Consider the following 57,271-nt stretch of genomic DNA (forward strand, 5'->3'; position numbering starts at 1 on the left):
GTCAAGGGCCGGGTGCAGAAGGCTCCCGCCGGGTTCTATCTCTACAAGAAACGCATGGATCACGGCCTGGAGATTTCAGTCAAGGTCCAGGTCCACGCCCTGGAGGTCGACGATCTCTGCAAGCACTTCCCGGAAGAAGGCACGCGCAAGCTCGAATGGGCTGGCTACCAGGAAGCGGCGAACCGCGTCGCCGAGCCGACACTGAAGGAGCTTATCCTCGCCTTCGGCAGCCGCATGTCGGCACCGCCTTCGCCAGTGCCCAAAACCGTGAACGGCTAGCCACCACGGGCGATATCTGCCGTTGTCGCTTGCACAGGTTTGCAGACATCATCAATTCCGCTTGAAAGCGTTTCGCGGTGGCAGTAGTGGCCATGGTGAAAAGGGAGATCGCCATTGGCAAAGCCGCGCATGCGCCTTGAAAAGCAGACGCTCGACAAGGACCTCGACAAGTTCAGCCTTGCCGAGGCGGCATCGCAACAGGTGATGCGTAGTCTGGCAGCGCCTGGCCTGGCCCTGCTCTTCCTGCTGCTCAGCATGGCATTTGCCGCAAGCTTCGTCACGAACTCTGCAGCGGCACCAATCATCATCGCCGCTGCCGCGATCGCCGGCTACATGGCGATGAACATCGGCGCCAACGACGTGACCAACAACGTCGGCGCGGCCGTCGGCGCCAAGGCGATGTCGATGGTGACGGCGCTGACGATCGCCGCCGTCTTCGAGATCGCCGGCGCGATGCTGGCCGGCCGTGAGGTGACACTGACCGTCGAGGCCGGCATCATCTATGGCGAGCATATTCTCGGCCCCGAGACGATCGTCTGGGTGATGATGGCGGCTCTCGCCTCATCGGCCGTCTGGATCAACATCGCCACCTATTCCGGCGCACCGGTTTCGACCACGCATTCGATCATCGGCGGCATCGTCGGCGCAGGCATCGCCGCGGCCGGCGTTTCCAGCGTGCAATGGTGGTCGCTTGCCGGCATCACCGCCAGTTGGTCTATTTCTCCGGTTCTCGGCGGTACGATCGCTGCAGCCTTCCTGGCGTTCCTCAAGGAATTCATCATCTACCGCGAGGACAAGATCGCATCGGCGAGACGCTGGATGCCGATCATCCTAGGCGTGACGGCGGGTAGCTTCACGGCCTATCTGGCCGTCATCGCGCTTGTCCAGGTTGCCGCGATCTCGCTGTCAACCGGGCTGGGCCTCGGTCTCGTTGCCGGAATTGCCACCTATTTTCTCACCAAGCCGTGGATCCAACGCCAGTCCATCGGGCTCGACAATCGCAACCAGTCGCTGCGCAAGCTGTTTCGCGCACCGCTGATCCTTTCTGCCGCGCTGCTCTCCTTCGCCCACGGCGCCAACGACGTTTCCAACGCCATCGGCCCGCTCGCGGCGATCGTGTCCGCCCTCGACAGTGTCATCACCACAGAGACATCGCCGACGCCGCTTTGGGAACTTGCGATCGGTGCGCTCGGCATTTCGATCGGCCTGCTGCTCTATGGTCCGCGCCTGATCCGCGTCGTCGGCCAGGAAATTACACGGCTGAACCCGATGCGCGCCTTCTGCGTTGCGCTGGCAACCGCTGTAACCGTGTTGCTCGCCTCCGCCTTTGGTCTGCCGATCAGCTCGACCCACACCGCCGTCGGCGCCGTCTTCGGCGTCGGCTTCTTCCGTGAATGGTATACCCGCCACTCGAAACGGCGCCTGGAATATGTCCGTCGGAAGACCGGGCAGGCAGACTTCATGGAGTCGACGGAAACCAACTTTGCTGAGGTTCGACGCCGGCGCTTGGTGCGCCGCTCGCATTTCCTGACGATCGTCGCCGCCTGGGTCATCACCGTTCCGGCTTCGGCCCTGCTTTCCGCCGTCGTCTATCTCGTTCTTTCCGCCATTTTCATGTGAAGGTATTCCCCATGCGCGCCAATTTTCGCATGCAGCGACTGTTCGTGGAGCACGCACTCCATGCCGGAGCGGCTCAGGAAGCGAACAAGGAGCAGTTCAACTATCTGATCAACGTGCTCCGCTACGAGGACGGCGGCTCCATCCTCGTCTTCAACGGCCGCGACGGCGAATGGCGCGCCGAGCTTTCGCTTGCGAGCAAGAAGCGCCTGATCCTGACCGCGGTCGAACAGACCCGTCCGCAACCGGCTCCTTGCGATCTCGTCTACCTCTTCGCGCCGCTGAAAGTCGGCCGCCTCGACTATCTCGTGCAGAAGGCGGTCGAGATGGGTGCCGGCGTGCTGCAACCGGTGATGACACAGCACGTGCAGGGCAAGATCGGCAACCTCGATCGCGTGCGCGCCAATGTCGTCGAGGCAGCGGAACAGTGCGGCGTGCTCGGCATTCCCGGCGTGGCGGAGCCCCGCCGGCTTGAAGATCTGCTTCAAGACTGGCCCGTGGATCGTCGCATCATCTTCTGCGACGAAGGCAGCGACAGCCAGAACCCGCTGCCGATTCTGAAGGGCATTGGGGAAAAGAAGCTGGCTCTGCTGATCGGGCCTGAAGGCGGCTTTTCCGACAGCGAACGGGCCCTGCTGCGCAGCCTCGATTTCGTCACCGCCATTCCGCTTGGCCCCCGCATTCTCAGGGCCGATACAGCAGCGGTTGCGGCAATGGCCGTGATACAGGCAACGGTCGGTGATTGGCACTGACCGGTCGCTTGCGCGCAAGCACGGCGCATACTTTTTTTGAACAGATCTTGAAAGAAATTGACTTGCACCGCACCTGATTACGGTTCAAGCAGCCACCATCCACTTCCGCTGACCGGCGGGAACCGCTCAAGCAAAAGAAGACGCTCATGGCCCGAGATACCACCGACCAGACGCCGGTAACCTCTGTCGCTGACCTGACCGCTTATGTCGCGGCGGGCTCGAAACCGGAGGAGCGGTTCCGGATCGGAACGGAGCACGAAAAGTTTGCCTTCTTTAAGGCGGACAACAGCCCTGTCCCCTATTTCGGAGACGCCAGCATCCAGGCGCTGCTCAACGGCATGGCCGCAAAGAGCGGCTGGGAGCCGATCGTCGACGAGGGCAACATCATCGGTCTTGCCGAGCATTCCGGCAACGGAGCGATCTCGCTGGAGCCGGGCGGCCAGTTCGAGCTTTCCGGCGCGCCGCTCGAAAACCTGCATCAGACCTGCAAGGAATCGAACCAGCACCTCGCCGTTCTGCGGGAAGTGGCCGAGCCGCTCGGCATTCGCTTCCTCGGCATCGGCGGCAGCCCGAAATGGACGTTCGACGAAACGCCGCGCATGCCGAAATCGCGCTACGGCATCATGAGCCGCTACATGCCCAAGGTCGGCACCAAGGGCCTCGACATGATGTATCGCACGTGCACGATCCAGGTGAACCTCGATTTCTCCTCGGAAGTGGACATGCGCCGCAAGATGCAAGTGTCCTTAAAGCTCCAGCCGCTGGCGACCGCGCTGTTTGCAAGCTCGCCGTTTACCGACGGCAAGCCGAACGAACTCTTGTCCTGGCGCGGCGATATCTGGCGCGACACCGACAACCAGCGTTCCGGCCTGCTGCCCTCGGCTTTCAAGCCCGACTTCGGCTTCTCGGACTATGTCGAATGGGCGCTCGACGTGCCGATGTATTTCGTCGTTCGCGACGGCCACTACCACGACTGTACCCACGTAACCTTCCGCCAGTTCATGAACGGAGCGCTCAAGGGCGAGATCGCCGAATGGCAGCCGAACATGGGCGACTGGACCAATCACCTTTCGACGCTGTTCCCCGACGTGCGCCTCAAGCGCTTCCTGGAAATGCGCGGCGCCGATGGCGGGCCGTGGCGCCGGATCTGTGCCTTGCCTGCCTTCTGGGTCGGCCTGCTTTACGACGGCGAGGCGCTCGACGCTGCCGAAGCGCTTACCCGCGACTGGACGTTCGAGGAGGTCGGGACCTTACGTGACGCGGTGCCCGCCCAGGCGCTCAACGCAAAATTCCGCGCCGGCAGCCTTTACGACATCGCCCGCGAAGTCGTTTCGATCTCACGCGGCGGCCTGAAGCGACGCAACCGGCTGAACGGCGACGGCATCGACGAAAGCCAGTTCCTGGCGCCGCTCGACGAAGTGCTGGCCAAGAAGGCGACGCTCGCCGAGGATCTGCTGTCGCTCTACAACGGGCGCTGGAACGGTTCTGTCGATCCGGTCTTTGCAGAATACCAATACTGAGCCGGTAAGCCTTCGATTAAAAAGGCGGTTTCCAGCTCCAGATTTCCCGATATAGTGCAACGACATACGTTGCTTGCAGCGCCGCACGTCAGCCTGACGCGCAAACGGCGCTGCCGCGCTTTACACTTGCTGCATAATTTTCCCCTTAAATCGTTCCGATCTAAGGAATTAGGCAGTAGCCGAAGGGAACCGGGGATGGCACCGCTTTTTGACATGTTCATGCAGGCGCAGAACGGACAGGCCACCGAGTTGATGGCCAAACAATTCGGGCTTGCCCAGGAGCAGATGGCAAAGGCCACGGCAGCGCTGCTTCCGGCCTTCTCCGCCGCCTTCAAGCGCAACACGACAAACCCTTACGATTTCGGCGCGCTGCTGACGGCCATGTCCAGCGGCAACTACGCCAAATACTTCGAGGACGTGAGCCAGGCGTTCACGCCGCAAGGCATGGCCGACGGCAACGGTATCCTCGGCCAGCTCTTCGGCTCCAAGGAAATGTCGCGCGCTATCGCGGCCCAGGCAGCCCAGGTCACCGGCATCAGCCAGGAGATCTACAAGCAGATGCTGCCGGCGATGGCCGATACGCTGATGGGTGGGCTGTTCAAGCAGGCGACGGGCCAGTTCGCGGGGCCGAACGGTGCCTTTGCCAACAATCCGATGGCGACGATGATGCAGCAGTGGATGGAGGCAACCGGCCTTGCCAAGAAGCCGGAGCCACAGGCCAATCCCTTCGACAATCCCTTCACGCAGGCGATGCAGAGCTTCTTCGGCGCCGGCAAGAAGGAAGAAAAGGCCAAGACGCCCGACTTCTTTGCCGACAACCCCTTCATGAAGGCGTTCCAGGACATGATGCAGACAGGCGCCGGCACCACGGCCAAACCGGCTGCAGACAACCCGGCCGTCGCCCAGTTCTCGCAATTGATGAACAGCATGTTCGACAGCGGGCTGGAGATGCAGAAGGAATATCAGAAGAACATCGAGGCGCTGTTCGACAGCTACAAGACCGGTACCGGTAACAAGACCTGAGCTGGTCTGCGGTCGCCCCTTCCCAAGCCGACACCTGCTGAAAAGAAAAAGGCCCGGTACATGTCTTGGTTCATGTACCGGGCCAAGCGGCAGGGTCTATTGGCTCTACCCTGCGGGGAACGTTTGGGCGCGCGATATAGGCGGCAGCACCGAAACTTCGAAATTCGTAGCATGACCCGCGTTGGCGGCAGCTTGCGCGGATCATGCTCGACTGGCGCATCTCAGGCGGCGGGATGCGCCATGGGGAAATCAGTCGTGACGGATCCCCTTGTAGAAGAGGCTCGCGCGGTTTCGCGACGCACGCGTCAGATAGCTGGCGGGATTGTCGAAGAAGGGCGAGGTGATTGCCTCGCGGACATCTTCGCGCCGTAGCCCCATATCGAGGAGATGCCGGTCGTCCAGCTCATTCAGACGCGCGATTTCGCGTCGGTTTCTAAACAGGCGCCATGCGGCCGTCATCACGCCGACAACGCCAGCGGCGCGGGAGGCATAGGCCTGCTTTCCTGCAACGAGGTCGAGATCGAGGACGTGGTCGGTCGTGCGCATGACGGTACTCCTTTTTTCAGGCACGAAGAGACCCATCCCCTGCGCGAGGTCATACGCAGGGGCGGGCCAGGGACGTTGGGATTCGCCGGCAACGCTGCCGGCCGGGGGTCAATGAAATTTGCCCCCGATAGATCGCAAATCCTTATTGATCAGTCCAACGAATGTTTTTAATGATATTCATCAAACAATCTTATGGATGTATCACGGCCATGTCCGCACCGCTTGATATCGATCAGCTGCAAACCTTTGTCGCGATCGCCGACACGGGCAGCTTCACCAAGGCCGCCGACCGGGTTTTCAAGACGCAGTCGGCCGTATCCATGCAGATGCGGCGCCTGGAAGAGCGTATCGGCAAGCCGTTGTTCATGAAGGATGGCCGCGGCAACCGCCTGACCGTCGAGGGCGACCGGCTGCTCAACTTTGCCCGCCGGATGATCCGTCTCAACAACGAGGCGATGGCCTCCTTCGACGACAATCGGCTGGAAGGCACGCTGCGCATCGGTACGCCCGACGACTACGCCGATCGCTACATGCCGGAAATCATCGTGCGGTTTGCCAAGACCCATCCGAACGTCGAACTCTACATCATCTGCGAACCTTCGGTGGATCTGGCGGAGAAGATGGCCAAGGGTGACCTCGACATCGCGCTCGTCACGCACAATCCGCGTGCCCGCGCCTCGGATGTGGTGCGCACCGAGCCGCTCTGTTGGGTAAGCTCGATCAACCATCCGCTGCCGGAAAACGCCCCGATCCCGCTTGCGGTCGGCCGACGCGATTGCCAGTGGCGGCAGGCGGCCTGTGCGGCGCTCGATGCGACCGGCAAGGAATACCAGATCCTGTTCACCAGCTGGTCCTCCACCGTGGTCGCCGCGGCCGTGCTTGCCGGCATGGCGGTTTCGGTCCTGCCGGAATCGGCACTGCGCCCAGGCATGAAGGTGCTGACACTGGCCGACGGCTTCCCCGCGCTTGCTCCCGTGCAGATCGGCATCATGAAGCGCCCGGGGCTGTCGCCGTCTTTGTCGAACGCGATTACCAACCACATCACGGCCTGTCTGGACAACATCACCCCGATCACCGTCAACGACGACATCGATGGCGATATCAAGGGCTTCCCGCGCTATCCGCGCCTGCGGCAAAGCCACATGCTTCCGGGCTGGTAAACACCGTCACATATACAACAAGGCCGCGCATCCAACCGGACGCGCGGCGAAGCAATCCGCGCCCGCATGACATGGAGGCGCTTGCCGGGGCGATCACCGGCTGCGCCCGGGCGATATGCGGCACCGCCGACGCCGCCTGATACGGCTCCGGTCAGGCGAGCTTGGCCTTCAGAAACTCCACGGTGCGGCTCCAGGCGAGGTCGGCTGCGGCCTTGTCGTAACGGGCGGCCGACGTATCGTTGTTGAAGGCGTGGTTGACGCCGTCATAAACATAGATCGTCGCGTCCTTGCCATTGCCCGTGAGCGCCTTGCGATAGGCTTCGATGCCCGCATTGATGCGTTCGTCGCGGCCGGCATAGTGCAGCAAGAGCGCCGCCTTTATCTTCGGCACGTCCTCGGCCTTGGCCTGCGCGCCATAATAGACGACCCCCGCCTTGAGATCCGGTGAATTGACCACAAGCCGGTTGACCAGCCCACCACCCCAGCAGAAGCCGATGGCGCCGACCTTGCCTGTCGACTGCGCATGCTGCTCGAGAAATGCGACGGTTGCCACAGCGTCCGCATTGGTTTCGCCGGCATCGAGCGCGCCGATCATCTCGCGCGCCTTGTCCTCGTCCGCAGGCGTGCCGCCCGATGGCGACAGGAAATCCGGTGCGAGCGCGATGAAACCCTCGAGTGCCATGCGACGGGCGACGTCGCGAATATGCGGATTGAGCCCGCGGTTCTCGTGGATGACGATGACGGCCGGCAGCTTTCCGGTCATCTCTGCCGGGCGGACCAGATAGCCCTTCATGTCACCATCGGCGCCGGGATAGGAGATGTCCTCGCCGACGATGCGATTGTCGGTGTCGGCGATCATTTCGGCCATGGCGCTGCTGGCGGCAAGCAAGGGGGCAATGGTTGCGGCGGCGGCGGCCGAGCCGGCAAGGGTCGTCAGCGTTTCCATGAAACGGCGGCGATCGAGGCTCAGATGGGTGTACTCGTCGTAAGCGTCGATCATTGCCTGCGTGATGACAGGTTTGTTCACGGCGACCTCCTTCGGCTTCCTCTCTGCGGGCAGCAGACGGGCACCGCCCGCGACAGAATAGGTCAGCGGGCGGTGTCCGACATACAAACTTGCGTTACCGCGCGTGCGCGGCGAAGGGCACGCTTCGCGGCAGTCGATCAGCCGTTGAGATCAAGCACGATGCGACCATCGATCTTGCCCTCTTCCATGCGCTCAAAGATGGCGTTGATGTTCTCGATCTTGTCCCAGGTGAAGTGCGAGGCAACCTTGCCCTCGCCGGCAAACTCCAGCGACTCCTCGAGATCCTGCCGGGTCCCGACGATCGAGCCGCGGATGGTGATGCGCTTCAGGACCGTATCGAAGATCGGCACGCACATCTGTCCCGGCGGCAGGCCGACCAGCGCCATCGTTCCCTTGGAACGCAGCATGTTGAAGGCCTGTTCCATCGCCTTGGGTGCTACGGCCGTCACCAGAGCGCCATGCACACCGCCGGTCGCCTTCTGCACCTGCTCGACCGCATCCTTGTCGCGCGCATCGACGACGAGGTCGGCGCCAAGTTTTCTGGCCAGCGCCAGTTTGTCGGGGAAGATATCGACCGCGGCGACATGCATGCCCATGGCCTTGGCATACTGCACCGCCATATGGCCGAGACCACCGATACCGGAGATCAGCGCCCACTCGCCGGGGCGGACTTCCGTTTCCTTGAGACCCTTGTAGACCGTGACACCGGCGCAAAGGATGGGCGCTGCGGGGCCGAACTCAAGCTTATCCGGCAGGCGGCCGACATAATCCGGATCGGCGAGGCCGTACTCTGCGAACGTGCCGTTGACGGAGTAGCCGGTGTTCTGCTGGCTGCCGCAGAGCGTTTCCCAACCGGTCCGGCACGGCGTGCAACCGCCGCAGGCCGTGTGCAGCCACGGCACGCCGACGCGGTCGCCCTCCTTCAGCCGTTTGACGCCGGAGCCGAGCTCGGCGACATAACCAACGCCCTCGTGGCCCGGGATGAACGGCGGGTTGGGCTTTACCGGCCAGTCGCCGTTCACCGCGTGCAGATCGGTGTGGCAGACGCCGGTGGCTTGAAACTTGATCAGCACCTGGCCGGGGCGGGGCTCCGGTATCGGCATTTCCTCGATCACGAGCGGCTTGCGAAATTCGCGCACCACGGCGGCTTTCATCGTTGCGGTCATATCGATCTCCGATGCTGTCTGTTCGACGTCGGCGCAGAGGCCTATCGCCGGGCGCAAGACGCCAGCGACAACGCTACGCTAACAACAGCCAGACTATCCGCAAAGTAGTATCGGGCAATTGATACGCATCAAGGCGCGAAGTTCATCGTCGAAAGTGTCGCAGATTTGCGCCAGTCGTGTCGGGGCGACACGAGGCCTACAGCGACCTTTGAATTGCCGCATGTTTTGTCCTGTGATCGGCTGCGATTTAAGGAAACATGCAGTCGTCAGCTCATCGCCATCCAGACGGAGAGCCAGATCCACATCCCACCGAGCGTCGCCCCACCTACCATGAACAGCGGGCGGCGGTAGCGGATGCGGTTGCTGGTGACATGGACGAAGGCATGCAGGTAGCGGGAGGCGACGAACAGCCAGGCGAGCGCCAGCGAGACGATGTTATCCGCCTCGGTGATATAGAGAAGCACGCAGCAGACGTGGAAGAGCACCGGCAGTTCGAACTGGTTGGCGATGCTGTTGCGAACGACCAGGCTCTCGCCCGGCTCGTCCCGGTTCTCGCGAAACTGCGAGGCCTGCACCTTGCCGGCGCGCACCAGGCCGACGCGGCGGATCGAAAGCAGGACGTAGAGAGCAAAAACGAGCAGCGCATGCGCCACCATCGGCCAGAAGATCTCGAAGCCCGTCATCGCTCTTACTCCACTCAACATCACATCGGAAAATCGGGGGCACCGGACGGCGCCCCCGACAAGAGACTTAGTGCGAGCCCGGATAGTTCGGGCTTTCGCGGGTGATGGTGACATCATGCGCATGGCTTTCGCGAAGGCCGGCGCCGGAGATGCGCACGAAGGTCGCACGCTCCTGATAGTCCTTGATCGTCGCGCCGCCGACATAGCCCATCGACGCCTTGAGGCCGCCGGCGAGCTGATGCAGGACGCCGGAGACGGGACCCTTGTAAGGCACCTGGCCTTCGATACCTTCCGGAACGAGCTTCAGCGTGTCGCGGACTTCGGCCTGGAAGTAACGGTCGGCCGAGCCGCGCGCCATGGCGCCGACGGAGCCCATGCCGCGATAGGCCTTGAACGAGCGGCCCTGGTAGAGGAACACTTCGCCCGGGCTTTCGTCGGTACCGGCAAGCAGCGAACCGACCATGACGGCGGAAGCGCCGGCGGCGATTGCCTTGGCAAGGTCGCCGGAGAACTTGATGCCGCCGTCGGCAATCACCGGGATGCCCGAGGCCTGAGCAGCTTCGACAGCGGCCATGATCGCGGCCAGCTGCGGAACGCCGACGCCGGCCACGATGCGCGTGGTGCAGATCGAGCCTGGGCCGATACCGACCTTGACCGCATCGGCGCCGGCGTCGATCAACGCCCTGGTGCCGTCGGCCGTGGCGACGTTGCCGGCCATGATGCGGACCGAGTTCGACAGTGTCTTGACGCGGGTGACCGCGTCCAGAACGCGCTGCGAATGGCCGTGCGCGGTATCGACGACGATGAGGTCGACGCCGGCGTCGATCAGCCGTTCGGCGCGCTCGAAGCCGTCATCGCCAACGGAGATCGCGGCGGCGGCGCGAAGCCGGCCCTGGGCATCCTTGGAAGCGTTCGGGTTGAGCTGCGACTTCTCGATGTCCTTGACGGTGATCAGGCCGACGCAACGACCGTCGCCGTCGACGACCAACAGCTTTTCGATGCGGTGCATGTGCAGCAGGCGCTTGGCTTCCTGCTGGTCGACGCTTTCCTTGACCGTGATGAGGTTTTCACGCGTCATCAGCTCGTAGATCTTCTGGTTCGGATCCGAGGCGAAGCGCACGTCGCGGTTCGTCAGGATACCAACGAGACGACCCTGCTTCTGGCCGCCACTGCCGCCGTTTTCGACAACCGGAATGCCTGAGATGCCGTGGGTCTTCATCAGTCCGAGGGCGTCCGCCAGCGTGGCATCGGGGCCGATGGTCACCGGATTGACCACCATGCCGCTTTCGAACTTCTTGACCTGACGGACCTCTTCGGCCTGTTCGACCGGCGTCAGGTTGCGGTGGATGACGCCGATGCCGCCGGCCTGCGCCATGGCGATCGCCAGGCGTCCTTCGGTCACGGTATCCATGGCCGAGGAAAGGATCGGGAGGTTGAGGTCGATATCCTGCGCGATGCGGGTCGAGATGTTCGTCTGTCCCGGCATGACTTCGGAATGCCCGGGCTGGAGCAGAACGTCGTCGAAGGTCAGAGCCTCCAGACCGGTTGCCGTTTCGATGATACGCGCCATGGCCAATTCCCTTCAATAAACGAAAATCCCCGGGAAACGGGCTGCGATTTGCCCACCGGGTGACTTCAAAGCTTGTCTTGGAAGTTGGCGAGGGCTCGTAACACGGATATGTCAGGATGAAAATAGCAAAGCCCGGGAAATGTCCCGGGCCCGGCCAATTGTTGTTGCAGAGCAACATTTTCCCTGCCGCAAAGCTCAGATATCGAGCTGATAGCTTGCCGGAACGAAGCGATAGCCCTGGTCCTGTGCTTCAACGAAACCGACGGCCGGGAACGGCATGTGATAACCGATGAAAGGCAACCTTTCGCTCGCAATCATGTCGAAAACCTTACGGCGCGACGCGGCGGCGGCAGCCTTGTCCATATCGAAACGAACCTCCCAGTCCGGCCGCTGCAGCGACAGGACATAGTGATTGGCAGTGTCGGCCGTCAGCATCATCGCCTTGCCGTCCGATTCGAGACGGAACACCATGTGGCCGGGGGAGTGGCCGAAGGCGGCCATTGCCGAAATCCCTGGTGCTACGTCGGCGCCGTCACCGATGAACGTGGCTTTCTCGGCAAGCGGCACCACCTTTTCCAACACGCCCTTGTGGCCACCTTCCGCCGGCGTGCCGACCCGGGACGGATCCTTCCAGAAGGCATATTCGGCCTCGCCAATGACGTAGCGGGCATTGGCAAAGGCCGGCTTGCCGCCGTCCATCAGCCCGCCGATATGGTCACCGTGCATATGGGTCAGCACCACCACGGAGACGTCATCCGGGGCGTAGCCGGCGGCGCGAAGACCGTCGGCGAGACGGCCAGAACCCGCTTCGCGTCCGGCCTCGCCCAAGCCGGTGTCGAACAGGATCACCTCGGTGCCGGTATCGACAAGGACCGGCGAATAGTTGTTGACCAGCGCATCCGTCGGAAGAAAATTCTGGGCCAACAGATCGGACACGACCTGTTCCGACTGGTTCGTACCGTAGGTCTCGTGCGGCTTTGCCATGACGCGCGTGCCGTCGCTGATCACCACGACCTTGAACGCGCCGAGTTTGAGAGCCCGGATGGGCGGCTGTGCTGATTGCATGTCCTGACTGTCCGTCTTTTCCTGCGCTGCGGCAAACCCGGTCATGATTGAGGGCGCCGCCAATACACCAATTGTCCCCGCCGTCATCAAGGTCCGGCGCTTCATCGACATTTCGCTCGTCATCATTTTCTCCCGAAATCACTGCCTCTTGTTATCGCTGGGCCAGAACTAGCGTCTTGACAGCAATGGACAGGCGGGATCACAGGCTTTTGACCCACAATCGTTGGTTTGGTCCCGACAAAGCCATCGGAAGCGCTAGCTTGGAGCCAAGCTGACGCCGACCGCGCCCAAGGCAAATTCGCATGAACCGTATCGTCCCGATGATCCTTGCCGTCGCGCTCTTCATGGAGCAGATGGATTCAACCGTCATTTCCACGTCGCTGCCGGCCATCGCCCGCGACATCGGCGTCGGGCCGATCACGCTCAAGCTGGCGCTCACCTCCTACATGGTGGCGCTGGCGATCTTCATTCCCTTAAGCGGCTGGATGGCCGATCGTTTCGGCGCCAAGAAGATTTTTCGCGCGGCGATCCTCGTCTTCATCGCCGGTTCGATCCTCTGCGCCATCTCCAACAGCCTCGTCGCCTTCGTGCTGTCGCGGTTCCTGCAGGGCATGGGCGGCGCGATGATGACACCTGTCGCCCGCCTCGTGCTGGTGCGCAGCGCGCCGCGCAGCGAGCTCGTCTCAGCCATGGCGCTCCTGACGATCCCGGCACTGGTCGGGCCGCTCGCCGGGCCGCCGCTCGGCGGCTTCATCACCACCTATTTCTCCTGGCACTGGATCTTCCTGATCAACGTGCCCGTCGGCATCGCCGGCCATATCCTGTCCGGCATCTACCTGCCGGAAATGGAACGGCGCAATCCGCCACCGCTCGACATTCTCGGCTTCCTGCTCGGCGGCATTGCTGCATCCGGCGTCGTCTTCGGCCTATCGGTCATCAGCCTGCCGGCGCTGCCGCCGATCGTCGGCATCGGTTCGGTCATAACGGGTTTGATCGCCGCCCTGCTCTATATCGTCCATGCACGGCGCCATCCCCACCCGGTGCTCGATCTCAAACTGTTTCAGGACAGCGCGTTTCGCGCCGCCTCGATCGGCGGCACGGTTTTCCGCATTTCGGTCGGTGCCGTGCCCTTCCTGATGCCGCTGATGCTGCAGGTCGGCTTCGGCCTCAACCCGTTTCAGTCCGGCATGATCACCTTCATCGGCGCGGTCGGCGCGATCACCACGAAGTTTTATGCGCGCCGCGTGCTCGCCTTTGCCGGCTTCCGCACGACACTGATCATCGCCGCCATCATTGCTGCGGTCACCACCTTCGCCAACGGCTTCTTCACGCCGGCAACGCCCTATCTCGTCATGATCACTGTTCTGCTGATCGCCGGTTTCGCCCGCTCGTTCTTCTTCACCAGCGTCAATGCACTGTCCTTCGCCGATATCGACGATGCCGATGCCAGCAAGGCGACGTCGATGAGCGCGGTTCTGCAGCAGATCAGCCTGGCGCTCGGCGTTGCCGTCGCCGGTGCGATCCTCGAAATCGAGACGTCGCTCAGCGGCGGACCGCTGCAGCTCGACAACTTCCACACCGCATTCATGATCATCGCGATCGCCAATCTGCTGGCGGCAATCCCGTTCCTGACGATGGCGAAGAATGCCGGCGCCTCGGTCTCCGGGCACAGGCTGCCCGTGCGCGAGATCGAAACGACGGCAGGAAAGTAATACCAACCTGTGCTGAGCGTGGGATCGTCTGCGGTCATCCGGCGAGGACTGTGACGCTGCCGGTGGCCGACAGACGGCCCACGTAAGAGGTCAAAATCAGCGCAGGTGGGTATAAGCGCTATTCCGGCCGCTCGCAGACCGCCGACAGCTTGTTGCCATCCCGGTCGCGCACGAAAGCCGCATAGAAATGGGCGTGGAACGGCCGAAGGCCGGGCGCGCCCTCGTCCGTGCCGCCATTGGCAAGCGCCGCGAGGTGGAAAGCATCGACCGCCGCGCGCGTCTCGGCTTCAAGCGCTATGGTCGCACCGTTGCCAAACGTTGCAGGCTTCTGGTTAAACGGCGTCACCACCCAGAACCGGCACCGCACGTCGCCATCGGCGCTGTAGCCGATTTCGGTATCGTCCTGCCGCTGACGGCGGTAGCCCAAGGTCGCCAGAACCGGGTCGTAGAATGCACCCGCGCCGTCGAGATCGTTGGTGCCGACCGTCACATAGAGCAGCATGGTTTAATCCGCCGCCTCGTCTTCTGCCGGTTCGTCCGTGTCGGCGACACGGCGTCCCTTGAAGCCTTTTGCGAGCAGGAACATTTCCACCGATTCGGCGCGCGAGGAGGCCGGCTTGATGTGAATGACCTGGCGGAAATTCTGCTTGAGCATGTTGAGCAGATCGCGCTCAGTGCCGCCCTGGAAGGTTTTTGCCAGGAAATGCCCACCCTCGGCGAGAACGTCAACGGCGAAATGCGCCGCGACTTCGCAGAGATGCATGGTGCGGAAATGGTCCGTCTGGCGGTGCCCCGTCGTCGGCGCCGCCATGTCGGAGATGACCAGATCCGGCGTGCCGCCGATCGCCTCCATCAGCTTTTCGGGTGCCTGCGGGTCGAGGAAATCCATTTGCAGGATGCGCACGCCGGGCAGCGGATCCATTTCCAGGAAGTCGATCGCCGCAACACGCGGATCGGTATCCGTCGAGTTGGTCACCTTGGCGGCGATCTGCGACCAGCTGCCGGGGGCGGCACCCAGGTCGATGATGCGACGGGCGCCGTTGAGAATTTTGTGTTTCTCGTCGATCTCCAGCAGCTTGAAGGCGGCGCGCGCCCGATAACCCTCGAGCTGCGCTCGCTGGACATAGGGGTCGTTGATATGGCGCTCGATCCAGCGGCGGGAGGAAGCCTTGAGCTTGCCCTTCTTGACCTTCTGGCCGAGCTTTCGGCCGCTGCGGTTGCCGCCGATCGGAGGTTTCGTCATGCCTTGTTTCCTTCGTGGCTGCTACTGCAGCACATCCCTTCGGACGTACCAGAGCCATCGTACCTGCAGATGTTTATCGCACAATTGCCTAAATCGTCTTCCGATTGAAGGAATTATGTGGTCGGGCCGCCATTACAGCGCCGCGCGTCAAATAGGACGCGCGGCGCTGTAATGCGTTAAACTTGCTGCATAATTTTATCCCTAGATCGAATCCGATTTAAGGATTTATGCAGTGGAGCTGCGCTGATGCCGGCGCGGCCGTGAGCGTCGCCAAGCGCCGTCGTCCGCCATCATGTCGGTCAGCAGGCCTTCACGCAGCCCGCGATCGGCAACACGCATGCGCGTCGAGGGCCAGCGGCGGCGGATCGCTTCGAGGATCGCGCAGCCGGCAAGCACCAGATCGGCACGATCGGGGCCGATGCAGGGGTTTGCCGCCCGCGCATCAAAGTCCCACGAAAGAAGCCGCGCCTGCATGGCGGACACCTCGTCATCGGAAAGCCAGAGCCCGTCGACGCGACGGCGGTCGTAGCGCGGCAGATCCAGGTGGACGCCGGCAAGCGTGGTCACCGTGCCAGAGGTGCCGATCAGGTGAAAGCCGTTGCCGGCAATGCCGGTTGCCAGCGCTTCGACGGGTGGGCTGTCGAAACGCGCCAGCATGCCCTCGACCTCCTGAACCATGGCCTCGAAGCTTGCCGGGGTGACATGCTGGCCGCCGTGGCGTTCGGAAAGGGTCACGACGCCGACCGGCAGCGAAGTCCAGTGGGTGATGTGGTTGGCGAGGCGGTTGGACCTGTTGTCGCCGATGCGGATGACGGCGATCTCCGAGGATCCCCCGCCGATATCGAACAGCACGACCGACCTCGTCTCGCGATCGACCAGCGACGAGCAGCCGGACACGGCCAGCCGCGCCTCGGTCTCGCGGTTGATGATCTCCAGTTCGAGACCGGTTTCCTTGGCCACGCGCTCGAGGAAGCTCTCGCCGTTCTCCGCCGCACGGGCGGCTTCCGTGGCGATCAGCCGGCTGCGGCGAATCATGCGCGCACCCAGCTTGGTGGCGCAGACCTTCAGCGCCTCGACGGCACGGTCCATCGCATCGTCGGACAACCGACCGCTGGCACCCAGCCCCTCACCGAGCCTGACGATACGCGAAAAGGCGTCCACCACCCGGAACTGGCCGGGGCGGGTCGGCTGCGCGATCAGGAGACGGCAATTGTTGGTGCCGAGATCCAGTGCCGCATAAAGCGGTGCCGGCGGCTCGCTGGCGGCAACGAAGGGCGCGCGCGGCTGGTCAGCACGCGGGGCAGACTGCCCACCGGACTGAGGCGTTCCGGGCCGGGAGGCGGTTGCAGCGTCGTTCGGGCGCGAGGTCTGCTGCCGCTCGCCCGAGGTGAGTGGCCGCCCCTGAATGCCGCGGCGATGCCGCGCCTTCCTGTTGCGCTTGTGCCCCTTCCTGTCGCCCATTGCCGGGTCGACAAGCTGCACGTCGCGACCACCCGCGGATGCGGGTGCGGCCTGAGCCTGCTGTTTTGCGGATTTCGAACGACGACGCCGTTTGCGCTTGCGCGCCGGTTCCGCATCGTCTGGTCCTGCGGGACGCCCTGCCGTGCCGGCACCGCCGGGTTGGCTGGCAATTGCAGACGACAAAGCAGACGACTTGCGCCGTTTCCGCTTGCCCTTGCCGTTGCGTGGACCCATCTTGTGTCCATCACTACGGCCTGCTGCCGACGCCCCGGATTCGGACGGCTTTTCGCCGTGATCGGGGTCTTTCACTTGTCTCAACCATCGCGCCGCGCAAAGCCTTTCGGCCGCTCAAGGCGCTTTCTCGATTTTTCGTTGAGGCGACTGTACCAGCGCAGCCCCTATTCGCCAAACTTTTTTTGAGAACCGGATTGTGCACAGCAAAGTGGCAAGGCGACTTCCCCCTGCCCGGCGCCCGCAGACAGAACGGGTTTCGAGTTCCCCGGCCTGTTCACATCGCCGCCGAGAACACTACCGTCACCGCATGTGCGATTTTTTTTGCAAAAGGTATTTGCATCGGCCGTCGTTTTGTTTATAAGCCCGCCAACCAACCCGACGGGCTTCGCCCCGACGGCGGCTTTGGGGAATAGGTTAACGGTAGACCCACGGACTCTGACTCCGTTAGTCCTGGTTCGAATCCAGGTTCCCCAGCCAAACTCTTTTACAAACAAATTCAGTTGCATGAACGTCTCGGCGAGAGTTGTTTTCGCATGCCCTGCGCCGCTGCCTTGAGGCGCTAACGCGTTCGACTGGTCATACCAGATGCGCAGCAAATTCAGTGCGCCTTTAGATTGCATTAACGATGTCTGCTTACTCTCTGGTAGGGTTTCCAATGGGGTGGGCAGATGTTTCGGACGCAAAGTTTTCTTGTTTTTCTTTTGTCGAGCGCACCGCTTGCGGTGGCCGCCGATATGGACGGGCCATTGGTCGGGGCGGACGACTACTATGAGGCGCCGGTCGAACAATCATCGCTGGGCGTGACAGGATACATCGAAGGGGCCTACGGAAGTGTCATCGACTCTCCCGGCGATATCGATGCCGACGCATGGGCGCTGCGTGGCGCCGTCAATTTCGATGCAGGCGCCGGCTTCAATCTACAGGTGGATCTCGGCTACGCCCGCGCCTCGATCGTGGATGCGGACACGAATGCCTATAACGGCGCCCTGCACGGTTATTATCGGGACAACCTCTATGCGGCTGGTGTGTTCGTGCAGGCGTCACGCCTCGACGCAGGCTTCGACAGCCACATCAACGATTATATGGGCGGCATCGAGGGCGCCTATTTTCAGGACACGTGGACCCTCCACGGTGCCGCCGGCTACGGCCAGGCAAGGTGGGAAGGTTTCGGCGCCGACCATTACATGGCGGCACTCGGCGCCCGCGTCTATGCGACCGACAATGTGCGCTTCGATCTCGACGGCGCGCTCGAACGCATCTCCGACAGCGGCATCGACTACGATGTCAGCACCCTGAAGCTGACGGCCAACTATCGCCCGGAAGCCTTCCCGGTCACATTGTTCGGCGGTTACAAGTACGCAGACGAGGAGGTTTCCGGCTTCGGCTCGTCGGTGTCGGGCGACAGCAGCACGATCTTCGGTGGCCTGCGGTTCTCCTATGGGTCGAACAGCATCAAGGAAGAGGAGCGCCTGGGACCGATCTGGTCAAACAACAGCCGATCGTTTTGACCGCGAGACGTATCAGCCCATGGCGCCCGCGTCGCTGCACACCGACAAATCGGATGCCGAACATCACGGCGATTTTCCGTGGGCACCGACGGGTCATCTCTTGCGGGCCACGATATAGGGACGGTTGTCGTTGCCCTTGGTTGCGTGGCTTTCAGCGGCGAGGATATCGAAGCCTGCGGCATGTATCAGCTGGCTTAGATCCGTTGCCCGAAAGATACCGGCGTTGGGTGCCTTCCCGAGCGCGCGCATCGCAGGCAACAGGGCAAGCCGGATGAGTGGATTCATATCTCCGACGCAGGGCGTCCTTGAAAAATCGCTCTACCAACCATGCAAGCATCAACGGTGGGTGAAGCGGACGTGTAGATTTGAATGAGACCGCCGACACCTTGTCAACGCCGCCTGCAACTGCCACGCTAGTCCTTGCGTGATTCACGGTTACATATGGGAGGGCACATGGCTCATAAGTTCGAGATCTACAAAGACAAGGCTGGCGAATATCGGGTTCGCTTCAAGTACAACAGCGAAGTGATGTTTTCGACCGAAGGCTATTCAAGCAAGGCAAGTGCTCAGAACGCCATCGATTCGATCAAGAAAAACGGACCGAACGCGCCTGTTGAAGACAACAGCCAAGCTTAAGTACATTCACAGGAGAGGCCCGCTGATGCAGATCGGCGGGCCTCTTCGTTTAAGTCGGGCAACTTGCCCAGCGCCCGATCTGGACGCTCATTTCAGGCTGGATGCGCCGCCACCACAGCGGGCCTCGAGCATGTCGCGCAAAAATGCGCGGCGGTTTTGTGATAACGACATGCGCAAAAACAAGAGCTTAAAGCGCGGCAAGCGAATCCTAGAGATCGCGACGTGCTTTAGAGCAGGCCACGCCTGGCGAGGTTGCGCATCAGCGCGGCCGTGCCGAACGTCCAGGGTGGGCAATCCGTCGACAGGCGCACAGTATTCGCCAGGCTGCCGAGTTCGGCATTCGAAATCGTCACCACGTCGCCGATCTTGTGCGTGAAGCCCTGCCCCTTTTCGTCGCGGTCTTCGACCGGGGCAAACAAGGTGCCCATGAACAGCATCAGCCCATCGGGATACTGATGGTGCGGCCCGATGGTCTGGGCGACGAGGTCGAGTGGGTCGCGACTGATCTCCGCCATGCTGCTCGTTCCCTTCAGGCGGTAGCCATCCGCGCCTTCGACCAGCAGCTCGAGTTCGGCCCTACGCACATGGTCGATCGTGTAGGTCTCGTCGAACAGGCGGATGAAGGGACCGATCGCGCACGAGGCATTGTTGTCCTTTGCCTTGCCGAGAAGCAGAGCGGACCGGCCCTCGACGTCGCGCAGGTTGACATCGTTGCCGAGTGTCGCGCCCTTCACACTACCGTTCGAGGCGACGGCCAGCACGATTTCCGGCTCCGGATTGTTCCAGCGCGAGATGGGGTGGAGGCCGACATCGGCGCCTGAGCCGACCGATGACAACACCTGCGCCTTGGTGAAAACCTCGGCATCCGGACCGATGCCGACCTCCAGATATTGCGACCAGACGCCCTCCTCGATCAGCGCGGCCTTGACGCGGGCAGCCTCCGGCGAACCGGCCTTCAGGTTTCGCAGGCTGTCGCCGATGACGGCGGTGACGCGCGCGCGTATGGCCTCGGCACGGGCGGCATCGCCGGCCGCCCTCTCTTCGATGACACGTTCGATCATCGAGCGCGCAAAGGTGACGCCGCAGGCCTTCACAGCCTGGAGGTCGCAAGGAGCAAGCAGGCGAAGATTCGACTTTTCGCCCTCCCCCGTGACCAAGTCCGCCACCGATGCGAGCCGTTCGCCATCCAGCTGACGGATATGAGCGACGGGCTCGGGAAGCTCCAACAGGTCGCGCATGGTGGGCGCCTGTTTCGAGGTGATGTCGACAATCGCGCCATCCCTGACGGTCACGAGCGCCGGCCCATCGATATCGAAACGCCACACCCGCCCGACAAAGGTTCCGGTTCGGTATGCCTCGTGCGTCATGATCGCCTCCCAAAGAGACGACTTTCTTGCAGCGAAAACAGCGGGCTGTAAAGCGTTCGCGATCAGGCCGGTTGTACCCGGTGGAACATTGCAAGTTTTCGCGCGTTTCCTGTTGCAGAGCGCGTCCAGTCGGGCATGCCAGGTTCGCAACGACCGTTTGCAACCGCACAACCCGGTCCTCTGCCTTTGCCGAGGCCGTTCCGGCCAGGCAGGACCCATAGGCCGAAGGACGCCTAGAAAGGATGTGAACGCGATGAACCAACATGAAGAGTTGAGGGAAAAGCCGCTCATCGACCCGGTAACAGGTCAGCCGACACCGATGCCGACAGACCCGACGCCGGTCCGCGCCAAACGCAGCAGCTGGCCGCTCATCATCATCCTGCTTGCCGGCCTCGTGCTCGCGTTGATCGCCTGGCTTCCAGCAGAACTGACGCGTGATACGACCGAGACGGCAACGCCACCGGCCACGACCGATCAGTCGACAACGGGCCAGACGGCGACACCGCCGGCAGCGGATACGACGACCACTCCGCCGGCCGATACGACCACCGCGCCGTCCGGCGGAACGATGACCGCCCCGGAAACGACGCCACAGCAAGGCACAACACCGCCTGCAACGGATGGAACGACAACACAGCCGGCACCGGCCCAATAACGGTGCTGTCGCAACGCCTCGCCTTTGCCGGAAGAGAGCTCTTCCGGCAAAGCGTCACTTGCGCAGATCGCAACGAGATAACCGGCCTCGGGACAAATCAAGCGCGAGCGCGCGCCGAGCGCAAGTTGGACGATCTGGATGAATAAGGGCGACGCCCCTAAAGCGGCGTCGCCGCCAGGTTCGCGGTCAGATTCTCCTCGAGGAGGCGTCAACCATCGCGTCCCATCCGGCAGCGCAACAGTCGGCGATCGCCATCAGGGTCTGCCGAGCGGCCCCGTCGCGCGCATGGATCGACATTCCGTGCTGGATCGAGGTGACATAGGCGGCGATTTCGTCACAGGCCGTCCCCGCAGGAAGATCGCCTTCCGCCACGCCGCGCTCGAGCCGGCGCTGCAATGCGGCCTGCTTCCGCAGCCGTCGGGCTTTCAGATCGTCGCACACCGCCGCGTCGCCACCCTCCATCTGCGGGGCCGACAGGACCACCATGCAGCCGCGTGGCTCGGGCCATTGGGTAAAATTCTCAGCCGACCGTCTCAATAGCTCATGCACCGCCTCCTTTGCCGTCGGCGCGCTATCGAGAAACTCCCAGATGCCGGCGCCGTCGGTGCGGCCATAGAGATCGACGGCTTCAAGGAAAAGCTTCGCCTTGCTGCCGAAGGCGGCGTAGAGGCTCGGCGGATTGAGCCCCATCACCCGTGTCAGATCGGCAAGCGAGGTGTTGTCGAACCCCTTGTCCCAGAAGATTTCCATCGCGCTCTTCAGCGCTTCCTCGCGCGAAAAGTTGCGGGGTCGGCCGCGGCTGGACATCGCGTGAACTCCTTTTCTGTATCGATCAATACATAATTGACTTGACAGTGCGAGACAAGTTGTTCGGTATATATGTATCGATCACTACAAATACGGAGAATAGGCGTGTCGAACTTGAAAAACAGGATAGCGTTGGTGACGGGCGGCGGACGTGGCATAGGTGCGGCGATCGCCAGGCGGCTGGCGAGCGAAGGCGCCATCGTCGCCATCACCTACGGGCAATCGCAGACAAAGGCTGATGCCCTGGTTGCCGAGATCGAACAGTCGGGCGGCAAGGCGCTCGCCGTTAGCGCCGACAATCGGGATGCCAAGGCGGTTGAGGCTGCCGTCAAGACGGTCGTCGAGCGACACGGCCGCATCGACATTCTCGTCAACAATGCCGGTATTTATGAAGGAGCCGCCATTACGGACGTCACCGCGGACGATTTCGACCGCACCGTCGACGTCAATGTGAAGGCCGTGGTGCTGGCCACGAGCGCTGCGGCAAAACATATGCCGGAAGGCGGGCGCATCATTTCGATCGGCAGCAATCTGGCGCAGCGCGTTCCGTTTCCGGGCATCAGCCTTTATGCGCTCAGCAAGTCGGCGCTCATCGGCTTTACCAAGGCGGTCGCGCGCGACCTGGGTCCGAAGGGCATCACGGTCAACATCGTCCATCCCGGCTCAACGAATACCGACATGAACCCGCAGGAGGGCGAGCATGCGGATCCGCAACGCGGCCTGATGGCAATCCCGCGGTTCAACGATGCCAGCGAGGTAGCCGGTCTGGTCGCCTGGCTTGCCGGGCCCGAAGCGCGGGGCGTGACCGGCTCCGAGTTCACCATCGACGGCGGCACGAACGCCTAGAGCTTTTCTAGGAAAAGTGCGAAGCGGTTTTCCGTCAAGAAATGCGTAGAAACAAAGAGAGATAGCGTTTCCGCAACTCCGTCTGAACCGGAAACACTGTAGCAACAAGACCCACGGCAAAGAGGCCGGAAGCGATGCTCCCGGCCTCTTTCGACGATCGGAAAACGATCAGGAGAAGAAACGTTCCGGGCGATAGGGGACGATGTCGATCACCGTCTTCTCGCCGGTCATCGCTTCGGCGAGCGCCCGGCCGGTGACCGGGCCGAGCGTCATGCCGTGATGGGCATGACCGAAGGCGAACCACAGGCCCTGGTGGCGCGGCGCCTTGCCAATAATCGGCATCATGTCGGGCGTGCACGGGCGAGCGCCCATCCACGGTTCTTCGTCGCGGCGTTCGGCCAGCGGGAAGAACTCGCGCGCCACGCGCTCGGCGCGGGTAAGCTGAACCGGCGTCTTCGGATCGTCGCGCCAGGCAAATTCCGCACCCGTCGTCAGGCGGATGCCGCGCAGCATCGGTGCCAGGAAATAACCCTTCTCGGCATCCAGCACCCAGTTGTTGAGTTGGGCGCCCTCCTGCGTGCCGTAGTGCATGTGATAGCCGCGCTTGACGGCAAGCGGGAAATGGTAGCCGAGCTTGCGCGTCACGGTATCGGCCCAGGGGCCGAGCGCGACGACGACTTCATGCGCCTCGAGCGGCCCTTCGGGGGTCGCCACCCGCCAGCCCGGGCCTTCGAGGATGTGTTCCACTGTCGCCGCGTCGCCGGAAACCAGCCGGCCACCGAGCGACTGGAAATAGCTGAGATAGGCCTTGTTGAGGCTGTGCGGATCGCGGATCGACCAGGGATCGCTCCAGCGCAGGCCGCCAACGAGATCGGCCCTGATCGAGGGCTCCATGGTCTTCAACTCGCTGGTCGAGAGCTTCTGGTGATTGACGCCGAAACCGGTCGACAGTTTCTCGGCATCCTTGTAGGCAGCGTCACGCTCCTTCTCGGTGCGGAAGACCTTCATCCAGCCATCCTTGCGGATCAGGTCGCCCGCGCCGGAGGCATTGATCAGATCCTCATGCTCGGCGATCGAATTTTCGATCAGCGGCGCATACATGTGGGCGATGCGCTGGTGCTGGGTGAAACCCGAATGCCACCAGTAGCGCGCCAGGAACGGCACCAGCCCTGGCAGGGCGCGAATGTGATAGTGCGCGTCGATCGTATTGTTCAGCGCATAGCGGAACAGTGCTCCGAAATCATGGGGGAAGCCGTAGGGAAACACGCCCTCGCGCTGGATCAGGCCGGCATTGCCGTAGGATGTCTCTTCGCCTGCACCGCGACGATCGAGCAGCACCACCGACTTGCCGCGCCGCGCCAGATGGATGGCCGTCGATATGCCGACAATACCGGCGCCGAGAACCACTACGTCAGTCTTCATGTCCAGGTGCCCCGCTACTTGATCAAGACCACCACAGCGATGCACGCCGCTCGGCCCAAGCTACTTCTTCTTCAATCCATTCATGATCTGCTCGAGATAGCCGAGCGTACCAGCCAGGGCAAGGGATGCAACGGGAGCATCGCGACATGCAAAAGGGACGAAGTCTTTCAACATTCGTCCCTTGTTGATTTCCTAAAGCGGATCAACACCTGGATCAGGTTCTACGCATGAGTCCCGCCACCAGCGAGATCACCAGGAAGGCGAGGAAGAGGAAGAACAGGATCTGTGCAATACCGGCGGAAGCGCCGGCAATACCGCCAAAACCAAGTACACCGGCGATGATGGCCACTACGAGAAAAACGATAGCGTAGTAAAGCATAGGATATCTCCCTGTCTGCGTCGCTGGAGATGAAACGTCATGGCCATCTATTTTGTTCCAGCGCCAACGCAAGATTGGACGAAACCTTTGAATGCAATAGGGGAGGCTGGAAACTAACTATTAACCACGATAATCAAAATAGTCCCAGTTTGGCACAGCCGAGACGAAAATCGCCAGGAACCTTCGAGATAGTCCTACGTTGTTCCCTCAAGGAATGAAGCAGGTTCGACATGAAGATGCCAATGTCACATATCTGGAAGTCCACGGCTGAAACGGCGCGGCGAAACGCCGAGTTGCCGGACAGCAATCTTCACATCGGTAGAACGATGCGCGATCTCTACGCTCACAACGCAGACAAACCGAGTCAGAACTTAAACAACCTTCTCGAAAAACTGAAAAAGGCCGAGCCCAAGCCGAAGAGATAGTCGCGCTGCACCGTTCTTCAGACAAGACCTACTGCATATTTCCTTAAATCGGATCCGATTTAAGGATAAAATTATGCAGCAAGCTTAAAGTGTTACAGCGTCCTTTGCGCGTCAAATTTGACGCGCGGCGCTGTAAAAAGCCAAACGCCGCGGCGGTTGATATCCGCAGCGGCGTTTGCTTTTGGCTTTTCGAGCCGATCAGGCACGCTTCTCAGTGGCGGGAAGCCCACTCGTCGATCTGGCGCTCAGCCTCATCGCGGGCGATGCCGTAACGGGCCTGGACGCGACCAGCCAACTCCTTGCGCCGACCGTCGATGATGTCGAGATCGTCATCCGTGAGCTTGCCCCATTCGGCCTGGGCCTTGCCCTTCATCTCGGTCCACTTGCCCTGAATGATATCCCAGTTCATGCGTCGCTCCTTTCAGCACGGCAAAGAGAACAGGCATGACAAGTTCAGTTGCGGAATTTCGGCTTTTCGTCCGTGCGCGCGGCAATGGCGTAGGTGCCGTCGCCGGCAATCACCTTGACTTCAAGCTGGCGCGACGGCGTGATCCGCCACTCGATCGTCGCGTCCTCTACGAACAGGGCCGGATCGACTTCGGCACATTTGCCGTAGGCGCTCTTGAACGTCTTTCCGACCTCTTCGATCGACGGCGAAAGCAATTCATGACATTCCTCGACGGTCTCAAAGCCGACGACCGGTGTCGGAACCTCACGGCAGGCGGCATCGCCCTGCATGCAGCCGACGAGGACCATGATGGCAGCGATATGTTCCATCCGCATGCTCCTTTCATCAAGAACTTGAACAGCAAACGGTTATGGACGGCGTGGAGTTCCACCGAGGTCCATCAAATTTTTGTCGGAAGCGTCGCGGGCTCGCGCGGTGGGCCCGGATTTTTCCGGGGAAGCGGGTGGAGAGAACCGCTGAAAACCCGGACGATCCCGCTGTGAGATCCGTGGCGGGTCGAGCGCCGTTGCGGCCGGCAAGCGGCAGGTCTCGGGAAGAATCCGTTCGATGGAACAAATTGCCGTGATCGTCGTTTCCACAGCAATAACAAGCGCCGCACCCGTGGCGATACCACAAGGGAGACATTGATGAGCGGCGCAGGTCCGCCCGTTGCGAGCAATCCAAAGGTGGTTAAGATAGGCCCGAGGCCCTGATCAGGGCCGGCGTCGATAACGGGTGTTCGCCTTTGCGAACGGCCTCATTGTCGTCATTCTGTTCGTCCTCAGTCCCTCGCAACCGGTCTCGGCCAAATGCATCCTTCAATGTTCAACGAAGCAAACCTCGGATAGGAACGCGTCATGAAGAAGATACTTATCGTAGCAAGTCTGATCCTCCCCCTGGCGGCCTGCACGCAAACGGAGAAGGGTGCGGCGATCGGCGCGACCGGCGGCGCGATCATCGGTGGTGCCGCAACGGGCAATGTCAGAGGTGCTGCAGTCGGTGCAGCTATCGGCGGTGTCGCCGGCGCGCTCATCGGCAATGCCAATGAACCGGGACGTTGCATCTATCGCGACCGCTACGGCCGCCGCTATGAGGCCGCCTGCTAAGGCGAAAGCTTCGAAAGATTTCGGGAAACGGGCTTCGGCCCGTTTCTCATGCCTTACGCTTACACCACGGAGCGAACTTTGTCGTCGGTGCGGCTCAGCGCCTCGGCATCATCAAGCTTCTGCAGAAGGTCAATGAAAAGGTCAGGCACCGGCTCCTGTTCGATCGCACGATAGAGCGCCTTCAGCTTCGAACCGATCAAGCCGTTCGGATCTGAACCTCTCGCAGCCCTCGCCGTTTCCTCTTCCCCAAAGCCACGCTCGTCCACAGGATCTTTCATCCCACAATCCCTAAGCCAGACGGCGCTCGAAACACCTCGAGTGCGTCACTGTTGCCAGCTTCCCATAGGCCGAAAAACGTGTTCAAAACATTCACGTCTTTCGCAGGATGCGCACTGTCCTCAGAAAACAAGCGAATCACTTCAGACCCAAGGAAGTACTTGATGTCACTTTCGACCCGTATTGCACCACACCTTCCCTTTCTTCGCCGTTACTCCCGCGCCGTCACCGGTTCGCAGGCCGCTGGCGACGGTTATGTGGCTGCGGTTCTGGAAGCGTTGATCGACGACATCAATCTTTTCCCGGAGAGCTCCAACGACCGGATCGGCCTCTACAAGCTGTTCTGCTCGCTGTTCGAGAAAGTCTCCATCGACCGGACCGAGAACGCCTCACCCTTTGCCTGGGAACAGCAGGCCGCCGCCAATCTTTCGCTGATCGCGCCTGCGGCGCGGCAGGCGTTTCTGCTCGTGTCGGTCGAAGGATTCTCAATCGCCGATGCCGCCGAGATCATGGGGCAGAGCCAGGCGGCGTTTTCCAAGCTGCTGACCGTCGCTTCGGAAGACATTTCGCGTCAGGTGGCAACAGAAGTTCTGATCATCGAGGATGAACCGCTGATTGCGCTCGATATCGAGGACATGGTGACGAGCCTCGGCCATCGTGTGACCGGCATTGCCCGCACCCACAAGGAAGCGCTGGACCTCTACCGCAAGACGGCGCCGAAGATGGTTCTGGCCGACATCCAGCTCGCCGACGGCAGCTCCGGTATCGACGCGGTCAATGAGATCCTGAAGGATGCGGCGGTGCCGGTGATCTTCATCACCGCCTTCCCCGAGCGCCTGCTGACAGGCAAACGGCCGGAGCCGGCCTTCCTGGTGACCAAGCCTTTCAACCCGGATATGGTCAAGGCGCTGATCAGCCAGGCCTTATTCTTCGATGAGCACGCTCGCTCGACGCGCGGATAACGCTGACGTTGCGCAGGTGTCAGGCCGGCAGCTGCCGTTCCGGCGGCTGTTCGCGCACCTCTTCGAAAATCGTCATGGCGATCAGCGACAACGGCAGCGCCAGCATGGCGCCGACCGCGCCCCACATCCATGTCCAGAAGATGATCGCAACGAAGACGAGGAACGGGTTGACCTCGAGCCTGTTGCCCAGGATCGACGGGATCACCAGGTTTTCCATGACAAGATGCACCACGAAGAAAGCCGCCGCCGGTGCAAGTGCCAGCAGAATAGGCTCGTGCGTCATCAGCCCGCCGACCAGCAGAGCCAGCGTCATCATGGTCACGCCGAGATAGGGGATGAAGCTGGAGACGAAGGCGAACAGACCCCAGAGCAACGGCATGGCCAAGCCACCGACCAGCGCGATTATCATGGTGACGACGCCGAGCGCCAGATAGATCAAGCTGGCGATGGAAAAATATTGCGCAAGCGCGTTCTCGATCGCGTTCATGATCCGGATCGTGCTCAGACGCCGCTCTCGGCTGGTAAAGGCAAGGATGATGGTTCGGCGCAGGTGCAGGCGCCCAAGCAGGAAGAGCCCAAGCGCAGCAAGGAAAATCAACGTCTGTATCAAGGCTGGCGTCAGCCCGCCGGCGACAGCTCCGAGCACTGGGCCTGCATTCTTCATGACGGTGTCAGCGAGCGCGTCGCTTCCCGCCCCTCGTGCCAAGGCCAGCCGCAACCATTCGAAGCGCTCGATGAACGGCAGCACACGCTCCACGACCCCTTCCGCCAATGCCGGTGCCTTTTGCGCCAAGTCCGTCATTGGACCAAGCAGAGCGCTGACCACCGATGCGAGACCAAGGATGAAGAAGAGCGCCAGCAACAGCCCACCCATGATCGGTGGAAGGCCGAACTTTGCCAAGCTGTCGGCGGCACGGCCGAGCACGATGCCGACGACGACCGCCAGCGTGATCGGCATCAGGATGGTTTCCATCTGGTAAATTGCAGCTGAGCCGGCAATGACGAAGACGCCGATGACGCTCCAGGCCACCATCAGGTCGATGCCGTCTCGCTGCGGCTCCGCCGGCAGCGCCGCCTCTGCCGATGCCTTCTCCTCCTCGGCAATGCGTTTCAGCTTATAGCAAGCAGCCGTGTGGCCGGATGTGTCCAATGCCGTCCCTCGCCTTCGTTTCGTAACGCGCAATCCTGTTGGGCGGACCGGATCGTTCAATGTCGTTCGGGCGGGAACACAAGCAGGGTGAGCGACAGAAGCCCGAGACCGAGGACGATGACCAGAAGTGTGTACGCGACATCGGTGGCGGTGTCCGGGACGAAGCCAAAACCGATCAGTAGACCGGCAAAAGCGAGCACGCCGATCCGCGGCAGCCAGTAGAGCATCGACTGCCCTCCCATGTTTTTGTGGAACCGGAGGTAAACGTGCAGGCTGGCGAATGGTTCCTGTGCCGCGGCGGAATGCGGTGCGGAGCCGGCAAAAGAAAACGCCGCCGTGCGCTGGGCACGGCGGCGGAAATGCAATGTCGCGTGAAGCCGTTCGGCTTCGCCAGGCCGCCTTAGGCAGCAGCTGCGACGACGATCACTTCGACGAGGTATTCCGGCGTTGCAAGCTTGGCTTCGCCGGTGGCGCGTGCCGGGGTATGGCCCTGCGGTGCCCAGGCATCCCAGACCGAGTTCATCTTCGGGAAATCGGCCATGTCGGCGAGCCAGATGGTGGCCGAGAGGATGCGGGTCTTGTCGGTGCCGGCGAGTGCCAGAAGACGGTCGACTTCGGCAAGCGCCTGCTTCGTCTGGGTCACGACATCGTCACCGGCATTGCCGACCTGGCCGGCGAGGTAGACGGTGTTGTTGTAAACCACGGCCTGGCTCATCCGGGGGCCGGTTTCGAAACGCTTGATTTCCATGATCGTGTTCCTGAAGTTGGGCCGAACGCGATTGGTCCGGCCGAAAAGCGGCTGCCCGCCGCCGGAAGGCGAGAAGTAAATGGCGGCGCGAAAGCTCTACACCATCGGCCTGGCAAGGCCAAGAAGCCGGGGAATTCTTTCCCCGGCCTCGCTCTTATATGACAACGCCGCGAAGGCTTAGGCGGCCTGCTTCTTGGCAAGCCTTGCCTTGATGCTGGCGACGTCGGCGCGCGGCGTCGCTGCAAACAGCGTCTTGGTGTAGCTGTGCTTGGGATCGGCAAAGACTTCGTCGCGGCTGCCGTATTCGACAGCCTCGCCGAAATACATCACCATCACGTCGTCGGCGATGTAACGCACCACCGAAAGATCGTGGCTGATGAAGACGTAGGTCAGCTGGAACTCGTCCTGCAGATCCGCAAGCAGGTTCAGCACCTGCGCCTGAACCGACAGGTCGAGCGCCGAGACCGGCTCGTCCAGCACCAGAAGTTTCGGGTTGAGCATCAGCGCGCGCGCAATGGCGATACGCTGGCGCTGGCCGCCCGAGAACATGTGCGGGTAACGATTGTAGTGCCTCTCGTCGAGACCGACCTTCTTCAACATCGCCATCGCCCGTTCGCGACGTTCGTCGGCGGGCGTCTTGGTATTGATGATCAGCGGCTCGGTGAGAATGTCGCCGATCTTCTGGCGCGGGTTGAGCGAACCATAGGGGTTCTGGAAGACGATCTGCACCTTGCGGCGCATCTCCGGCGTCAGGTCGCCCTTGGTGATGTCGATCTTGTTGCCGTCGATCAACAATTCACCTGATGTCGCCGGATCGATCAGCGTCAGGATGCGGCCAAGCGTGGACTTGCCGCAGCCGCTTTCGCCGACGATCGCCAGCGTCTTGCCCTGCTCGACCGAGAAGCTCACGCCCTTAAGCGCATGCACGGTCTTGGCCTTTTTCATCAGGCCGCCGGGAATATGGTAGTCGCGCACCAGATTGCGCGCTTCGAGAACGACGGTCATCGGGCGGCTCCTTGAAGGCTCGGCTCATCCACGAAAAGCTCTGAGATGGTCGGCAGCCGGTCACCGGTCGCATTGTCCGGCAAGGCTGCCAGGAGCGCGCGCGTGTAGTTGCTCTTCGGCGATTCGAACAGCGACAGCACGTCGGCCTCTTCCATCTTGCGACCCTTGTACTGCACGACGACGCGGTCGGCAGTCTCGGCAACCACGCCCATATTGTGCGTGATCATGATCAGGCCCATGCCATGCTCGGCCTGCAGCCGCATCAGGAGATCGAGGATCTGTTTCTGGATCGTGACGTCGAGCGCGGTGGTCGGCTCGTCGGCGATCAGGAGCTTCGGGTTGCAGGCGATGGCGATCGCGATCATCACGCGCTGGCACTGGCCGCCCGACATCTGGTGCGGGAAATGCCCCAGCCGTTCGGCCGGGTCGGGGATGCCGACCGCCTCGAACAGCTCAATGGCGCGCTTGCGCCGTGCCGCCTTGTCGAGACCGAGGTGAATGCGCAGCACTTCCTCGATCTGGAAACCGACCGTGAAGCACGGATTGAGGCTTGCAACCGGTTCCTGGAAGATCATCGAAACGTCCTTGCCGATGATCTTCTTGCGCTCCGCCGGCGACATGCCGAGCAGGTCGCGACCGTTGAACGCCAGCTTGTCGGCTGTGACCTTGGCCGTCCACGGCAGGAGGCCCATGGCCGCCAGCATCGACACGGACTTGCCCGAGCCGGACTCGCCGACGATCGCCAGCACTTCCTTTTCGTGGACCTTCATCGACACGCCGTCGACGGCGCGGAAGGGACCGGTGGCCGTCTGAAATTCGACGACCAGGTTTTCGATTTCGAGAAGCGCCATGTCAGGACCTCTTCAGCTTGGGATCGAGAGCATCGCGCAGGCCGTCACCCATCAGGTTGATCGCCAGCACCGTGACCAGGATTGCAACGCCCGGAAGCGTCACTACCCACCACTTGCTCTGGATGAACTCACGCGCCTCGGCGAGCATCGTGCCCCACTCCGGTGTCGGAGGCTGGGCGCCCATGCCGAGGAAGCCGAGGGCGGCGGCGTCGAGGATTGCGCTCGAGAACGACAGCGTCGCCTGGACGATCAGCGGTGCCATGCAGTTCGGCAGGATCGTCTTGAACATCAGGCGGCCGTGGCCGGCACCTGCGACCTTGGCGGCAACGACATAGTCGCGGCTCTTCTCGCTCATCACCGCAGCGCGCGTCAGGCGCACGAAGTGTGGCTGGAAGACCAGCGCGATGGCGATCATCGCATTGGTCAGGCCCGGCCCGAGAACGGCGACCAGCACGAGGGCGAGCAGCAGCGACGGGAAGGCCAGGATGATATCCATCACACGCATGATGACGGTATCGACCCAACCACGGAAATAGCCCGCGATCACGCCGATGAAGATACCGCCGACCAGCGAGAGCGTGGTGACGATGACGCCGACGAACAGCGAGAACTGGGTGCCGTAAATCAGGCGCGAGAGCATGTCGCGGCCGACGGCGTCGGTACCGAGCAGGAACTCGGCACGGCCGCCTTCCTGCCAGACCGGCGGGATCAGCACCGCATCGCGATACTGGGCGGTCGGGTCATGCGGCGCGATGATCGGAGCGAAGATCGCCAAGAGGACGAGGAACAGGAAGAACACGAGGCCGATGACGGCGCCGCGGTTCTCGGAGAAATAGTACCAGAATTCGGCCAGTCGCGCCCGGCGGGACGGATCTGTCGAAACGGCGCTCGTTGCAGCAGCTTGAGACATATCGCCCTCCTTAGTGCCGGATACGGGGGTTGATGAGACCGTAGAGCAGGTCGACGGCAAGGTTCACCAGCATGATGATGCCGGCGATGACCAGCAGGCCACCCTGAATGACGGCGTAGTCGCGCCGGAAGACGGAATCGACCATCCACTTGCCGATGCCCGGCCAGGAGAAGATCGTCTCGGTCAGGATCGCGCCGGCGAGCATGACGCCCACCTGCAGGCCGATCGTGGTGATCACCGGGATCATCGCGTTTCGAAGCGCGTGGACGCCGACGACACGGAAGGTCGAGAGGCCCTTGGCGCGCGCCGTGCGCACATAGTCTTCCGAAAGCACTTCAAGCATCGCCGACCGGGTCTGGCGCGCAATCACGGCCAGCGGAATGGTGCCAAGCACGATCGTCGGCAGGATGAGATGGCTCACCGCAGACTTGAAGGCACCCGCCTGTCCCGACAGCAACGAATCGATCAGCATGAAGCCTGTGACCGGCGGGAAGAAGTACATCAGCGAGATGCGGCCCGAAACCGGCGTCCACTGCAGGATGCCCGAGACCAGCATGATCAAGAGCAGACCCCACCAGAAGATCGGCATGGAGAAGCCGACGAGTGCGGTGCCCATGATCGTCTGGTCGACGAAGGAGCCGCGCTTGATCGCCGCGATCACGCCGGCGGGAATGCCGAGCACGATCGCGAAGATGATCGCACAGAGCGAGAGCTCCAGCGTCGCCGGGAACAGTTCGAAGAACTGGTCGATCACCGGCTTCTTCGTCACGATCGACATGCCGAAGTCGCCCTGAAGGACGCCCCAGAGATAATCGAAGTACTGGATCACGATCGGCCGGTCGAAACCGAGCGCGTGTGAAATTTCCGCATGCCGCTCCGGCGACATGACACGCTCGCCCGAAAGCAGGGCGACAGGGTCGCCCGGAAGCATGCGAATGAAGGAGAAGGCAATGATGGAGACCCCGATGAAAGTCGGGATCAGGACCGCCAAGCGCCCCAAGAGAAATCGAAACATGTTTTACCCCGCGCCACGTTGCCGCGCCGTTGTTTCCCGGCGCTGGCACCACTGCATGTTTCCTTAAACCCTTCGGATTTGAGGGCAAAAACATGCAGCAATTCAAAGTGCTACAGCGACCTTTGCGCGTCTGACAAGACGCGCGGCGCTGCAGTAGATGCAAAGAGGGGCGTTTGCCCGTGGCAAACGCCCCCTTTCGGATCAGTTCATTAGCTTACTCGACAATATCCACGCCGTCGAAGGCAAAATCGCCGAGCGGGCTCTGGACGAAGCCTTCGACATTCTTGCGCATCGGAACGACCGACAGCGAGTGGTCGAGCGTTGCCCAGGGCGCTTCGCGCTTGAAGACGACCTGCGCCTCTTCGTAGAGCTTGGTGCGCTCTGCCAAGTCGGACGTTTCCTTGGCCTTCTTGACCAGGGCGTCGAATTCCTGGTTGCACCACTGAGCGCGGTTGTTGCCGCCGACAGCGTTGCAGCCGAGAAGGGTGTCGAGGAAGTTGTCCGGATCGCCGTTGTCGCCGGTCCAGCCGAGGATGACGGCACCGTCACGGTCCTTTGCCTTCGACTTGTCGAGATATTCGGCCCATTCGTAGGACACGATCTCGACCTTGACGCCGATCTTGGCGAAGTCAGCCTGCATCAGTTCCGCGGCACGGCGGGCGTTGAGCATGTATGGGCGCGAAACCGGCATCGCCCAGAGCTTCATCGACAGATCCTTGACGCCTGCTTCTTCGAGCATCTTCTTGGCTGCGTCGAGGTCGTAGGTGTCGTCCTGGAGCGTGTCGTTGTACGACCACATCGTCGGCGGGATCGGGTTGGTTGCCGGCTGGGCAGCGCCCTGGAACACGGCGTCAACGATCGCCTGCTTGTTGATCGCCTTGTTCAGCGCCTTGCGGACTTCCGGCTTGTCGAACGGAGCCTGCGTCGTGTTGTAGGCGAGGTAAGCAACGTTCAGACCGGCCTGTTCCATGACCTTCAGGTTCGGATCGGCCTTCATGGCCTGCACGTCGGCCGAGTTCGGATACGGCATCAGGTGGCATTCGCCGGCCTGCAGCTTCTGGAAGCGAACCGAAGCGTCGGTGGTGATCGCGAAGACGAGGTCGTCGATCTTCTGCTTGCCACCCCAGTAGTCCGCGTTTGCCTTGTAGCGGATGACGGCATCCTGCTGGTAGGCGACGAACGCGAACGGACCGGTGCCGAGCGGCATCTGGTTCATCTGGTTCATCTTGCCTTCGGCCTGCAGCTTGTCGGCATATTCCTTCGACAGGATCGAAGCGAACGGCATGGCGATGTTGGCGAGGAACGGTGCTTCCTTGCGCGTCAGGGTGAACTTGACCGTCAGGTCATCGACCTTCTCGACCGACTTGATGACTTCCGGGAAGCCCATGCCGGCTGCGTATTCCCACGAAGCGCCGGTCACGTACTTGTTCCAGGGGTTGTCGGCCTTGAGCTGGCGCTCATACGAGAACACGACGTCGTCAGCGTTCAGCTCGCGAGTGGGAGTGAAGAACTCCGTCGTCTGGAACTTCACGCCCGCACGCAGCTTGAACGTGTATTCAAGACCGTCGTCGGAAATGGTCCAGCTCTCAGCGAGGCCCGGCTCGGTTTCGGTCGTGCCCTTCTTGAACTCGAGCAGGCGGTTGTAGACCGTGTGCGCCGCTGCGTCGAACGTCGTGCCGGCGGTGTAGAGGCCCGGGTCAAAACCCTCAGGCGAACCTTCCGAGCAATAAACGAACGTTTTCGACCAGGCGGAGCCGGCCATCAGCGTGGCAAGCGCCGTCGCTGCGAAGAGAGTAGTGAGCTTTTTCATGAGCTTTGCTTCCCAGATTTGTTCTTGTTCTCGTATTTTCCTGACGCGGAATGACGTTTGCCCCCGGTCAAGGCCGGATGGAACGACATTTGGCGTCGCATTGCAATAAGTCGCCAAACAAATTTGTCTATGCGAAAAATTCCTCCTACGGTGGAGCCGGAAATCTGTCCACTGTTTTAGAACACCCTGACATTTCTAAGGGCTTTATCGGCCGTTGCCCGGCCGGCGCGCCGCACCGCATCCGGTTCATCGTAGACGGCTTGACTGATGTACGATGATAATCCGATGACAAAAGGCAGGAGCGTGGAACGGGCCGCCTGAAGCCGACCGCCATCCCTCATGCACCCGCCCTGCGTGTGTCGTTACGACCAGGCGATCGGCGATTCGATGAAATCGCGGGAAACGGTCAATCCCAAGATAGTTGGGTAGAAATCACCTGCTCGATTGTGCAATAGAACCTGCAGAAAATCTCGGGGGAGACAATCGACGTGCCAGAACGTCCTTGGGAGGGGGCGGTATCCGCCTCCAGGCGCTTTCAACATCGCGGCGTCGCGGCCGCGAGACGGCCGTGATGATGCCGATCCGCAATTTCGTCACCGGCTTCATGCGGTTGATTGAGCCGGTCTTGCGAGTAGACTGCCGCCTCGCGACAAAGGGATAGCGCACGCGTGGCACGTTTGCTGGAAAATCACAGGCGCTACGATCTCCGCGACGATTTGGAGAAAGCGCTCAACCGCGTCGACTTCTTTCGCATCTTTCACACGATGGCATTGCGGTTCGGCTTCAACCATTTCGGCATTCTGCAGCTCGGCAACGAGAACGACGCGTGCATGCTGTCTGCCCGGCTCGTTCTGCACGATCTTCCGTCTGGCCTCGCGGAGGAGTACGACAAGCGTCACCGCTTCGGCGATTCGCTTTTCTACAAGACCCTGCACACGTCGATCATTTCCTCCGTCTGGAGGTCGGACGATCCCGGTTGCGCCAACGGCCAGAACCTGCTGGTCCAGCTCGGCTTCGAGCTGCTCTTGAGCGTGCCGGTGCACGCGGCGGCGACGGGCGCGCGCTACGCCGTCCTGTTTCTGGGCGACGGCAACGATATCGCCCGCTCCGAGCATTTCGAGCTGAGCTATGACGCCGTCTGCGCCTTCGACTATTTCTATCGCATCGCGCTTTCCAACAAGGCCGGCATGGGCCTGACGCCGCGCGAGACGGAGATCCTCAAGTGGATCTCCCATGGAAAGACGGCAAGCGAGATCGCGCTGATCGTATCGGTCTCCGAACACACCGTGAATTCGCATACGGCGACGATCCTGAAGAAGCTGGATGTCGTCAATCGGACTCAAATGGTGGCGAAGGCGATAAGGGAACAGATCATTCAGTGAAGCCGATCGACGGGGCGATTTGAACCTGGCGGCGCCGCAAGGCGCAACCGCCGACATCTGGCGCCGCAGAAACGATACAAACTCGCCTCCCCACCCGCTTGCCGATGACAGGCGGGCACAGCAGAATGGCTCCCGGTCACTCAGGTACTTGGACGATCATGACACAAAAAGCCCATATCCTGCTCGTTGACGACGACCCTGCAGAGAACCTCATTCTGCGCGGGCTGATCAAGAAGGTCAGCAATATCGAGATCGAATTGCATTATTGCCAGACGATCGAAAGCGCGCTCGAATTCCTTCGTTCGGGCAGACCGGTCTCGATGGTGTTGATGGACAACCGCCTTCAGCCGCAGCGCGACTTCCGCGAAACGGTACCGGCACTCCGGCACCAGGGCTTCATCGGCCCGATCGGCGTGATCTCGGGGTCGCTCGCCGATCCCTATTTCCAGAACCTGGAAGAGTACGGCGCGGACTTCCGGATCGACAAGTCCGAGATCGATCCGACGGCAATAGAGTTCATACTGAGGGAATATCTGGCGCCGAACTGAAGGGACGCCGGCCGCCGCTGTGGGCGGCGAAATCGTGAGCGGCTTAAGCAGCGCTCCGGCGCCGAGGGTCATGACTGACACACGGCGCCGCGAAATCCTGATCAGGCGGCGGTCGTCTGCGGGCGCTTGGTCTCTTCGAGGCCGAGCAGGAAGTTGATCTGCGGACGGGCCTTGACCAGATCGTCGATGGTGTAGCCCTGAAGCACTTCGAAGAAGGCATTCAAGGCCTTGCGCAGGGCGGCGTTGAGACCGCAGCTGTCAACCAGCGGGCAATCGATTTCACCGGCCTCAAAGCACTCGGCCATCGCGAAGCTGTCTTCAGTCACCTTGACGACGTCGAACAGGGTGATTGCCGAAGCGGGTTTCGGCAGGCGTACGCCGCCGTTTCGGCCGCGAACGGTTTCAACCAGGCCAGCGCGGGTCAGCGGCTGGAGAATCTTGAACAGAAACAGCTCGGAGACGCCATAGGCCCTGGCGATTTCGGGAATGCGGCTGAGCTTCTCGCCGTTTGCAGCGCAGTACATCAACATGCGAACTGCGTAGTTCGTTTGTTTCGTCAGTCGCATCATTCGCTCCGGAATCGAGAGGTTTATCGAACCTTCATATAGGACGGATCGTAGTTTGGAACAATTCCAAATAACCAAAAAAGTCACATCTGCTTGATCGTTAACCGTTTCCCGATTGACTGTTGGGCGGCTGCAGATCAAAAAGATGAGCGATTTTGTTAACTTAGCTCAAACCAAAAAATGGAGGAAGCCATGTCCGTTTCAAGAGCTGCAATGGGCGTATTGTCTCTCACCGCCAGCCTGCTCGCGTCCACTGCGGCCTGGGCCGATGGCGAGGTCAACATCTATTCCTATCGTCAGCCCGACCTGATCAAGCCGCTGCTCGATGCCTTCACCAAGGAAACCGGCATCAAGACAAACGTGCTGTTCCTCGACAAAGGCCTCGTCGAGCGCATCCAGGCCGAAGGCGCCAACTCGCCGGCGGACGTGATCCTCACCGTCGACATCAGCCGCCTCACCGAAGCCAAGGACGCGGGCGTGACGCAGCCGGTCGCCAACGAGACGATCAACAAGGATATCCCGGCACACTTCCGCGACCCGGATGGCAACTGGTTCGGCCTGACGACCCGCGGTCGTGTCGTCTACGCCTCCAAGGACCGCGTCGCCGAAAACGACATCACCTATGAGGACCTCGCCGATCCGAAGTGGAAGGGCAAGATCTGCACCCGTGATGGCCAGCACTCCTACAATATCGGCCTGTTCGCCTCGATGATCGCCCATAACGGCGAAGCCGAGACCGAGAAGTGGCTGACCGGCCTGAAGAACAATCTGGCGAGGAAGCCCGACGGCGGTGATCGCGACCAAGCCAAGGCGATCCTCGCCGGCGAGTGCGACCTCGCACTTGGCAACACCTACTACGTCGGTCTGATGCTGACCAACGAGAAGGAGCCGGAGCAGAAGGAATGGGCAGCAGCCATCAAGGTGCTCTTCCCGAACGCCAAAGACCGCGGCACGCATGTGAACATTTCAGGCATGGCGCTCGCCAAGAACGCTCCGAACAAGGACAACGCGCTGAAGCTGATGGAATTCCTGTCGGAAGGCGAAGCGCAGAAGATCTACGCCGAGCAGGTCTATGAATACCCGGTGCTGCCGGGTGCCGAGCCCTCCGACGTGGTCAAGTCCTTCGGCACGATCAAGCCCGACGAACTGCCGCTGGCCGACATTGCCGCCAACCGCAAGAAGGCATCCGAACTGGTCGACAAGGTCGGCTACAACGACGGTCCGCAGGACTGATCTCAACAGTCGCATGAACTGGAAACGGCGGGCCGAGTGCCCGCCGTTTTCGTTTTGATGATGCCGTCGTACCGTGTGTGGCGAAGCCGCTCGGCGGGCCCGGGCACTACTGACCTTGCGCCCTCAGTTCGCCGGCATAGTCGAGGATCGCCTTGCGTCGTTCCGGTGTTCCGGGATGGGTCGCAAGGATGCTGGTATCGGAACTGTCGCCAAGCTCTTTTTCAAGCAGATCGAAGAACCGGGCGATTGCCGTCGGATCACGCCTGGCTTTCAGCATCAGCTCCACCGAGTGCCGATCCGCCGCCGCTTCTGCCGCGCGGGAATAGGAGAGCGACAAGAGACCTGCGCCCTGAACCAGAATGTCCTCCGCACCGGATCCGATGTCGCCGCCAATCATCATGATCAGCCCGGCGACGCCGGCGGCGCGGTAGATCTGCCGCAGGCTATGTTCAAGCTCGACGTGGCCGATCTCGTGCGCCAGCACGCCGACGATCATTTCCGTGTCGTCGCCGGCAAGTTCGACCAGTTCGTCGGTAACGATCAGCGTGCCGTCGGGCAGCGCGAACGCATTCGGGCCAATGGTGCCGCCCTTGCGGAAGTTGAGGGTATAGCCGCCTTCGCCACGATCGGACAGACGCGCGATCGCATTGAACCCGTCGCGGATCTTCTGCTGGCGCTCGGCTGCCAGCGCGGACGTGTCGAGCAGCGTGCGGTCCATCGTCTCCAGGGTGCTCGCCGACATGATCTTGGGCACGATCGGCGGCGTCACCAGCACGGCGACTTCGACGAGCGCCGGCACGGCATAACGATAGATGGCCATGCCGCAGAGCACAGTCGCCAGGACGACCGCGATCAGGCGCGGATGGAAACGCTCCCATTCGTGGACGAGACTGGTTTTTCCCTTGCCTTTCAGGAAACGGTCGATGGCATCGTTGTCGGTGGTCTCGAACAGCGAACCGTCGGGAAATTCCGCGCGACGCGGAATGGCACCGACACGCGCTGAGAAATCGACGGCGGCAAACGCACCGGCTGCGAGTTCGCCGCCGGCCTCGTCGCGAGCCTTGAGCTCGGCGCCGTCTTCGATCAGCCGCGAGGGCACCGACCGGCTCGAACCGGCCGGATGCCACTCGCCAACAGCAATCTCTGTGCCGTTAGAAGCCAAAGTCGAACCCTTCAAAGTCCATGAACTCCGAACCGACGGCGGAACCTTCCTCTGCTATCCGGTCGAATATCTCGCCGACATTGCCTTCGAAGTGGACGCCCGTATGTTCATTGACGTAACGCGCCATGCGCACCGCTGCCCAGGGGCGCATCAGGCCGAGCGTGAAGATGGTCACGATCAGGTTGGTGATCGCGATCCAGGTGTAACGGCCCCGCGACAGGTCGCTCGTCAGCTGATGCCTGCCGTCGAAGGTCGTTGCCGACCAGGCGACGTTGCGCACGCCCGCACGATAGAACAGGGCCGCGACCCCGAAGATCGAGAGGAATGCGATGTAGCCGATGACGGCCAACGCAATCATCGAAAACTGCATTCCCGGCGTTGCCTCATAGGAACCGTCGAACAGCGACAGGATCACCGCCAGGTTGAGGAAGCCGATAAAGGCAATGATCAGCAGACCGGCGACGATGATGGCTGCCGACAGGAACCAGGACTTGTAGATCGCGCCGACGGAAGGATCCGTCGCGAAAGTCCGTTGCCCGTAACGCAGGTTGCTGCCGATATAGCGGTAGGACCAGCGGCTGGCGAGCGGCGTCAGGATGCCGAGCGTCAGGACCGAGATGACCGGACCCACGATGAAGGCGAGAAACGCACCGCCGACGCCGCCGACGAAATCGAACCGCACATTGCGATAACTGGTGACGCGGGCACTGAAGCGCAGGCCCCTGACGACCAGCCACGGTACGAAGGCCACCAGTAGCAGGGCAAGAATGATGCCGGCGATCGGCACGACGGTCAGCATGACGTTGTAGAAGATCAGGTAGGCGAACACGATCACCCGGCCGATCAGGATCTGCTTGCCCTTCGCATGATATTCGAAGGCACGCCCGAGAAGCACCGTATTGCCGTAGAAATAGCGGTTGCGGCGGACTTTTGCCCAGGCGGAATAGATGCCGAGCGTGATGATCGTCAGCAACACGTTGACGATCCAGATGCCAAAATACTCTTTTCCGCTACCGGTAAACGACAGGCGGTGGAAATTGTCCGGTACCCTCTGCGTCAACGCCCCTTGCATCGACGCCGTTTCGGCCACGACCATGATAAAACCTCTCTCAATGAAATCAGCTTGCGACGGCCCGCTGACGGACAGGCGCCGCGTTGCGACAGGGTGACGTCATTTGTGAACCCAGCGAACTGTGGCTATCCCCCCGGATGAGCCTTCCATGCAAAAGAACGGTCGAAATGCCTGCAATATTCGACCGAGGCGCGAATCAACTTTCCGCCGCCTCGGGCATATCAAATTAGTTGCAGTGCAACACGACATGCAACACCCCCCGAAGGAGCTCCCGGGCATGCAACAAAAAAGGGCCTCCCGAAGGAGGCCCCGAGACGGGAGGATATCTTGTCCCGTTACTTCATCGTCGGGATGGAGAATTCGGCACCATCCTTGATGCCCGACGGCCAGCGCTCAGTGATCGTCTTGGTCTTGGTCCAGAACTTGATCGAATCCGTGCCGTGCTGGTTGAGGTCGCCGAAGGACGAGGACTTCCAGCCGCCGAAGGAGTGGTAGGCGAGCGGAACCGGGATCGGAACGTTGACGCCGACCATGCCGATGTTGATGCGCGAGGCGAAATCACGGGCAGCATCGCCGTCGCGGGTGTAGATCGCGACGCCATTGCCGTATTCGTGCTTCATCGGCAGGTCGAGGGCTTCCTCGTAGTTCTTGGCGCGAACGACCGAAAGAACCGGTCCGAAGATTTCGGTCTTGTAGATGTCCATGTCGGGGGTGACGTGGTCGAACAGGCAACCGCCGATGAAATGACCGTCCTCATAGCCCTGGAGCTTGAAGTCGCGGCCGTCGACGACGAGCTTCGCACCCTGCTCGACGCCGCTGTCGATCAGGCTCCGGATGCGCTGCTCGGCCTCCTTGGTGACGACAGGGCCCATGTCGGCCTTGTCGTCGGTATAGGGACCGATGCGCAGGCTTTCGACCATCGGCGTCAGCTTGGCGATCAGGCGGTTGGCGGTCTCTTCACCGACCGGAACGGCAACGGAAATCGCCATGCAGCGCTCGCCGGCCGAGCCGTAGCCGGCGCCCATCAGCGCGTTGGCGGCCTGATCCATATCGGCGTCCGGCATGATGATCATGTGGTTCTTGGCGCCGCCGAAGCACTGGGCGCGCTTGCCGTTCATGGCCGCCGTGCCATAGACGTAACGGGCGATCGGCGTCGAGCCGACGAAGGACACGGCCGAAATGTCCGGGTTGGTCAGGATCGCGTCGACCGCGCCCTTGTCACCGTTGACGACGTTGAGGATGCCGGCCGGCAGACCTGCCTCGATCATCAGTTCGGCAAGGCGGACCGGAACGGACGGGTCACGCTCGGACGGCTTCAGGATGAAGGCGTTGCCGCAGGCGATTGCCGGGGCGAACATCCACATCGGGATCATGGCGGGGAAGTTGAACGGCGTGATGCCGGCGCCGATGCCGACGGCCTGGCGGATCGAATACATGTCGATGCCGGGGCCGGCACCTTCGGTGAATTCGCTCTTCTGCAGGTGCGGAATGCCGGTGACGAATTCGCAGACTTCCAGGCCGCGGACGAGATCGCCCTTGGCGTCTTCAATCGTCTTGCCATGCTCGCGCGAGAGGATCTCGGCAAGTTCGTTCATGTGGGCGTTCAGGAGTTCAACGAACTTCATGAAAACGCGGGCGCGGCGCTGCGGGTTGGTGGCGGCCCACTTGGGCTGTGCGGCCTTGGCGCTGGCGACGGCGGCGGCGAGTTCCGCGTCGCTTGCCAGTGCCACGGTGCCCTGCACTTCGCCCGTTGCCGGGTTGAAGATGTTGCTTACGCGTCCGCTAGTGCCGGCGACGCGCTTGCCATCGATGAAATGACCGAGTTCGTACATGGATGCCTCCTCCTGATCTTGATTGTGGCGGCATGATCGCACTACGATTTGAACAAATCAATTTCCGATATTCAGCAACCGTTGTGCGCAAATTGAAGCCCATAGGGATAAGCAACATGAACTGGGACGATGTGAGAATGTTTCTGGCGGTCGCGCGCACCGGGCAGATCCTTGCCGCCTCCAAACGGCTTGGCCTCAACCATGCGACGCTTAGCCGGCGGGTCACAGCGCTGGAGGAAACGCTGAAGACGCGGCTGTTGGTGCGCCGGCCGAACGGCTGCGAACTGACGGCCGAAGGCGAGATCTTCCTGGCGGCGGCCGAGCGCATGGAAACGGAGATGCTGGCGGCACAGTCACAGATCGGCCGCATCGACACGGCGATCGCCGGGACCGTGCGCATCGGCGCACCCGATGGATTTGGCGTCTCTTTCCTCGCACCGCGCCTCGGCCGGCTGACGGCGCGCTATCCGGAACTGAAGCTGCAGCTTGTGCCGGTTCCCCGCTCCTTCTCGCTGTCGCAGCGCGAAGCCGATATCGCCATCACCATCGAAAGGCCGGAACAGGGGCGCCTGGTCTCCTCCAAACTCACCGACTACACGCTTGGGCTCTACGCCTCATCGACCTATCTCGAACAGCACGGCACACCGCAAACGATCGACGACCTCAAGCACCATCGCCGCATCGGCTATGTCGAGGACCTGATCTTCACGCCGTCGCTGAATTTTTCCGCCGAGATCATGCGCAGCTGGGACGCCTCCTTCGAGATCTCGAGCGCCACCGGCCAGACGGAGGCCGTGCGCTCCAGCGCTGGAATCGGCATCCTGCACAACTACATCGCCCGGCACACGCCGGAGCTCGAGCGCATTCTGCCGGAGACCACCATCCGGCGTGCCTATTGGACCACCTACCACGAAAGCGCGCGCGAACTGGTGCGCGTGCGGACCGTAGTGGCGTTTCTGCAGGAACTGGTGACGGCAGAACATCAGATGTTCGCCTGACCGCGCAACAGAGCCGGAGAGATCCGGGGCAATCGCGCGCCGGCGAATGTCTCTACCCACAGAATCCAACGCGGCGGTTTCGCCGAGCGCGTTTTTCGCTGTCAATGCGCGACTTGTGAAGCTGCCGACATCAATTCTTCGGAGTTCAGCGCTTGGCACATATTTCGGCCCTGGTCCTCAACTTCCGTGAAGCTCCAGCGCACCACACCTTCTCGATCGAGCAGGAACTGGCCGACGAGCTGCATATGGCCGGGTATCCTCACCTGCTGATCGGCTTCTGTGATTTCGTACCCATCCTGCTTGCTGAGAAGGTCGCCCGCGGTCGCCGGATCCATCGGTTCAGGCAATTCACCCGGCCGATCGACCCGCATCGTCATGATCACGTCCATTCCGACCTTGCGTGGCCAGTCGGTCTCATTCTCCGTGAACTCGAGGAGGGGTAAGCCGAAGGCGCGGTGTGAAGCTCGCTCCGGGTCCGATGCAGCAAGAAGACCGGGTATCGGATGATAGCGGAAATAGAGTCGCGCACGCTCGACCGGAGTGTTGACCACCGCTAGAGAATCGACGCCTTTTTCGCGCAGGGCCGCGTTGAACTGTGCCATCGCCGCGACATGGCGTCGGCAGAACGGACACAGCAGGCCTCGAAACAAACCGACCAACAACGGGCGACGGCCGCGAAAATCATCAAGTGCGATCTTCCCCTCGCGTGAGATCGCATCCAGCACAAAGTTCGGAGCCTGGTCGCCCGGTCGTAACGGATGGTCCGGATAATGTGCAGGCATGGTCAACCTCCTCGCCCGAAGGACCAGTGAAGAAGAGGCAGCACAACAAGTGCTTCGAGGTCGAGCCCCTACTGGGCGCAAACGTCCTGCTCCAGCGCAGAAAGTTCTCGACTTCCGCCATGTTGCCGAGGTCGAGATTAAGCGCCGCATGGCCTGACCTCTCGTCTTAGCGTACAGCCAGGATCGACCTGAGAATGGCCTCACATTGGCCCACGAGCAAGCAGTAAACAGCGAATCGTCATCCGTGCCACGGGACGGTACGGCGGCGAGGTCGAATGGACCTCCTGACACACGCCTTCCCTGGTTAGATGGACACTCCGGCCTCGCGGAGTCCGTCCGCCAGTCGATCGAGTACATTGGGATCCCGGTAGGGCAAGGCCCGCCTGAGGTGATCGATGGAAAAGTTCGGGTTAACCTCGAATACCTCGTGCCAGTAGCGGCGCGCTTCCTCGTGGCGCCCGGTGCGACCATAGAGGCAGGCGAGATAAAAGCGCGTCATGTCCGATCGCGGCGCAAGCGCCAGGCGGCGCTTGAAGGCGATCTCGGCCTCGCCGAAACGGCCGAGGTTCAACAACGTCCGCCCCAGGAAATGCAGCGACAGGTCGAATTGCGGATCAAGCCGATGGGCCCGTGTGTAGAATGGCAGCGCGTCTTCGTACCGACCTTGGAAATCCCGTATCGTGCCAAGTGCGGTATGGCAGCTCGCGGAATTGGGATCGAGTTCGATCGCCCTTTGAGCGGCACGCTCCGCTTCGTCGAAGCACCGCATCCAGCAGAGCCCGAGCGAGAGAGCGTGATGGCCATGCGGCTCGTTATCGTCGATGTCGACGGCCCTTTGTGCCAGCTCCAAAGCGCGTTCAAGATCGTCGGCAGTCCCGCCGTTCCACCGATTGATGAAATCGGTCAAGACGATGATCGCGAGAGAAGCGTAGGCAGCCGCAAGCCCCGGATCGATGGCGATGGCACGCTCGAGCATGCTGCGCGCCTCGGCGGACGATACGGCGTTGAACCGCAGAATGGCCTGGCGGGAACGGACGAGCAGATCATAGGCTTCCGGATCGACCTTGCCGAGGCTCTCGCGTCGCTCTTCCTCGTCAGTTGTTAGCTTCACCTTGAGCGCGGTGACGATGGTGCGGGTCACTTCGTCCTGAACCGCGAAGATATCTTCAATTCCCCGATCGTAGCGCTCGGCCCATAGATGACCGCCGGTCGTGCCATCGATCATCTGGGCATTGATGCGGATTCGATCAGCTGCCCGGCGCACGCTGCCTTCCAGGACATAGCGGACGCCAAGTTCCCGGCTCACCTTGCGGATATCCGGCGCCTTGCCCTTGTAGGCGAAAGAGGAGTTGCGGGCGATCACGAACAGACCGGAAACCTTTGAGAGATCCGTGATGATGTCCTCGGTGATGCCGTCGGCGAAATAACCCTGCTCCGGGTCGCCGGACATGTTGTCAAACGGCAGAACGGCTATCGATGGCTTCTTTGGAAGCTGCGGCGGGGCTTCGGTGGCAATCTTGACGGGATCGTTCGTGCGGTCGTCCGGCGACCACGTCCAGATGTGCACTGGGCGTTCGATGTTCTTGACCTCGTGATGACCGCTGTCGACGAAGTCGAGGTCGATGCGACCATGCACATATTCATGAACGCCACCCGAAATGGCCACGCTGCCAGGCCTGGCAAGCGCCTCGATACGGGCCGCCACATTGACCCCATCGCCGTAGAGATCGCTGTCAGCGACCATGATGTCGCCCAAGTTGACGCCGACGCGAAGCACGATCGCCAGGTCTGGCGGCACGTCCTTGTTGGCGGCTGCCATGGCCCGCTGAAGTGCTGCGGCGCATTCGACGGCGTTGACGGCGCTGGAGAACTCGACGAGCACGCCGTCGCCGGTCCTCTTGAAGACACGGCCCTGATGTGTAGCGACGAGCGGCTCCAACACCTCTTTCCATCGCGCCATGAGCTGCGTGTAGGTGCTTTTCTCGTCACGCTCCATGAGCCGGCTGTAGCCGACTACGTCAGCCGCCAAAATGGCGGCAAGCCGCCGTGTGATGGGCTCGTTGGCCATGGACAATGGCGCCTTCCTGGGGCGCCTTCCTAGCGCCCATTGACGAAATTTTACTGGCGTCTTGCTCCCATGTCCATTCGGCTTGAAGCTGGTTGGCCGATATCCAACATCGTTGCAGGGCGCGCCAACCCCCACTTGTGTGGCGCGCTGATGCGGTTCCAAAGAATGTCGGCTTCAGGGTGCGATCCGGCCATCAGGAACGACCGGTTCGGGTCGATGGCGGAGATGGACGCAGCAACGTTTGGAACTCCGCTCCTGCCTCAAAGCGGATTTTAGCGTTGGCACGACCAACCCGCACCGTCGATTGTGGTGCATTTGTCGTGCAAATATCCGGAGAACGTCGATAGAGACGGAAGCGGGTGCGCGAACAGCGTTTAATATCAGACAGATATAAAGAGAATGGTACGGTTGGGGGGTCTCGAACCTCCGACCTCAGGTGCCACAAACCTGCGCTCTAACCAACTGAGCTACAACCGCACATACAAGCGACATCAGTCGCTTGGCGGCTCACATACGGAGACTTCCGTCGCTTTGCAAGCCTAAATTTGAGATTATCCTGCAAAAAGACCGGATGGCAAGCCACCCGGTCCCATTCAAGTCCAGCGCGGCCAGGGGCCGGCGCTGATCAGACCTTCTTGAAGGAAGACATCGCCTTTTCAGCGGCTTCCTTGCCGGGCTTTGCGACATTCTCGGCAACCTTCTTGGTTGCTTCCTGCATCGACTTGGTCTGTTCGACGGCAAGTTCAGCCTGCTTGCGGAAGAACGAGGTCTGCAGTTCGACGAATTCGGACAGCGACTTCACGCCGAGCAGCGCTTCCATGTGCGAAAGCGAGTTTTCGGCATTGGTGCGCAGCGCGTCGATGGCCTTGAGGCCGAGCTCAACGCTACCGGTCTGGGCGCTTTCAAGCGTCGCTTCGACGGTCTTGCTGGCTTCCTCGGCAGCGGTCTTCATCTTGGAATAGGCGTCCTTCGACTGGGCAGCGCCCTTTTCCGCGAAGTCGCGGAAGCTGTCGGCAACCTTTGCCGGATCGAAAGAGGAGAAGGAAAATGCGTCGTCGGTCTTCTTGGTAGCCATGAAAGCGCTCCTTGGTGTCAGGGCCCTCTTTTGAGGCGCCGTTGATTGATGCACGCTATATAATCGATCCGCTTGTGCATTGCAATAAAATTGTGCGGTGCACAAAAACACCTGCGTTAACCCTTCGCAGTGAAAGGGGTGAGCGAGGGCCGCCGATTGCTGGACCCTCAGCCTCCCGGCGGGTATTAATAGAGTGTTAACGTACCAGCGATCCGTCAATAGGCCCGTCCATGCCCGCAAGACAGTACCCCTTCATCGACATTGCCGTGCATGAGCGGGTGCGCGAACATTTTGCGCGCGGCGATGCGGCGATCCTGTTTTCGAGGGATCTTGGCCGCGTTCTCTGGGCCAACGATCAGGGTGCCGCGTTCTTCGGCGTCGGTTCCATCTACGACTTCATCGACACGGGCCCTAATCCGAACGACTTGTCGGCGCGCCAGTTGAAGACGGCTGCGACGCAGCTCGTTTCGGTCGGCGACCGTCGTCAGCTTTTGATGCGCATTGCCTCAGGCTTTCGAAGCGTGCCGCTGAACACGGCGGTGGAACTGATCCGTGTTCGGCCGGACGAACTCGGCGTCCTCTTCACCGCGCCCCATTCCGGAAAACCGCTTTCGACGGAAGATCGGGCTGCGCGCATGATCGCCGGGCTCGATGGCCCGGACACGCACATGGCCGTGCTCGACGCCGACGGCGCGATCGTCGCACAGTCACCGGGTTTTGCCAATCTCGGCATGTCCGACGAGACGCGGCGCCAGCTCGTCTTGGCCGTTGCCCGCGACCACGACTGGCTGATCAAGCGGCCGGTCGCCACGGCAAAGGGACACCTGCCCGCCGCCATCGGCAAGATTGCCGACGCACCGGCGCTTCATCTTCTTTTTGCGGTGGAAACCATCCTTGGAAACCTCGACCCGGATGAAGCACCGGCCGAGCCTTTGCAGCCGGCGGCACCGGTTCAGGATATCACCGAAACCGATGTTGCTACCGAGGTCGGGCCGGCTGCCGTCGAACCGGACGCCGCCATGGCTGCCGACGCCATGGAAACAGTCTACGAGCAATCGGTTCCCGGTGACCTGGGATCAACGGATGGGCAGATCGTCACCGAAGACGAAATCGAGCAGCCGCTTGCAGAGGCGGACGATATCGTCTCATCGACCGAGATCGAGGAAGCTTCGCGCGACCTCACCATCGACGCCGATGTCGAGACGCCGTTGGAAATGACGACGGCCGAAACAGCGGATGAGGCCCCAGGGCAGACAGACGCCACCGACGGCGACGCGGAGCAATTGCCGACCGCCGAGCCAGCCCCCGTCGCCGACCTGGTGCCGGCGGAAACGTCCGAGCACGGCGACGCGGCCACTGACGCTCAATCCGACTTCGCCTTTGCCACCGGCGGGCGGGCGGTGCGGTTCGTCTGGAAGATCGACGCGGAAGGCCAGTTCAGCGAAATCTCGGAGGAATTTGCCTCGGCCGTCGGGCCGAAGGCCGCCGACGTGATCGGCGTCAGCTTCGCCTCCCTCGCCGCGCGCTACGGCCTCGACCCCGACAACAAGATCAACGCGCTCTTGCACCGCCGCGACACCTGGTCCGGCAAGACGATCTTCTGGCCGGTGGAAGGCACGAGCCTCAAGGTCCCGGTCGACCTTGCCGCCTTGCCTACCTACTCGCGCTCGCGGGAATTCGATGGCTTCCGCGGTTTCGGCATCGTGCGCGTTGCGGACGCCGTCGAAGACGAAAACGCCAGCGGCCTTTCACTCGATCGTGACGGGGGTGCGATAGAGGATGTGGTCGTCCCGGCTTCGGCTGACGACCTGCCAGCGGCTAACGAGATCCGCGCCGACGGCGAGCGTGAGACCGAGGAGCCCTTGCTTTTTTCTGACGAGCCGCAGTCGACCGAGGCAGTAACGGCCGACCAGCCTGCGGTGCCGGCCGATCCATTCCTCGGCGAACGCCCGGCGCTTCGCATCGTCGAGACGCCTGGACGGCGGGCTTCCGACAAGATCATCGAACTCGAGCAACACCGCCCGGCCGGCTCGAGCGCGCTCACCCGCGGCGAACAGGCGGCGTTTCGCGAAATCGCGCGACAGCTCGGCGAGAATTTTGTGGCGCGCGCAGACGCGCAAGCTCCCCAATCTGACGAGGCTTCCAACGACGCCATCCAAGGCGAAACGGAACAGCAGGTATCCGAACCCGTCGACGAAGCAGCTCCTGAGGCCGCGCCAATCGCGACCAACGAGCCCGAGCTTGTGACGCCAGAGGCTTCGATCGAGGTGGCCGCAGCCGAACCTCGGTCCGACGACCTGGCCGAGGCGGGCATGGATCCGGCTGCGATCGCGACCGTTGGCTTCAGCGGTGAGATCCTTGATAGCCTGCCTGTCGGCCTGCTCGTGCATCTCGGCGACGACTTGCTGCACGCCAATCCGGAATTCCTGCGACTGACGGGCTACGACACTCTCGATGATTTCAAGCAGGAAGGCGGCATTGACGCGCTCTTTGCCAATGACGAAGAGATCGGCGACACTGAGCCCGACGGCACGATGACGCTGATCCGCAAGACCGGTCAGCTCGTTGCGGTGACGGCGCACCTGCATTCGATCCGCTGGGACGGCAAGAGCGCGCTGATGCTGGCGCTGGCATCGACCGAAGTCTCGCAACCCCATGACAGCGAAGCCGGCCAGGCTGAAGTTAGCCAGACGCCCGTCGCCGATGAACAGGTCGGCAAGCTCAAGACCGAAATCGACGAGTTGCGCTCGATCCTCGAAACGGCGACCGACGGTGTCGTCATTCTCGGACATGACGGCGATATCCGCTCGATCAACCGCTCGGCGAGCGCCCTCTTCAACTACGATGAGAGCGAAATCCGCGGCAAACCGTTTGCGGCGCTCTTTGCCCATGAGAGCCAGAAGGCCGTCATCGACTACCTGCAGGGCCTGTCCGGCCACGGTGTTGCCAGCGTGCTCAACGACGGCCGCGAGGTAATCGGCCGCGAGGCGGCAGGCGGTTTCCTGCCGCTGTTCATGACCATCGGCCGCCTTTCCGCCTCCAACGGCTATTGCGCCGTCATCCGCGACATCACCCAGTGGAAGCGGACCGAGGAAGAGTTGCGCAGCGCCAAGCGCGCGGCGGAGACGGCAAACGCCCACAAGACCGAGTTCCTGGCGCGCGTCAGCCACGAGATCCGCACGCCTCTCAATGCGATCATCGGCTTTTCCGACATGATGGCGAGCGAGCATTTCGGCCCTGTCGGCCATCCGCGCTATATCGAATATGCCGGCGACATCGGCCGCTCCGGCCGCCATGTGCTCGACATCGTCAACGACCTGCTCGATATCTCGAAGATCGAGGCGGGCGAGATGGATCTCGACTTCGGCTCCGTCGAAATCAACGACGCGGTTTCCGAAGCGGTGTCGCTGGTGCAGCCGCAGGCAAACAGCCAGCGCGTCATCATCCGCACGTCGTTTTCGGCAGCGGTGCCGAGCGTGGTTGCCGACAGCCGCTCGATCAAGCAGATCGCGCTCAATATCCTGGCAAATGCCATCCGCTTCACACCATCCGGCGGCCAGATCGTGGTGTCGACCTCCTATGAGGCGAACGGCAGCGTGATCCTGCGCATCCGTGATACCGGCGTGGGCATGACGCGCGGAGAACTGGACCAGGCGATGAAGCCCTTCCGGCAGGTGACCACCGGAGGCCGCAAGCGTGGCGACGGTACCGGGCTCGGTCTTCCGCTGACCAAGGCCATGGCCGAGGCCAACCGCGCCCAGTTTGCCATCACCTCCGCACCGAACGAGGGCACGCTGGTGGAAATCTCCTTCCCGTCACAACGCGTCTTGGCGAACTGACGACAGATGCTGTAAGGAAATGTTGACTTGAGGAAGCCAGTTTGTTGGCATCCTCACAGCTTTCCTTGCCGTTTCGCTCCGGATTCGATCGATTGCAGTCCACGTCACAAAGTCTCAAGCGGCGCCGCAACGGCGCGAGAACCGGTCTTTCCCATCCGTTGCTCGCCTTGTGGGCCGGAGGCGCTTCGTTGATCGTGCTGATGCCGATCCTCGCCATCACATGGCTTGCGATTTCGGGGGGTGGCTCAGACTGGCCGCATCTCATGCAAAACGTCATCCCGCGCGCCACGATCCGCACGTTGCTGCTGATCGGGTTGACCGGTGCGGTCACCGCCGTCGTCGGCATCCTGACGGCATGGCTGGTGGCGAGCTGTGAGTTTCCGCTGCGCCGACTGCTGTCTGCGGCCTTGGTGCTGCCGCTTGCCATTCCCGCTTACCTCGCGGCCTATGCGTTCGGCGAACTGTTCACCTTCACCGGGCCGCTGCAGGGGCTGATCCGCGCCATCTTCGGTTTCAAGACCAGCCGCGACTACTGGTTCCCCGACATCCGCTCGCTCGGCGGCGCGGTCCTGGTGCTGAGTTCCGTGCTCTATCCCTATATCTATCTCGCCTGCCGCTCGATGTTCCTGATGCAGGGGCGCGCAGCGGCCGACGTTGCCCGCACGCTCGGCGCCGGGCCACTCAAGGTGTTCTTCCGCATCCAGATCCCGATGGCACGACCGGCGATCATGATCGGCCTGACGCTGGTGGCGATGGAGACGCTGAACGACATCGGCGCAGTCGAATTCCTCGGCGTGCAAACGCTGACCTTCTCGATCTTCGACACCTGGCTCAACCGCGGCAGCCTTGCCGGCGCCGCGCAGATCGCCTGCATCATGCTCGTCTTCGTCATCGGATTGATGATGATCGAGCGCGCGGCGCGGCGCAGGCAGCGCTTCTCCAGCCAGAAGACGACATCGGCAGTGCACGATGCCACCAGGCTGTCGCTCTCCGGTTGGAAGAAGTGGGCCGCGACGATCGCCTGCCTGCTTCCGGTTCTCTCCGGCTTTGCTGTGCCGTTCCTGATCCTCGGCAATTACGCGCTGAAGCGGCTCGATCAATTCATCGAGCCACGGCTGCTGAACGCACTCTTCCATAGCATCCTGGTTTCCGGTGCCACGGCGCTGGTTACGGTGCTGCTCGGCTTCGTGCTTGCCTATGCCGCCCGCACCGGACGTTCGCGCTTTACCGACACGGCCGGCCGCCTCGCCTCTTTCGGCTACGGCGTGCCCGGCACGGTTCTGGCGATCGGCGTGCTCTTCCCGCTGGCCGCGCTCGACAATATGGTCGACGCCGGCTTTCGCAGCATCCTCGGCATATCCACGGGTCTCCTGATGACGGGAACGGGCTTTGCCATCATCTATGCCTGCACCGTGCGCTTCCTCACCATGGCCGAAGGCACGCTGGAGGCCGGCTTCCAGAAACTGTCGCCGCACCTCGACATGGCCGCACGCGCGCTCGGCCGCACCGGCGGGCAGACGCTGCGCACCGTGCTTCTGCCGATGATGCGCCCAGCCGTCTTGACCGCAGCACTTCTCGTCTTCATCGAGACCATGAAGGAACTGTCGGCGACGATCATGCTGCGCCCGTTCAACTTCAACACCCTGGCAACGCTCGTCTATGAGGACGCATCGCGTGCCAAGGTCGAGGATGCATCGGTGGCCGCGATGATCATCGTCGTTGCCGGCATGATCCCCGTGATCCTGGTTTCGAGATCGATGGAACGCCGCCCCTAGAGCATGTCGCGCAAAAGTGCGCAGCGGTTTTCCGAAAGTAAATGCTTAAAAAATATAGGATAGCGCGTCTCCGCAACGGCGCCCGAAACGCTTTAACGCTGCCACCCTCAAGGCAAAAAAAGAGGTGGCTGGGAGGCCACCTCGATAATTGAATGCTAAACCAACAAATGCTCGAGAAGTAATGACATCATGTCTGCGGCGGCATCGCTGCCAGGCGCCGACCACTCATCGGCCAGCCTCAAGTTGGCATGACCATGCGCCCGCAATCGTAAACAAGACCTTACCAGCCGATCCGACAATTTTAGGGATTTTTCAGCATGTCTGAAGGCTTGGTTAATTCCAAAAGCGCGAACAAGTTAACGCCCCTCAATTTTTGAGGGCATCGAGCCCGGCAAAAAGATCGAGCGCTTCCGGGTTGGCGAGGGCCTCCTTGTTCTTGACCGGGCGTCCATGCACGACGTCGCGCACCGCCAGTTCGACGATCTTGCCGGATTTCGTGCGCGGAATATCCGCGACCGCGATGATCTTCGCCGGCACGTGGCGCGGCGATGCGCCGGTGCGGATGCGGTTCCTGATCGCCTTCTCCAACGGCTCATCGAGCGAGACGCCGGATGCCATGCGCACGAACAGCACGACGCGCACGTCGTCCTCCCAATCCTGTCCGATGCAGAGTGCTTCGGCGACCTCTTCCATCTGTTCGACCTGGTTATAGATCTCTGCCGTGCCGATGCGCACGCCGCCTGGATTGAGCGTCGCATCCGAGCGGCCATGGATGACGATGCCGCCATGCGACGTCCATTCGGCGAAATCGCCGTGGCACCAGACATTGTCGAAACGTTCGAAATAGGCGGCGCGGTATTTGACGCCTTCGGGATCGTTCCAGAACATCACCGGCATGGACGGGAACGCCTTGGTGCAGACCAGTTCGCCCTTTTCGCCGCGCACGGAGCGGCCCTCGTCGTCCCAGACGTCGATCGCCAGTCCGAGGCCCGGGCCCTGGATCTCGCCGCGCCAGACCGGCTTCAGCGGATTGCCGAGCACGAAGCACGAGACGATGTCGGTGCCGCCGGAAATCGAGGCAAGCTGGACGTCCGACTTGATGCCCTCATAGACGAAGGAGAAGCCTTCGGGCGATAGCGGCGAGCCGGTCGAGGTCAGCAGGCGCAGGCTTGAAAGGTCGTGGGTCTTTGCCGGCTCGAAGCCACCCTTGCGAACCGCGTCGATATATTTCGCCGACGTGCCGAAGACGGCAAAGGTTTCTTCCGCCGCATAATCGAAGAGGACGTTGCCGTCCGGATAGAACGGCGAGCCATCGAACAGGCAAAGCGTCGCGCCGACCGCCAGGCCGGAAGCGAGCCAGTTCCACATCATCCAGCCGCAGGTGGTGAAATAGAAGAGCTTCTCCCCGTCTCCAAGCCCGCAGTGGAAGCGATGCTCCTTCAAGTGCTGCAGCAGCGTGCCGCCGGCCGAATGAACGATGCACTTCGGAACACCCGTGGTGCCCGAGGAGAACAGCACATAGAGCGGATGGCTGAACGGCAAGCGCTCGAAGGTGAGCGCCTTGGCCGCAAACGGAGCGGTGAAATCGTCGAGCGTCACGCCTTCGGCGATCGATGCCGCCAGCACCCTCGCTTCGCCCGCATAGGGAACGATGAGCGTCGGCACGCCCAGAACTGCCGAGACCGCCCGAACCTTGGCGTCGACATCCTGCCGTTTGCCGTTGTACCAATAGCCGTCGCAGGCGATGAACAGTTTCGGACCGATCTGGCCGAAGCGATCAAGAACGCCCTGCTCGCCGAAATCGGGAGAACAGGACGACCAGATCGCACCGATCGAGGCCGTGGCCAGCATGAGCGCGATCGTTTCGGGCATGTTGGGCATCATGGCGGCGACACGGTCGCCCTTGCCGATGCCGCGCGCCTTCAGCGCCTGCTGCAGCCGCGAGACCAGTGCGCGCAGATCGTCCCAGGAAAGCCGGTAGCTGACCTTGTCCTCGCCGCGGAAAACGAGCGCATCGTCGCTGCCGGCCCGCCGCAGCAGGTTCTCGGCAAAATTCAGCGCCGCCTCGGGGAAGAACCGGGCGTCGAGCATGCGATCGCCATTGACCAGAGCCGTCGCGCCGCGATCGCCGATGACTTCGCAATGCTCCCAGACCGCCGTCCAGAAATCGCCGCGCTCAGCAACGGACCACGCGTGAAACGCGTCGTAATCGGCAAAGTTCGTGCTGAAGCGTTCGCCGCACCAGGCGATGAACTGCGCCATCGGGCTGCGCTCGCGGATCTCTGGACCGGGAACCCACAAAGGTTGCTCAGACTGCATGCTTTCCTCCACTCCTACTCCACGCTCTCTATACCATGCTGCAACGCAAAATAAACAGCAGGAGTACCTGCTCCGGCGTCGCATTGGCGACATTTCCGTGTCGACCGCATTTGATTTATGCGGGCCGAAAGCCTATCCAAGCTGCGTGATCCCAAGCGATGGGCAACCCGGCGGAAATGACAAGAAAAATCCTGCATATGATGGGTGATTCACGCCCCTGGTCGCGGCTTCGCCGTCGCCATTTCCTCTGGCCGGCGGCGATCGGCATCGTGCTGGCCGTCGGATACAACGCGGCCCTGCCGCTCGTTATCTCGACGACGGACGTGCGGCCGACGATGGAGCGCATGCTCGACGCCTGGTCGGGCGGAAAAAGCAGGATAACCGGCGAGCCGGATATCCGCTTCTGGCCGAACCCGACGCTGACATTGTACGGAGCCACGATCGAGACGACCGATGGCAATCCCCGCACGCTCGCTCGGATCGGCAGCATCACCGCGGCCTTCAGCCTGCTTTCCGCGCTTCGCGGCGAGCCGGCGCTGGAAGACATCCGCCTGATCGAACCGGTGGTGACGCTGGAGCGCGGCATCGACGGCACGCTGAATTGGGAGCGACCGCGCTGGCTTGCACCGCGCGAGCCCACCGCCGACAGCGACGACACGCCCTTCGGCGACATCACCATCGAGAATGGCCGTCTGCAGGTCTTCGACCGGGCGACCAACTATGCGCGTGAATTTCCCGGCATATCCGGCACCGTGAAGTGGCCCTCCTTCGCCGGACGGCTGAATGCGCAACTGTCGACCATGATCGGCGGGCAGGCCGTGACCTGGTCGCTTGCCTGCGACGAACCGCTGACGCTTTTGGCCGGCCGCAACACGACGCTGAAGACGTCGCTGACTTCCGCCCCCCTCAATTTCTCCTTCGAAGGCGTCGGCAATCTGTCGATGAAACCCTTCGCCTCCGGCCGTCTTCAGGTTTCCACCGCATCATTGCCGGCGCTTGCCGCCTGGTTCGAGGGCAGGGCGCACGAAGGGCTGCCCGAGAGCAGCTTCAATCTCAATGCCAATGTCACGACCGGGGACGCGACGCTGAAGCTGGACGACCTGCGCCTGGCGCTCGGCGGCGCGAACGCAACCGGTGTGCTCGACGTTGCCGTTCCTGCCGACGACACGCCACGCGTGGAGGGCACGCTCGCCTTCGACCGGATCGATCTCAACGGGCTGCAACCGCTCTTCGCGC

At 61.8% G+C, this 57,271-nt stretch carries 52 protein-coding genes, 2 tRNA genes and 1 pseudogene (2 of these 55 running past the window's edge); 21 read left to right on the forward strand and 34 right to left on the reverse strand.

Annotated features, from left to right (window positions below; all coding sequences use genetic code 11):
• The 5 genes from BC363_RS30010 to BC363_RS30030 form a co-directional block, all read left to right on the forward strand.
• On the forward strand, positions 1-279 hold the 3' portion of the coding sequence (locus tag BC363_RS30010; protein WP_065782870.1) for an NUDIX hydrolase. It extends 228 nt beyond the left edge of the window; 279 of the gene's 507 nt are visible here — the last part of the coding sequence; its start codon lies beyond the left edge, outside the window; its stop codon occupies positions 277-279.
• A 114-nt stretch (positions 280-393) separates the two neighbouring features.
• Complete coding sequence (locus BC363_RS30015; protein ID WP_065782872.1) at positions 394-1,899, forward strand: inorganic phosphate transporter; 1,506 nt, start codon at positions 394-396, stop codon at positions 1,897-1,899.
• Between the two features lie 11 nt (positions 1,900-1,910).
• Positions 1,911-2,648, forward strand: a complete 738-nt coding sequence (locus BC363_RS30020; RefSeq protein ID WP_065782874.1) for a 16S rRNA (uracil(1498)-N(3))-methyltransferase — start codon at positions 1,911-1,913, stop codon at positions 2,646-2,648.
• Between the two features lie 146 nt (positions 2,649-2,794).
• Positions 2,795-4,168 carry a glutamate--cysteine ligase gene (locus BC363_RS30025; protein WP_065782876.1) on the forward strand — a complete coding sequence of 458 codons (1,374 nt, stop codon included), beginning with the start codon at positions 2,795-2,797 and terminating at the stop codon, positions 4,166-4,168.
• 195 nt (positions 4,169-4,363) lie between these two features.
• A complete protein-coding gene (locus tag BC363_RS30030; protein WP_065782878.1) occupies positions 4,364-5,191 on the forward strand; it encodes a DUF937 domain-containing protein in 828 nt (275 codons plus the stop codon).
• 249 nt (positions 5,192-5,440) lie between these two features.
• Here BC363_RS30030 and BC363_RS30035 read toward each other — a convergent pair whose 3' ends face one another.
• Entirely contained in the window at positions 5,441-5,737 is a 297-nt protein-coding gene (locus tag BC363_RS30035; RefSeq protein ID WP_065782880.1) for a DUF1127 domain-containing protein, read from the reverse strand.
• Positions 5,738-5,946: 209 nt separating this feature from the next.
• Here BC363_RS30035 and BC363_RS30040 point away from each other — a divergent pair, with 209 nt between their 5' ends.
• A complete protein-coding gene (locus BC363_RS30040; protein WP_025426032.1) occupies positions 5,947-6,897 on the forward strand; it encodes a LysR substrate-binding domain-containing protein in 951 nt (316 codons plus the stop codon).
• 151 nt (positions 6,898-7,048) lie between these two features.
• On the opposite strand, the gene BC363_RS30045 is transcribed toward BC363_RS30040, so the two are convergent.
• The 5 genes from BC363_RS30045 to BC363_RS30065 form a co-directional block, all read right to left on the reverse strand.
• Complete coding sequence (locus BC363_RS30045) at positions 7,049-7,924, reverse strand: dienelactone hydrolase family protein (RefSeq protein WP_065783044.1); 876 nt, start codon at positions 7,922-7,924, stop codon at positions 7,049-7,051.
• 137 nt (positions 7,925-8,061) lie between these two features.
• Entirely contained in the window at positions 8,062-9,090 is a 1,029-nt protein-coding gene (gene adhP, locus BC363_RS30050; protein ID WP_065782882.1) for an alcohol dehydrogenase AdhP, read from the reverse strand.
• A gap of 266 nt (positions 9,091-9,356) precedes the next feature.
• Complete coding sequence (locus tag BC363_RS30055) at positions 9,357-9,773, reverse strand: MAPEG family protein (protein WP_065782884.1); 417 nt, start codon at positions 9,771-9,773, stop codon at positions 9,357-9,359.
• Between the two features lie 67 nt (positions 9,774-9,840).
• Complete coding sequence (gene guaB, locus BC363_RS30060; protein ID WP_065782886.1) at positions 9,841-11,343, reverse strand: IMP dehydrogenase; 1,503 nt, start codon at positions 11,341-11,343, stop codon at positions 9,841-9,843.
• A 195-nt stretch (positions 11,344-11,538) separates the two neighbouring features.
• A complete protein-coding gene (locus BC363_RS30065; protein WP_065782888.1) occupies positions 11,539-12,531 on the reverse strand; it encodes an MBL fold metallo-hydrolase in 993 nt (330 codons plus the stop codon).
• Between the two features lie 179 nt (positions 12,532-12,710).
• Here BC363_RS30065 and BC363_RS30070 point away from each other — a divergent pair, with 179 nt between their 5' ends.
• On the forward strand, positions 12,711-14,120 hold the full coding sequence (locus tag BC363_RS30070; RefSeq protein ID WP_065782889.1) for a DHA2 family efflux MFS transporter permease subunit: 1,410 nt from the start codon (positions 12,711-12,713) through the stop codon (positions 14,118-14,120).
• A 118-nt stretch (positions 14,121-14,238) separates the two neighbouring features.
• Here BC363_RS30070 and BC363_RS30075 read toward each other — a convergent pair whose 3' ends face one another.
• From BC363_RS30075 to BC363_RS30085, 3 genes are all read right to left on the reverse strand, one after another.
• Positions 14,239-14,622, reverse strand: coding sequence for a VOC family protein (locus BC363_RS30075; protein WP_065782891.1), 384 nt, complete (start codon positions 14,620-14,622; stop codon positions 14,239-14,241).
• A gap of 3 nt (positions 14,623-14,625) precedes the next feature.
• On the reverse strand, positions 14,626-15,363 hold the full coding sequence (locus BC363_RS30080) for an RlmE family RNA methyltransferase (RefSeq protein ID WP_065782893.1): 738 nt from the start codon (positions 15,361-15,363) through the stop codon (positions 14,626-14,628).
• 225 nt (positions 15,364-15,588) lie between these two features.
• Positions 15,589-17,133 carry a Ppx/GppA phosphatase family protein gene (locus BC363_RS30085; RefSeq protein WP_065782896.1) on the reverse strand — a complete coding sequence of 515 codons (1,545 nt, stop codon included), beginning with the start codon at positions 17,131-17,133 and terminating at the stop codon, positions 15,589-15,591.
• A 328-nt stretch (positions 17,134-17,461) separates the two neighbouring features.
• Here BC363_RS30085 and BC363_RS30090 point away from each other — a divergent pair.
• Positions 17,462-17,535: transfer RNA gene (locus tag BC363_RS30090), tRNA-Gln, on the forward strand.
• A gap of 191 nt (positions 17,536-17,726) precedes the next feature.
• Positions 17,727-18,566, forward strand: a complete 840-nt coding sequence (locus BC363_RS30095) for a hypothetical protein (RefSeq protein ID WP_065782898.1) — start codon at positions 17,727-17,729, stop codon at positions 18,564-18,566.
• Between the two features lie 93 nt (positions 18,567-18,659).
• On the opposite strand, the pseudogene BC363_RS30100 reads toward BC363_RS30095, so the two are convergent.
• A pseudogene (locus tag BC363_RS30100) lies at positions 18,660-18,875 on the reverse strand (SAM-dependent methyltransferase); the annotation flags it as partial.
• A 144-nt stretch (positions 18,876-19,019) separates the two neighbouring features.
• Between BC363_RS30100 and BC363_RS30105 the strand changes: the two are divergent.
• Complete coding sequence (locus tag BC363_RS30105) at positions 19,020-19,202, forward strand: YegP family protein (RefSeq protein WP_025426020.1); 183 nt, start codon at positions 19,020-19,022, stop codon at positions 19,200-19,202.
• Between the two features lie 227 nt (positions 19,203-19,429).
• Here BC363_RS30105 and BC363_RS30110 read toward each other — a convergent pair whose 3' ends face one another.
• Positions 19,430-20,569 carry a fumarylacetoacetate hydrolase family protein gene (locus tag BC363_RS30110; protein ID WP_141690485.1) on the reverse strand — a complete coding sequence of 380 codons (1,140 nt, stop codon included), beginning with the start codon at positions 20,567-20,569 and terminating at the stop codon, positions 19,430-19,432.
• A gap of 244 nt (positions 20,570-20,813) precedes the next feature.
• Between BC363_RS30110 and BC363_RS30115 the strand changes: the two genes are divergently transcribed.
• Positions 20,814-21,224, forward strand: a complete 411-nt coding sequence (locus tag BC363_RS30115; protein ID WP_065782903.1) for a hypothetical protein — start codon at positions 20,814-20,816, stop codon at positions 21,222-21,224.
• A gap of 186 nt (positions 21,225-21,410) precedes the next feature.
• Here the strand turns inward: BC363_RS30115 and BC363_RS30120 are convergent, their stop codons facing one another.
• The gene (locus tag BC363_RS30120) at positions 21,411-22,031 is read right to left on the reverse strand and encodes a TetR/AcrR family transcriptional regulator (RefSeq protein WP_065782905.1); all 621 of its coding nucleotides are present in this window, start codon (positions 22,029-22,031) and stop codon (positions 21,411-21,413) included.
• 99 nt (positions 22,032-22,130) lie between these two features.
• On the opposite strand from BC363_RS30120, the gene BC363_RS30125 reads away from it, so the two are divergent.
• Entirely contained in the window at positions 22,131-22,877 is a 747-nt protein-coding gene (locus BC363_RS30125) for an SDR family oxidoreductase (RefSeq protein WP_161952501.1), read from the forward strand.
• A gap of 168 nt (positions 22,878-23,045) precedes the next feature.
• Here BC363_RS30125 and BC363_RS30130 read toward each other — a convergent pair whose 3' ends face one another.
• The 4 genes from BC363_RS30130 to BC363_RS30150 all read right to left on the reverse strand — a co-directional run bounded on the left by BC363_RS30130 (position 23,046) and on the right by BC363_RS30150 (position 25,880).
• Positions 23,046-24,299 carry an FAD-binding oxidoreductase gene (locus tag BC363_RS30130; protein ID WP_065782910.1) on the reverse strand — a complete coding sequence of 418 codons (1,254 nt, stop codon included), beginning with the start codon at positions 24,297-24,299 and terminating at the stop codon, positions 23,046-23,048.
• Positions 24,300-24,513: 214 nt separating this feature from the next.
• Positions 24,514-24,678: a DUF1328 domain-containing protein gene (locus BC363_RS30135; protein WP_065782912.1), complete on the reverse strand. Its 165-nt coding sequence runs from the start codon at positions 24,676-24,678 to the stop codon at positions 24,514-24,516.
• A 636-nt stretch (positions 24,679-25,314) separates the two neighbouring features.
• The gene (locus BC363_RS30145; RefSeq protein WP_065782914.1) at positions 25,315-25,512 is read right to left on the reverse strand and encodes a CsbD family protein; all 198 of its coding nucleotides are present in this window, start codon (positions 25,510-25,512) and stop codon (positions 25,315-25,317) included.
• 44 nt (positions 25,513-25,556) lie between these two features.
• Positions 25,557-25,880 carry a hypothetical protein gene (locus BC363_RS30150; protein ID WP_065782915.1) on the reverse strand — a complete coding sequence of 108 codons (324 nt, stop codon included), beginning with the start codon at positions 25,878-25,880 and terminating at the stop codon, positions 25,557-25,559.
• A 528-nt stretch (positions 25,881-26,408) separates the two neighbouring features.
• On the opposite strand from BC363_RS30150, the gene BC363_RS30155 reads away from it, so the two are divergent.
• Positions 26,409-26,657 (forward strand): glycine zipper domain-containing protein, encoded by a 249-nt coding sequence (locus BC363_RS30155; RefSeq protein WP_065775524.1) that lies wholly within the window; start codon positions 26,409-26,411, stop codon positions 26,655-26,657.
• Between the two features lie 59 nt (positions 26,658-26,716).
• Here the strand turns inward: BC363_RS30155 and BC363_RS30160 are convergent, their stop codons facing one another.
• Positions 26,717-26,935, reverse strand: a complete 219-nt coding sequence (locus BC363_RS30160; RefSeq protein ID WP_065782917.1) for a NepR family anti-sigma factor — start codon at positions 26,933-26,935, stop codon at positions 26,717-26,719.
• A gap of 162 nt (positions 26,936-27,097) precedes the next feature.
• On the opposite strand from BC363_RS30160, the gene BC363_RS30165 reads away from it, so the two are divergent.
• A complete protein-coding gene (locus BC363_RS30165) occupies positions 27,098-27,895 on the forward strand; it encodes a response regulator (RefSeq protein ID WP_065782919.1) in 798 nt (265 codons plus the stop codon).
• A 19-nt stretch (positions 27,896-27,914) separates the two neighbouring features.
• On the opposite strand, the gene BC363_RS30170 is transcribed toward BC363_RS30165, so the two are convergent.
• The 8 genes from BC363_RS30170 to BC363_RS30205 all read right to left on the reverse strand — a co-directional run bounded on the left by BC363_RS30170 (position 27,915) and on the right by BC363_RS30205 (position 35,384).
• A complete protein-coding gene (locus tag BC363_RS30170) occupies positions 27,915-29,045 on the reverse strand; it encodes an AI-2E family transporter (protein WP_065782921.1) in 1,131 nt (376 codons plus the stop codon).
• Between the two features lie 56 nt (positions 29,046-29,101).
• Positions 29,102-29,272 carry a hypothetical protein gene (locus tag BC363_RS35660; protein WP_202618638.1) on the reverse strand — a complete coding sequence of 57 codons (171 nt, stop codon included), beginning with the start codon at positions 29,270-29,272 and terminating at the stop codon, positions 29,102-29,104.
• A 173-nt stretch (positions 29,273-29,445) separates the two neighbouring features.
• Positions 29,446-29,793 (reverse strand): RidA family protein, encoded by a 348-nt coding sequence (locus tag BC363_RS30180; protein WP_060516475.1) that lies wholly within the window; start codon positions 29,791-29,793, stop codon positions 29,446-29,448.
• Between the two features lie 177 nt (positions 29,794-29,970).
• Positions 29,971-30,798, reverse strand: a complete 828-nt coding sequence (locus tag BC363_RS30185) for a dipeptide ABC transporter ATP-binding protein (protein WP_065782925.1) — start codon at positions 30,796-30,798, stop codon at positions 29,971-29,973.
• Positions 30,795-31,649, reverse strand: coding sequence for an ABC transporter ATP-binding protein (locus BC363_RS30190; RefSeq protein ID WP_083222537.1), 855 nt, complete (start codon positions 31,647-31,649; stop codon positions 30,795-30,797). Before BC363_RS30190 ends, BC363_RS30185 begins: the two co-directional genes overlap by 4 nt.
• A gap of 1 nt (position 31,650) precedes the next feature.
• Positions 31,651-32,559 carry an ABC transporter permease subunit gene (locus BC363_RS30195; protein WP_065782927.1) on the reverse strand — a complete coding sequence of 303 codons (909 nt, stop codon included), beginning with the start codon at positions 32,557-32,559 and terminating at the stop codon, positions 31,651-31,653.
• A 10-nt stretch (positions 32,560-32,569) separates the two neighbouring features.
• Positions 32,570-33,574, reverse strand: coding sequence for an ABC transporter permease subunit (locus tag BC363_RS30200; RefSeq protein WP_065782928.1), 1,005 nt, complete (start codon positions 33,572-33,574; stop codon positions 32,570-32,572).
• A 214-nt stretch (positions 33,575-33,788) separates the two neighbouring features.
• The gene (locus BC363_RS30205; protein ID WP_065782930.1) at positions 33,789-35,384 is read right to left on the reverse strand and encodes an ABC transporter substrate-binding protein; all 1,596 of its coding nucleotides are present in this window, start codon (positions 35,382-35,384) and stop codon (positions 33,789-33,791) included.
• Between the two features lie 668 nt (positions 35,385-36,052).
• Between BC363_RS30205 and BC363_RS30210 the strand changes: the two genes are divergently transcribed.
• Both BC363_RS30210 and BC363_RS30215 read left to right on the forward strand, forming a co-directional pair.
• Positions 36,053-36,766 carry a helix-turn-helix transcriptional regulator gene (locus tag BC363_RS30210; RefSeq protein WP_065793353.1) on the forward strand — a complete coding sequence of 238 codons (714 nt, stop codon included), beginning with the start codon at positions 36,053-36,055 and terminating at the stop codon, positions 36,764-36,766.
• 158 nt (positions 36,767-36,924) lie between these two features.
• Positions 36,925-37,314: a response regulator gene (locus BC363_RS30215; protein ID WP_065782935.1), complete on the forward strand. Its 390-nt coding sequence runs from the start codon at positions 36,925-36,927 to the stop codon at positions 37,312-37,314.
• Positions 37,315-37,415: 101 nt separating this feature from the next.
• Here BC363_RS30215 and rirA read toward each other — a convergent pair whose 3' ends face one another.
• Positions 37,416-37,880: an iron-responsive transcriptional regulator RirA gene (rirA, locus tag BC363_RS30220; RefSeq protein ID WP_065783046.1), complete on the reverse strand. Its 465-nt coding sequence runs from the start codon at positions 37,878-37,880 to the stop codon at positions 37,416-37,418.
• Between the two features lie 192 nt (positions 37,881-38,072).
• On the opposite strand from rirA, the gene BC363_RS30225 reads away from it, so the two are divergent.
• Positions 38,073-39,113, forward strand: a complete 1,041-nt coding sequence (locus BC363_RS30225) for a Fe(3+) ABC transporter substrate-binding protein (protein ID WP_065782937.1) — start codon at positions 38,073-38,075, stop codon at positions 39,111-39,113.
• 106 nt (positions 39,114-39,219) lie between these two features.
• On the opposite strand, the gene BC363_RS30230 is transcribed toward BC363_RS30225, so the two are convergent.
• From BC363_RS30230 to BC363_RS30240, 3 genes are all read right to left on the reverse strand, one after another.
• Positions 39,220-40,275, reverse strand: coding sequence for a M48 family metallopeptidase (locus tag BC363_RS30230; protein ID WP_065782939.1), 1,056 nt, complete (start codon positions 40,273-40,275; stop codon positions 39,220-39,222).
• Complete coding sequence (locus BC363_RS30235; RefSeq protein ID WP_065783047.1) at positions 40,265-41,347, reverse strand: YjgN family protein; 1,083 nt, start codon at positions 41,345-41,347, stop codon at positions 40,265-40,267. The genes BC363_RS30230 and BC363_RS30235 overlap by 11 nt, the downstream gene beginning before the upstream one ends.
• A gap of 335 nt (positions 41,348-41,682) precedes the next feature.
• Positions 41,683-43,179, reverse strand: a complete 1,497-nt coding sequence (locus tag BC363_RS30240; protein WP_065782941.1) for a CoA-acylating methylmalonate-semialdehyde dehydrogenase — start codon at positions 43,177-43,179, stop codon at positions 41,683-41,685.
• Positions 43,180-43,295: 116 nt separating this feature from the next.
• Between BC363_RS30240 and BC363_RS30245 the strand changes: the two genes are divergently transcribed.
• A complete protein-coding gene (locus BC363_RS30245) occupies positions 43,296-44,177 on the forward strand; it encodes a LysR family transcriptional regulator (protein WP_065782943.1) in 882 nt (293 codons plus the stop codon).
• Positions 44,178-44,278: 101 nt separating this feature from the next.
• Here the strand turns inward: BC363_RS30245 and BC363_RS30250 are convergent, their stop codons facing one another.
• The 4 genes from BC363_RS30250 to BC363_RS30265 form a co-directional block, all read right to left on the reverse strand.
• The gene (locus tag BC363_RS30250; RefSeq protein WP_065782945.1) at positions 44,279-44,959 is read right to left on the reverse strand and encodes a peroxiredoxin-like family protein; all 681 of its coding nucleotides are present in this window, start codon (positions 44,957-44,959) and stop codon (positions 44,279-44,281) included.
• A gap of 304 nt (positions 44,960-45,263) precedes the next feature.
• Complete coding sequence (locus BC363_RS30255; RefSeq protein ID WP_065782947.1) at positions 45,264-47,027, reverse strand: adenylate/guanylate cyclase domain-containing protein; 1,764 nt, start codon at positions 47,025-47,027, stop codon at positions 45,264-45,266.
• A 400-nt stretch (positions 47,028-47,427) separates the two neighbouring features.
• Positions 47,428-47,504, reverse strand: a tRNA-His gene (locus BC363_RS30260).
• Between the two features lie 148 nt (positions 47,505-47,652).
• Positions 47,653-48,102, reverse strand: a complete 450-nt coding sequence (locus BC363_RS30265) for a phasin (protein ID WP_065782950.1) — start codon at positions 48,100-48,102, stop codon at positions 47,653-47,655.
• A gap of 230 nt (positions 48,103-48,332) precedes the next feature.
• Here BC363_RS30265 and BC363_RS30270 point away from each other — a divergent pair, with 230 nt between their 5' ends.
• Entirely contained in the window at positions 48,333-51,941 is a 3,609-nt protein-coding gene (locus BC363_RS30270) for an ATP-binding protein (RefSeq protein WP_065782955.1), read from the forward strand.
• Positions 51,942-52,033: 92 nt separating this feature from the next.
• Positions 52,034-53,716: an iron ABC transporter permease gene (locus BC363_RS30275; protein ID WP_065783048.1), complete on the forward strand. Its 1,683-nt coding sequence runs from the start codon at positions 52,034-52,036 to the stop codon at positions 53,714-53,716.
• 366 nt (positions 53,717-54,082) lie between these two features.
• Here the strand turns inward: BC363_RS30275 and BC363_RS30280 are convergent, their stop codons facing one another.
• Positions 54,083-56,035, reverse strand: coding sequence for an acetoacetate--CoA ligase (locus BC363_RS30280; RefSeq protein ID WP_065782957.1), 1,953 nt, complete (start codon positions 56,033-56,035; stop codon positions 54,083-54,085).
• Between the two features lie 176 nt (positions 56,036-56,211).
• Between BC363_RS30280 and BC363_RS30285 the strand changes: the two genes are divergently transcribed.
• Positions 56,212-57,271: the 5' portion of an AsmA family protein gene (locus BC363_RS30285; RefSeq protein ID WP_065783049.1), read on the forward strand. The gene runs 764 nt beyond the window's last position; 1,060 of the gene's 1,824 nt are visible here — the first part of the coding sequence; the start codon lies at positions 56,212-56,214; its stop codon lies off the right edge, out of view.

This window comes from Ensifer sp. LC384 (assembly GCF_001695865.1).
In the GTDB taxonomy this organism is placed as follows: Bacteria; Pseudomonadota; Alphaproteobacteria; order Rhizobiales; family Rhizobiaceae; genus Ensifer.

What these genes read in the sequence shown, in the direction of transcription:
- BC363_RS30020 (WP_065782874.1), top strand. Translation starts at nt 1,911, where the DNA reads ATGCGCGCCAATTTTCGCATGCAGCGACTGTTCGTGGAGCACGCACTC.
- BC363_RS30025 (WP_065782876.1), top strand. Translation starts at nt 2,795, where the DNA reads ATGGCCCGAGATACCACCGACCAGACGCCGGTAACCTCTGTCGCTGAC.
- BC363_RS30030 (WP_065782878.1), top strand. Translation starts at nt 4,364, where the DNA reads ATGGCACCGCTTTTTGACATGTTCATGCAGGCGCAGAACGGACAGGCC.
- BC363_RS30035 (WP_065782880.1), bottom strand. Translation starts at nt 5,737, where the DNA reads ATGCGCACGACCGACCACGTCCTCGATCTCGACCTCGTTGCAGGAAAG.
- BC363_RS30040 (WP_025426032.1), top strand. Translation starts at nt 5,947, where the DNA reads ATGTCCGCACCGCTTGATATCGATCAGCTGCAAACCTTTGTCGCGATC.
- adhP (WP_065782882.1), bottom strand. Translation starts at nt 9,090, where the DNA reads ATGACCGCAACGATGAAAGCCGCCGTGGTGCGCGAATTTCGCAAGCCG.
- BC363_RS30055 (WP_065782884.1), bottom strand. Translation starts at nt 9,773, where the DNA reads ATGACGGGCTTCGAGATCTTCTGGCCGATGGTGGCGCATGCGCTGCTC.
- guaB (WP_065782886.1), bottom strand. Translation starts at nt 11,343, where the DNA reads ATGGCGCGTATCATCGAAACGGCAACCGGTCTGGAGGCTCTGACCTTC.
- BC363_RS30065 (WP_065782888.1), bottom strand. Translation starts at nt 12,531, where the DNA reads ATGACGAGCGAAATGTCGATGAAGCGCCGGACCTTGATGACGGCGGGG.
- BC363_RS30070 (WP_065782889.1), top strand. Translation starts at nt 12,711, where the DNA reads ATGAACCGTATCGTCCCGATGATCCTTGCCGTCGCGCTCTTCATGGAG.
- BC363_RS30075 (WP_065782891.1), bottom strand. Translation starts at nt 14,622, where the DNA reads ATGCTGCTCTATGTGACGGTCGGCACCAACGATCTCGACGGCGCGGGT.
- BC363_RS30080 (WP_065782893.1), bottom strand. Translation starts at nt 15,363, where the DNA reads ATGACGAAACCTCCGATCGGCGGCAACCGCAGCGGCCGAAAGCTCGGC.
- BC363_RS30095 (WP_065782898.1), top strand. Translation starts at nt 17,727, where the DNA reads ATGTTTCGGACGCAAAGTTTTCTTGTTTTTCTTTTGTCGAGCGCACCG.
- BC363_RS30105 (WP_025426020.1), top strand. Translation starts at nt 19,020, where the DNA reads ATGGCTCATAAGTTCGAGATCTACAAAGACAAGGCTGGCGAATATCGG.
- BC363_RS30110 (WP_141690485.1), bottom strand. Translation starts at nt 20,569, where the DNA reads ATGACGCACGAGGCATACCGAACCGGAACCTTTGTCGGGCGGGTGTGG.
- BC363_RS30120 (WP_065782905.1), bottom strand. Translation starts at nt 22,031, where the DNA reads ATGTCCAGCCGCGGCCGACCCCGCAACTTTTCGCGCGAGGAAGCGCTG.
- BC363_RS30130 (WP_065782910.1), bottom strand. Translation starts at nt 24,299, where the DNA reads ATGAAGACTGACGTAGTGGTTCTCGGCGCCGGTATTGTCGGCATATCG.
- BC363_RS30135 (WP_065782912.1), bottom strand. Translation starts at nt 24,678, where the DNA reads ATGCTTTACTACGCTATCGTTTTTCTCGTAGTGGCCATCATCGCCGGT.
- BC363_RS30145 (WP_065782914.1), bottom strand. Translation starts at nt 25,512, where the DNA reads ATGAACTGGGATATCATTCAGGGCAAGTGGACCGAGATGAAGGGCAAG.
- BC363_RS30150 (WP_065782915.1), bottom strand. Translation starts at nt 25,880, where the DNA reads ATGGAACATATCGCTGCCATCATGGTCCTCGTCGGCTGCATGCAGGGC.
- BC363_RS30155 (WP_065775524.1), top strand. Translation starts at nt 26,409, where the DNA reads ATGAAGAAGATACTTATCGTAGCAAGTCTGATCCTCCCCCTGGCGGCC.
- BC363_RS30160 (WP_065782917.1), bottom strand. Translation starts at nt 26,935, where the DNA reads ATGAAAGATCCTGTGGACGAGCGTGGCTTTGGGGAAGAGGAAACGGCG.
- BC363_RS30165 (WP_065782919.1), top strand. Translation starts at nt 27,098, where the DNA reads ATGTCACTTTCGACCCGTATTGCACCACACCTTCCCTTTCTTCGCCGT.
- BC363_RS35660 (WP_202618638.1), bottom strand. Translation starts at nt 29,272, where the DNA reads ATGCTCTACTGGCTGCCGCGGATCGGCGTGCTCGCTTTTGCCGGTCTA.
- BC363_RS30180 (WP_060516475.1), bottom strand. Translation starts at nt 29,793, where the DNA reads ATGGAAATCAAGCGTTTCGAAACCGGCCCCCGGATGAGCCAGGCCGTG.
- BC363_RS30185 (WP_065782925.1), bottom strand. Translation starts at nt 30,798, where the DNA reads ATGACCGTCGTTCTCGAAGCGCGCAATCTGGTGCGCGACTACCATATT.
- BC363_RS30190 (WP_083222537.1), bottom strand. Translation starts at nt 31,649, where the DNA reads ATGGCGCTTCTCGAAATCGAAAACCTGGTCGTCGAATTTCAGACGGCC.
- BC363_RS30195 (WP_065782927.1), bottom strand. Translation starts at nt 32,559, where the DNA reads ATGTCTCAAGCTGCTGCAACGAGCGCCGTTTCGACAGATCCGTCCCGC.
- BC363_RS30200 (WP_065782928.1), bottom strand. Translation starts at nt 33,574, where the DNA reads ATGTTTCGATTTCTCTTGGGGCGCTTGGCGGTCCTGATCCCGACTTTC.
- BC363_RS30205 (WP_065782930.1), bottom strand. Translation starts at nt 35,384, where the DNA reads ATGAAAAAGCTCACTACTCTCTTCGCAGCGACGGCGCTTGCCACGCTG.
- BC363_RS30215 (WP_065782935.1), top strand. Translation starts at nt 36,925, where the DNA reads ATGACACAAAAAGCCCATATCCTGCTCGTTGACGACGACCCTGCAGAG.
- rirA (WP_065783046.1), bottom strand. Translation starts at nt 37,880, where the DNA reads ATGCGACTGACGAAACAAACGAACTACGCAGTTCGCATGTTGATGTAC.
- BC363_RS30225 (WP_065782937.1), top strand. Translation starts at nt 38,073, where the DNA reads ATGTCCGTTTCAAGAGCTGCAATGGGCGTATTGTCTCTCACCGCCAGC.
- BC363_RS30235 (WP_065783047.1), bottom strand. Translation starts at nt 41,347, where the DNA reads ATGCAAGGGGCGTTGACGCAGAGGGTACCGGACAATTTCCACCGCCTG.
- BC363_RS30240 (WP_065782941.1), bottom strand. Translation starts at nt 43,179, where the DNA reads ATGTACGAACTCGGTCATTTCATCGATGGCAAGCGCGTCGCCGGCACT.
- BC363_RS30245 (WP_065782943.1), top strand. Translation starts at nt 43,296, where the DNA reads ATGAACTGGGACGATGTGAGAATGTTTCTGGCGGTCGCGCGCACCGGG.
- BC363_RS30250 (WP_065782945.1), bottom strand. Translation starts at nt 44,959, where the DNA reads ATGCCTGCACATTATCCGGACCATCCGTTACGACCGGGCGACCAGGCT.
- BC363_RS30255 (WP_065782947.1), bottom strand. Translation starts at nt 47,027, where the DNA reads ATGGCCAACGAGCCCATCACACGGCGGCTTGCCGCCATTTTGGCGGCT.
- BC363_RS30265 (WP_065782950.1), bottom strand. Translation starts at nt 48,102, where the DNA reads ATGGCTACCAAGAAGACCGACGACGCATTTTCCTTCTCCTCTTTCGAT.
- BC363_RS30270 (WP_065782955.1), top strand. Translation starts at nt 48,333, where the DNA reads ATGCCCGCAAGACAGTACCCCTTCATCGACATTGCCGTGCATGAGCGG.
- BC363_RS30280 (WP_065782957.1), bottom strand. Translation starts at nt 56,035, where the DNA reads ATGCAGTCTGAGCAACCTTTGTGGGTTCCCGGTCCAGAGATCCGCGAG.